The organism is Enterococcus devriesei, assembly GCF_001885905.1.
Taxonomy (GTDB): domain Bacteria; phylum Bacillota; class Bacilli; order Lactobacillales; family Enterococcaceae; genus Enterococcus_A; species Enterococcus_A devriesei.
The window spans coordinates 115,177-172,847 of record NZ_JXKM01000005.1 but is presented as its reverse complement, the minus strand read 5'-3'; the positions used below and the strand labels follow the sequence as shown (position 1 = coordinate 172,847).

53 protein-coding genes and 2 tRNA genes (2 of these 55 only partly in view) are annotated in these 57,671 nt (G+C 41.1%); 53 read left to right on the top strand and 2 right to left on the bottom strand.

Features of this window, described 5'->3' with window-relative positions:
- The 24 genes from rnr to RV00_RS16410 form a co-directional block, all read left to right on the top strand.
- Nucleotides 1-2,307, top strand: partial view of a ribonuclease R gene (rnr, locus tag RV00_RS09230; protein WP_071862314.1) — the 3' portion only. It extends 72 nt beyond the left edge of the window; only the last 2,307 of its 2,379 coding nucleotides appear in the window; its start codon lies beyond the left edge, outside the window; the stop codon is at nucleotides 2,305-2,307.
- 3 nt (nucleotides 2,308-2,310) lie between these two features.
- On the top strand, nucleotides 2,311-2,775 hold the full coding sequence (smpB, locus tag RV00_RS09225) for an SsrA-binding protein SmpB (RefSeq protein WP_071862313.1): 465 nt from the start codon (nucleotides 2,311-2,313) through the stop codon (nucleotides 2,773-2,775).
- 289 nt (nucleotides 2,776-3,064) lie between these two features.
- Nucleotides 3,065-3,778, top strand: coding sequence for a F0F1 ATP synthase subunit A (atpB, locus tag RV00_RS09220; RefSeq protein WP_071862312.1), 714 nt, complete (start codon nucleotides 3,065-3,067; stop codon nucleotides 3,776-3,778).
- Between the two features lie 33 nt (nucleotides 3,779-3,811).
- Nucleotides 3,812-4,027: an ATP synthase F0 subunit C gene (gene atpE / locus RV00_RS09215; protein WP_010746753.1), complete on the top strand. Its 216-nt coding sequence runs from the start codon at nucleotides 3,812-3,814 to the stop codon at nucleotides 4,025-4,027.
- Between the two features lie 93 nt (nucleotides 4,028-4,120).
- Entirely contained in the window at nucleotides 4,121-4,642 is a 522-nt protein-coding gene (gene atpF, locus RV00_RS09210; RefSeq protein WP_071862311.1) for a F0F1 ATP synthase subunit B, read from the top strand.
- Complete coding sequence (atpH, locus tag RV00_RS09205; protein WP_071862310.1) at nucleotides 4,632-5,177, top strand: ATP synthase F1 subunit delta; 546 nt, start codon at nucleotides 4,632-4,634, stop codon at nucleotides 5,175-5,177. Before atpF ends, atpH begins: the two co-directional genes overlap by 11 nt.
- Before the next feature lie 19 nt (nucleotides 5,178-5,196).
- Nucleotides 5,197-6,723 (top strand): F0F1 ATP synthase subunit alpha, encoded by a 1,527-nt coding sequence (gene atpA / locus RV00_RS09200; RefSeq protein ID WP_071862309.1) that lies wholly within the window; start codon nucleotides 5,197-5,199, stop codon nucleotides 6,721-6,723.
- Nucleotides 6,724-6,738: 15 nt separating this feature from the next.
- On the top strand, nucleotides 6,739-7,644 hold the full coding sequence (locus RV00_RS09195) for a F0F1 ATP synthase subunit gamma (protein WP_071862308.1): 906 nt from the start codon (nucleotides 6,739-6,741) through the stop codon (nucleotides 7,642-7,644).
- Between the two features lie 22 nt (nucleotides 7,645-7,666).
- Nucleotides 7,667-9,067, top strand: a complete 1,401-nt coding sequence (gene atpD, locus RV00_RS09190) for a F0F1 ATP synthase subunit beta (RefSeq protein WP_071862307.1) — start codon at nucleotides 7,667-7,669, stop codon at nucleotides 9,065-9,067.
- Nucleotides 9,068-9,080: 13 nt separating this feature from the next.
- Nucleotides 9,081-9,515 (top strand): F0F1 ATP synthase subunit epsilon, encoded by a 435-nt coding sequence (locus RV00_RS09185; RefSeq protein WP_010746747.1) that lies wholly within the window; start codon nucleotides 9,081-9,083, stop codon nucleotides 9,513-9,515.
- A 355-nt stretch (nucleotides 9,516-9,870) separates the two neighbouring features.
- Nucleotides 9,871-10,104, top strand: coding sequence for a DUF1146 family protein (locus tag RV00_RS09180; RefSeq protein WP_071862306.1), 234 nt, complete (start codon nucleotides 9,871-9,873; stop codon nucleotides 10,102-10,104).
- 47 nt (nucleotides 10,105-10,151) lie between these two features.
- A complete protein-coding gene (gene murA, locus RV00_RS09175; protein ID WP_071862305.1) occupies nucleotides 10,152-11,453 on the top strand; it encodes a UDP-N-acetylglucosamine 1-carboxyvinyltransferase in 1,302 nt (433 codons plus the stop codon).
- A gap of 12 nt (nucleotides 11,454-11,465) precedes the next feature.
- The gene (locus tag RV00_RS09170; protein WP_071862304.1) at nucleotides 11,466-11,642 is read left to right on the top strand and encodes a DNA-directed RNA polymerase subunit beta; all 177 of its coding nucleotides are present in this window, start codon (nucleotides 11,466-11,468) and stop codon (nucleotides 11,640-11,642) included.
- A gap of 145 nt (nucleotides 11,643-11,787) precedes the next feature.
- Complete coding sequence (gene yidD / locus RV00_RS09165) at nucleotides 11,788-12,072, top strand: membrane protein insertion efficiency factor YidD (protein WP_211272384.1); 285 nt, start codon at nucleotides 11,788-11,790, stop codon at nucleotides 12,070-12,072.
- A gap of 474 nt (nucleotides 12,073-12,546) precedes the next feature.
- Entirely contained in the window at nucleotides 12,547-13,710 is a 1,164-nt protein-coding gene (locus RV00_RS09160; protein WP_071862303.1) for an ABC transporter substrate-binding protein, read from the top strand.
- Nucleotides 13,711-13,824: 114 nt separating this feature from the next.
- The gene (locus tag RV00_RS09155; protein WP_071862302.1) at nucleotides 13,825-14,703 is read left to right on the top strand and encodes a branched-chain amino acid ABC transporter permease; all 879 of its coding nucleotides are present in this window, start codon (nucleotides 13,825-13,827) and stop codon (nucleotides 14,701-14,703) included.
- Between the two features lie 9 nt (nucleotides 14,704-14,712).
- Nucleotides 14,713-15,687: a branched-chain amino acid ABC transporter permease gene (locus tag RV00_RS09150; protein WP_071862382.1), complete on the top strand. Its 975-nt coding sequence runs from the start codon at nucleotides 14,713-14,715 to the stop codon at nucleotides 15,685-15,687.
- Nucleotides 15,668-16,444 (top strand): ABC transporter ATP-binding protein, encoded by a 777-nt coding sequence (locus RV00_RS09145; protein ID WP_071862301.1) that lies wholly within the window; start codon nucleotides 15,668-15,670, stop codon nucleotides 16,442-16,444. Before RV00_RS09150 ends, RV00_RS09145 begins: the two co-directional genes overlap by 20 nt.
- Nucleotides 16,444-17,145 (top strand): ABC transporter ATP-binding protein, encoded by a 702-nt coding sequence (locus RV00_RS09140; protein WP_071862300.1) that lies wholly within the window; start codon nucleotides 16,444-16,446, stop codon nucleotides 17,143-17,145. Before RV00_RS09145 ends, RV00_RS09140 begins: the two co-directional genes overlap by 1 nt.
- Nucleotides 17,146-17,150: 5 nt before the next feature.
- Nucleotides 17,151-17,795, top strand: a complete 645-nt coding sequence (locus RV00_RS09135) for a CBS and ACT domain-containing protein (protein ID WP_071862299.1) — start codon at nucleotides 17,151-17,153, stop codon at nucleotides 17,793-17,795.
- A gap of 82 nt (nucleotides 17,796-17,877) precedes the next feature.
- Nucleotides 17,878-18,108, top strand: coding sequence for a DUF2969 domain-containing protein (locus tag RV00_RS09130; protein ID WP_071862381.1), 231 nt, complete (start codon nucleotides 17,878-17,880; stop codon nucleotides 18,106-18,108).
- 81 nt (nucleotides 18,109-18,189) lie between these two features.
- Nucleotides 18,190-18,273, top strand: a tRNA-Tyr gene (locus RV00_RS09125).
- Nucleotide 18,274: 1 nt separating this feature from the next.
- Nucleotides 18,275-18,346: transfer RNA gene (locus RV00_RS09120), tRNA-Gln, on the top strand.
- A gap of 231 nt (nucleotides 18,347-18,577) precedes the next feature.
- The gene (locus tag RV00_RS16410) at nucleotides 18,578-18,748 is read left to right on the top strand and encodes a hypothetical protein (protein ID WP_169818940.1); all 171 of its coding nucleotides are present in this window, start codon (nucleotides 18,578-18,580) and stop codon (nucleotides 18,746-18,748) included.
- A gap of 381 nt (nucleotides 18,749-19,129) precedes the next feature.
- Here the strand turns inward: RV00_RS16410 and RV00_RS09110 are convergent, their stop codons facing one another.
- Nucleotides 19,130-19,738: a TetR/AcrR family transcriptional regulator gene (locus RV00_RS09110; protein ID WP_071862297.1), complete on the bottom strand. Its 609-nt coding sequence runs from the start codon at nucleotides 19,736-19,738 to the stop codon at nucleotides 19,130-19,132.
- A 178-nt stretch (nucleotides 19,739-19,916) separates the two neighbouring features.
- Here RV00_RS09110 and RV00_RS09105 point away from each other — a divergent pair, with 178 nt between their 5' ends.
- Both RV00_RS09105 and RV00_RS09100 read left to right on the top strand, forming a co-directional pair.
- Nucleotides 19,917-24,158, top strand: coding sequence for a 2-hydroxyacyl-CoA dehydratase (locus RV00_RS09105; protein WP_071862296.1), 4,242 nt, complete (start codon nucleotides 19,917-19,919; stop codon nucleotides 24,156-24,158).
- A 164-nt stretch (nucleotides 24,159-24,322) separates the two neighbouring features.
- On the top strand, nucleotides 24,323-25,027 hold the full coding sequence (locus RV00_RS09100; protein WP_071862295.1) for a GntR family transcriptional regulator: 705 nt from the start codon (nucleotides 24,323-24,325) through the stop codon (nucleotides 25,025-25,027).
- Between the two features lie 9 nt (nucleotides 25,028-25,036).
- Here the strand turns inward: RV00_RS09100 and RV00_RS09095 are convergent, their stop codons facing one another.
- A complete protein-coding gene (locus tag RV00_RS09095; RefSeq protein WP_071862294.1) occupies nucleotides 25,037-25,678 on the bottom strand; it encodes a YigZ family protein in 642 nt (213 codons plus the stop codon).
- 115 nt (nucleotides 25,679-25,793) lie between these two features.
- On the opposite strand from RV00_RS09095, the gene RV00_RS09090 reads away from it, so the two are divergent.
- The 27 genes from RV00_RS09090 to RV00_RS08960 form a co-directional block, all read left to right on the top strand.
- Nucleotides 25,794-26,075 carry a DUF7662 domain-containing protein gene (locus RV00_RS09090; RefSeq protein ID WP_071862380.1) on the top strand — a complete coding sequence of 94 codons (282 nt, stop codon included), beginning with the start codon at nucleotides 25,794-25,796 and terminating at the stop codon, nucleotides 26,073-26,075.
- 145 nt (nucleotides 26,076-26,220) lie between these two features.
- Nucleotides 26,221-27,525, top strand: a complete 1,305-nt coding sequence (locus tag RV00_RS09085) for a DEAD/DEAH box helicase family protein (RefSeq protein WP_071862293.1) — start codon at nucleotides 26,221-26,223, stop codon at nucleotides 27,523-27,525.
- Nucleotides 27,515-28,180 (top strand): ComF family protein, encoded by a 666-nt coding sequence (locus RV00_RS09080; protein WP_071862292.1) that lies wholly within the window; start codon nucleotides 27,515-27,517, stop codon nucleotides 28,178-28,180. Before RV00_RS09085 ends, RV00_RS09080 begins: the two co-directional genes overlap by 11 nt.
- Before the next feature lie 137 nt (nucleotides 28,181-28,317).
- Nucleotides 28,318-28,863 carry a ribosome hibernation-promoting factor, HPF/YfiA family gene (hpf, locus tag RV00_RS09075; RefSeq protein WP_071862291.1) on the top strand — a complete coding sequence of 182 codons (546 nt, stop codon included), beginning with the start codon at nucleotides 28,318-28,320 and terminating at the stop codon, nucleotides 28,861-28,863.
- Nucleotides 28,864-29,127: 264 nt separating this feature from the next.
- Nucleotides 29,128-31,659 (top strand): preprotein translocase subunit SecA, encoded by a 2,532-nt coding sequence (gene secA, locus RV00_RS09070; protein WP_071862290.1) that lies wholly within the window; start codon nucleotides 29,128-29,130, stop codon nucleotides 31,657-31,659.
- 154 nt (nucleotides 31,660-31,813) lie between these two features.
- Nucleotides 31,814-32,924 (top strand): peptide chain release factor 2 gene (prfB, locus tag RV00_RS09065; RefSeq protein WP_143141780.1). Its coding sequence is split into 2 segments (ribosomal slippage): nucleotides 31,814-31,885 and nucleotides 31,887-32,924, totalling 1,110 coding nucleotides; the frame shifts between segments, so codons are not numbered across the junction.
- A gap of 95 nt (nucleotides 32,925-33,019) precedes the next feature.
- The gene (gene ftsE, locus RV00_RS09060) at nucleotides 33,020-33,709 is read left to right on the top strand and encodes a cell division ATP-binding protein FtsE (protein WP_071862288.1); all 690 of its coding nucleotides are present in this window, start codon (nucleotides 33,020-33,022) and stop codon (nucleotides 33,707-33,709) included.
- Entirely contained in the window at nucleotides 33,702-34,586 is an 885-nt protein-coding gene (gene ftsX, locus RV00_RS09055; protein WP_084133279.1) for a permease-like cell division protein FtsX, read from the top strand. Before ftsE ends, ftsX begins: the two co-directional genes overlap by 8 nt.
- 264 nt (nucleotides 34,587-34,850) lie before the next feature.
- Nucleotides 34,851-35,171, top strand: a complete 321-nt coding sequence (locus RV00_RS09050; RefSeq protein ID WP_071862286.1) for a DMT family transporter — start codon at nucleotides 34,851-34,853, stop codon at nucleotides 35,169-35,171.
- Between the two features lie 49 nt (nucleotides 35,172-35,220).
- A complete protein-coding gene (locus tag RV00_RS09045; protein ID WP_071862285.1) occupies nucleotides 35,221-35,658 on the top strand; it encodes a GNAT family N-acetyltransferase in 438 nt (145 codons plus the stop codon).
- 59 nt (nucleotides 35,659-35,717) lie between these two features.
- Complete coding sequence (cls, locus tag RV00_RS09040; protein ID WP_071862284.1) at nucleotides 35,718-37,166, top strand: cardiolipin synthase; 1,449 nt, start codon at nucleotides 35,718-35,720, stop codon at nucleotides 37,164-37,166.
- Between the two features lie 93 nt (nucleotides 37,167-37,259).
- Complete coding sequence (locus RV00_RS09035; RefSeq protein ID WP_071862283.1) at nucleotides 37,260-38,111, top strand: phosphate ABC transporter substrate-binding protein PstS; 852 nt, start codon at nucleotides 37,260-37,262, stop codon at nucleotides 38,109-38,111.
- Between the two features lie 52 nt (nucleotides 38,112-38,163).
- Nucleotides 38,164-38,940, top strand: a complete 777-nt coding sequence (locus RV00_RS09030) for an AraC family transcriptional regulator (protein WP_071862282.1) — start codon at nucleotides 38,164-38,166, stop codon at nucleotides 38,938-38,940.
- A gap of 67 nt (nucleotides 38,941-39,007) precedes the next feature.
- Nucleotides 39,008-39,400 (top strand): VOC family protein, encoded by a 393-nt coding sequence (locus RV00_RS09025; RefSeq protein WP_071862281.1) that lies wholly within the window; start codon nucleotides 39,008-39,010, stop codon nucleotides 39,398-39,400.
- A gap of 6 nt (nucleotides 39,401-39,406) precedes the next feature.
- Nucleotides 39,407-39,658, top strand: a complete 252-nt coding sequence (locus tag RV00_RS09020) for a helix-hairpin-helix domain-containing protein (protein ID WP_071862280.1) — start codon at nucleotides 39,407-39,409, stop codon at nucleotides 39,656-39,658.
- Nucleotides 39,659-40,076: 418 nt separating this feature from the next.
- Complete coding sequence (locus RV00_RS09015) at nucleotides 40,077-47,861, top strand: Cna B-type domain-containing protein (protein ID WP_071862279.1); 7,785 nt, start codon at nucleotides 40,077-40,079, stop codon at nucleotides 47,859-47,861.
- 403 nt (nucleotides 47,862-48,264) lie between these two features.
- Entirely contained in the window at nucleotides 48,265-49,251 is a 987-nt protein-coding gene (locus RV00_RS09010) for a helix-turn-helix domain-containing protein (protein ID WP_071862278.1), read from the top strand.
- Between the two features lie 285 nt (nucleotides 49,252-49,536).
- Nucleotides 49,537-50,469, top strand: coding sequence for a phosphate ABC transporter permease subunit PstC (gene pstC, locus RV00_RS09005; RefSeq protein ID WP_071862277.1), 933 nt, complete (start codon nucleotides 49,537-49,539; stop codon nucleotides 50,467-50,469).
- Nucleotides 50,462-51,349 carry a phosphate ABC transporter permease PstA gene (gene pstA, locus RV00_RS09000; protein ID WP_071862276.1) on the top strand — a complete coding sequence of 296 codons (888 nt, stop codon included), beginning with the start codon at nucleotides 50,462-50,464 and terminating at the stop codon, nucleotides 51,347-51,349. Before pstC ends, pstA begins: the two co-directional genes overlap by 8 nt.
- Before the next feature lie 64 nt (nucleotides 51,350-51,413).
- Nucleotides 51,414-52,214 (top strand): phosphate ABC transporter ATP-binding protein PstB, encoded by an 801-nt coding sequence (gene pstB, locus RV00_RS08995; RefSeq protein WP_071862275.1) that lies wholly within the window; start codon nucleotides 51,414-51,416, stop codon nucleotides 52,212-52,214.
- Nucleotides 52,215-52,414: 200 nt separating this feature from the next.
- On the top strand, nucleotides 52,415-53,170 hold the full coding sequence (pstB, locus tag RV00_RS08990; protein WP_071862274.1) for a phosphate ABC transporter ATP-binding protein PstB: 756 nt from the start codon (nucleotides 52,415-52,417) through the stop codon (nucleotides 53,168-53,170).
- Between the two features lie 61 nt (nucleotides 53,171-53,231).
- Nucleotides 53,232-53,909, top strand: coding sequence for a phosphate signaling complex protein PhoU (gene phoU, locus RV00_RS08985; RefSeq protein WP_071862273.1), 678 nt, complete (start codon nucleotides 53,232-53,234; stop codon nucleotides 53,907-53,909).
- A gap of 124 nt (nucleotides 53,910-54,033) precedes the next feature.
- Nucleotides 54,034-54,447 carry a MarR family winged helix-turn-helix transcriptional regulator gene (locus RV00_RS08980; RefSeq protein WP_071862272.1) on the top strand — a complete coding sequence of 138 codons (414 nt, stop codon included), beginning with the start codon at nucleotides 54,034-54,036 and terminating at the stop codon, nucleotides 54,445-54,447.
- A 5-nt stretch (nucleotides 54,448-54,452) separates the two neighbouring features.
- Nucleotides 54,453-55,316 carry an SDR family oxidoreductase gene (locus tag RV00_RS08975; protein ID WP_071862271.1) on the top strand — a complete coding sequence of 288 codons (864 nt, stop codon included), beginning with the start codon at nucleotides 54,453-54,455 and terminating at the stop codon, nucleotides 55,314-55,316.
- Nucleotides 55,317-55,470: 154 nt separating this feature from the next.
- A complete protein-coding gene (liaX, locus tag RV00_RS08970; RefSeq protein WP_071862270.1) occupies nucleotides 55,471-57,012 on the top strand; it encodes a daptomycin-sensing surface protein LiaX in 1,542 nt (513 codons plus the stop codon).
- A 25-nt stretch (nucleotides 57,013-57,037) separates the two neighbouring features.
- Nucleotides 57,038-57,355, top strand: coding sequence for a PspC domain-containing protein (locus tag RV00_RS08965; protein ID WP_071862269.1), 318 nt, complete (start codon nucleotides 57,038-57,040; stop codon nucleotides 57,353-57,355).
- Nucleotides 57,355-57,671 carry the 5' portion of a phage holin family protein gene (locus RV00_RS08960; protein WP_071862268.1) on the top strand. The gene runs 49 nt beyond the window's last position, so 317 of the gene's 366 nt are visible here — the first part of the coding sequence; the start codon lies at nucleotides 57,355-57,357; its stop codon lies beyond the right edge, outside the window. The genes RV00_RS08965 and RV00_RS08960 overlap by 1 nt, the downstream gene beginning before the upstream one ends.

The window sequence follows — 57,671 nt, the reverse complement described above, 5'->3', positions numbered from 1 at the left end:
GAAGAATTGGCAGAAGCATTAGACATGCGTAAAAGTGAGGACTACAAGCTGTTGGTTCAAACGGTTGCGCAAATGGAACGGGAAAAGACCTTAGAGTTTAATAAAAAAGGTCGCATCAAGCTGCCTTTCCAACCAATCGAAGTTGAAGGAATCTTTCGTCGTAACGAACGAGGCTTCGGTTTTGTAACGATCGATCCGGAAGAACCAGATGTGTTTATTCCGAAGGATGCGACGAATTTTGCAATGGATGGCGATATCGTTATGATCGATATTCAAAAAACAGCGGATCTGTTTGCTGATCGTGGGGCAGAAGGCCAAGTCGTTTCCATCAAAGAACGGAAAGTCCAACAATTGGTTGGTGAGTTCACTGCCTTTGATGTGGATGAGATCGCAGAATCGGATTTGTTTGGCTACGTAACACCAAAGGATAAAAAAAGTGCGCAGTTTAAAGTATTTATCGCAGCTGAAGGGATTCAACCGGTGGACGGCAGTGTCGTTATCGTTGAGATCACCCATTATCCGGAAAAAGGCTATGCAACCAGTCTTGAGGGAATGGTGACAAAAGTCATCGGTCATAAAAATGATCCAGGGATGGATATTTTATCGATCGTGATTGCCCAAGGGATTCCGACACAATTTCCTGAAGAAGTCCAGACCGCATCAGAGCAAGTGCCAGATCAAATTTCAGAGTCGGATCTAGTTGGTCGCAGAGATCTGCGGGAGCAACAGATCGTGACAATCGATGGTGCTGATGCGAAAGACTTAGATGATGCGGTGACTGTTCGTAAACTAGACAATGGTAATTATTTTTTAGGTGTTCATATCGCCGACGTTTCCTATTATGTGACAGAAGACAGCATCTTAAATAAAGAAGCCTTTGAACGAGGAACCAGCGTTTATTTAACCGATCGGGTAATTCCAATGATTCCTCAGCGTTTATCAAATGGAATCTGTTCATTGAACCCGCAGGTGCCACGTTTAACGATGAGTTGTGAGATGGAGATCGATCCAAGTGGAACGATTGTTCAGCATGAAATCTTCCAGAGTGTCATTCAAACGACTGAGCGAATGACGTATTCGGCAGTCAACGAGATTTTGGAAGAGAAAAAGCCAGAAACGTTAGAACGTTATCAACAGCTAGTGCCGATGTTTCAACTAATGAAAGAACTGCATCAGATCCTTGAAGCCCGTCGTATCCAACGTGGAGCAATCAATTTTGAGGATCGTGAAGCGAAAATTTTAGTTGATCCAGAGGGTCGTCCAATGGATATTGAGTTGAGGGAACGAGGAGTCGGTGAACGATTGATCGAATCCTTTATGCTAGCCGCCAACGAAACGGTTGCGGAGCATTTTAATCGCTTGAAGTTGCCTTTTATCTATCGAATCCACGAACAGCCGAAGGAAGAAAAAATGCAGCGTTTCTTTGATTTTGCGTCTGCCTTGGGTATTTTAGTTAAAGGGACAAAAAATACCATTACGCCGAAAGATTTACAAAAGGTTATTGACGAGGTAGAAGACAAACCGGAAGCACCAGTCATCAATACGATGCTCTTACGGAGTATGCAACAGGCACGCTATTCTGAAGACAACTATGGTCATTATGGCTTAGCTGCTGAATATTATACGCACTTTACGTCGCCGATTCGTCGTTACCCTGATTTGATTGTTCATCGTCTGATTCGGACCTATAGTCAGGATCAAGGGGAAGCGACAAAAGCCAAGTGGGCAGAGGCGCTGCCTGAAATCGCTGATCATAGTTCGAAGATGGAGCGTCGGGCAGTGGATGCTGAACGTGAAGTGGACAGCATGAAAAAAGCGGAGTATATGGCGGATAAAGTCGGTGAAGAATTTGATGGGATCATCAGCTCTGTTACGAAGTTCGGGATCTTTATCGAACTGCCGAATACGGTTGAAGGTATGACCCATCTCAATGAATTAAAACAAGATTATTTCCACTTTATTGAAAATCAATTAGCTTTAGTCGGTGAACGGACACGCCAAACCTTTAAGATAGGGCAAAAGGTGCGAGTAAAGGTCACGAAATCTGATCCTGAAACACGGGAAATTGATTTTGAGCTGCTTGAAGCCGAAGAAATTCCCGCACTGGAGGTTCCAGGAAACAATCGTCGCAACAATCAGCGCCGCAAGCCAACCGGTGGACGCAAGAATAATCAAAATACCAATAAAAATCATCCGAAAAATTCAGATCGTCCCGCTGCGGGAAAAGAGAAGAAAAAGAAAAAAGGCAAGAAGCCTTTTTACAAATCGGTGGCCAAAAAGAAAAAAACAGGTAGAAAGAAGGGATAGCAGATGCCAAAGGGGGAAGGAAAACTCGTTGCACAAAATAAAAAGGCCCGTCATGATTATACGATCATCGACACGATGGAGGCGGGGATTGTTTTGCAAGGAACGGAAATCAAATCGATTCGCAATAGCCGGATCAATTTGAAGGACGGCTTTGCTCGTGTTCGAAACGGCGAAGCTTTTTTATACAATGTTCATATTAGTCCGTATGAGCAGGGGAATATTTTCAATCATGATCCTTTGCGAACACGGAAATTATTGCTTCATAAAAAACAAATCGCACGTTTGGCCGGAGAATTAAAAAATGCCGGAATCACGATCGTGCCTTTGAAAGTCTATTTGAAGGATGGCTACGCCAAAGTTTTGATCGGTATCGGCAAAGGGAAACGTCAATATGATAAACGTGAAACGTTGAAGCGAAAAGATGTCGATCGACAGATTAGTCGGACGTTGAAAAATTATTCTCGTTAACAAAATATTCTTTTTCGCATATTTAATGATAATTTCTTTACTTCACTATGGATTTTGATACGATTAGTTACAATCTATACTAGCTGTTTTGCGGGCTAAATTAGTAACCAGAGCGGATTTTAGCAAGAATAAAATAACACACTTAAAATTTTCTTTGACTTATTCGAAAATTTTTAGGAAAATTCTTTGAAATTTTCTTTCTCTGGTGGTAACATACGATAGTATTTTGACGAGCAGCGCTAAGCAAGCATGAGCTGACGCGAATCGCTGAGAAGAGAGGTGAACTGGATTGAATGAAAAATCTTGGGTTTTCCATATAGGTCCCGTATGGTTTGACGGTACGGTAACGTCAATGATTGTTTTGACATGTATCATCGTCTTTCTCATTGTTTTTGCGTTTACACGCAACCTATCATTGAAACCCAAAGGCAAACAAAACGCAATTGAGTGGGTCATTGATTTTACGACGAACATTGTTGGTGACAACATGCCGCGTAAAGAAGTCAGAAATTTTAGTTTGTTCTCATTTACGTTGTTCTTATTTATCTTTGTGGCAAACCAAATCGGGCTTATCACTAAAATCGTTTCAGGAAACGATGTCACGTATTGGAAGAGTCCAACAGCAAACCCATTTGTAACAATGGGGCTGGCGTTACTAGTATTGACCTTGGCGAATTATCTTGGGTCAGAAAAATTTGGCCTAGGTGGTTACATTAAAAATTCTTTCTTTACACCTGCGGGCTTGTTCCCGATCAAGTTGATGGAAGAATTCACCAATGTTATTACGTTAGGTCTGCGTCTTTACGGCAATATCTTTGCCGGTGAAGTATTGCTTTCATTGATCGCAAGTGTTGTAACTAGTACTGGCTGGATCACCTTGCCACTAGTTGTTCCGCTTGAAATGATTTGGATCGCATTCTCATTATTTATTGGTAGTATCCAAGCTTTCGTTTTCACAACTCTATCGATGGTTTATATCAGTCATAAAATCGAGGTAGAATAAAAAATTTAACACACTTTTAGGAGGAAATTTATTATGAACTTTATCGGTGCAGGAATCGCAATCATGGGGGCCGCAATTGGGGCTGGTTATGGTAACGGACAAGTAATCTCAAAAGCAATTGAATCTATGGCACGTCAACCAGAAATGTCAGGACAAATTCGTTCAACAATGTTTATCGGTGTTGGTTTGATCGAAGCTGTGCCAATTCTAGGTGTAGTATTAGGTATGTTGATGGTTTTCCAAGGTTAATAAATGACGCTTTTTTATTAAGGCTTATAGCTAAGCCTAAGGAGCGAATGACGATCCTTAAATGAGGAAGACGAACAGAAAGGAAGACCGAGTATGCCGAATCTAGTTATTGCTGAGACTGTCAATACAACGCTCGGTAATTTAATCGCTGTTACATTATCATTCGTGATATTAATGGCGCTATTGAAAAAATTCGCGTGGGGTGCAGTCCAAGACATCTTACAAAAACGTGAAGATAAGATCGCCAATGATCTAGATTCTGCCGAACAATCACGAAACAAAGCAGCTGAGTTGGAAAAAGAACGTGAAACTCAGTTAGCCAGCTCTCGTAGTGACGCGGCAGACATCATCAAAAATGCGAAGGAAAGCGGCGAATTAAGTCGCCAAAACATCATCAAAGACACCAAAGAAGAAGTTTCTCGTCTGAAAGATCGGGCGCAAGCCGAAATCAAAGACGAACGAGACAATGCTTTGACCTCTGTTAAAGATGACGTGGCTACTCTTTCCCTACAAATCGCAGAAAAAATCTTGAGCAAAGAGCTTTCACAAGACGCGCATCAAGATTTGATCAACGACTATATGGATAAGCTAGGTAATACGAAACATGAAGCTTGATAAATACACTGTTGGTAAACGTTATGGAAAAGCTTTGTTTGAATTGGCGATCGAAAATAAAGCCGCCGATGCCGTTTATCAAGAGTTGTTGACCGTTCGAGAAATTTGTAAAGAAATTCCCGATCTAGGAAATATTTTAACGGATGTTCGTTTAACAGGAGCCGAAAAGAAAGCGATTATGGATGCTTTTACCGGCAACTTTGAAGGGATCATTAAAAATTTTCTACTAGTTGTTTTTGAGTACAATCGCAGTGATGATCTTCCGTTCATGATTGATGAATACGAGCATCGCTATGATGAATTAAATAAAATCGCACACGGTACAGTCACTACAGCTGTTCCGCTCTCTGAAGAAAAGAAACACGAACTTGAAGCAAAAGTCGCTGATGTTTTTGGCTACCAGAAGGCCACGTTAACCCCGTTAGTTGATGAATCAATTCTCGGCGGTGTCATTGTTGAAGCCGATCATCAAGTGATCGACGGCAGCCTCGCCAGCCAATTAAATGGTCTACGAGCAGCACTTAGTAAAAAGTAGAGAAGAAGAGGTGAAATGAATGGCCATCAAAGCAGAAGAAATCAGTGCTTTAATTAAAGAACAGATTCAAAATTATGACAACAAACTGTCGGTTGAAGAAATCGGAACAGTTACTTACGTTGGGGACGGAATCGCCCGTGCCCACGGCTTAGAAAATGCAATGAGTGGAGAACTGTTAGAGTTTTCTAACGGCTCTTACGGAATGGCACAAAACTTAGAAAGTAATGATGTAGGTATCATCGTTCTAGGTGAATTTGAGTCCATTCGTGAAGGAGATAAAGTAAAACGGACCGGTAAAATCATGGAAGTGCCTGTTGGCGATAACATGATTGGTCGGGTCGTGAATCCACTAGGTCAACCAATCGACGGCATGGGCCCAATCGAAACAAGCAAAACGCGTCCAGTGGAAGCTATGGCTCCCGGCGTTATGCAACGTAAATCCGTTTCAGAACCTATGCAAACAGGTTTAAAAGCCATCGATGCCTTAGTTCCAATCGGCCGCGGCCAACGTGAATTAGTTATCGGTGACCGGAAAACTGGGAAAACTTCGATTGCGATTGATACGATCATCAACCAAAAAGGTCAAGATATGATTTGTATCTACGTCGCTATTGGACAAAAAGAATCCACCGTTCGTTCACAAGTGGAAACACTTCGTAAATTTGGTGCGATGGATTACACCATCGTCGTAACAGCTGGTGCTTCTCAACCTGCACCGCTATTATTTATTGCGCCTTACGCTGGAACAGCAATGGGTGAAGAATTCATGTACAACGGCAAACACGTCTTGGTCGTCTTCGATGATTTATCAAAACAAGCTGTTGCTTATCGTGAACTCTCATTACTATTACGTCGTCCGCCAGGTCGTGAAGCTTACCCAGGGGATGTTTTCTACTTGCATTCACGTTTATTAGAACGTGCAGCAAAACTTTCTGACGAATTAGGCGGTGGATCATTAACAGCCTTGCCATTCGTTGAAACACAAGCCGGAGATATCTCCGCTTATATCCCTACTAACGTGATCTCAATCACTGATGGACAAATTTTCTTAGAAAACGATTTGTTCTACGCTGGTATTCGTCCAGCCGTTGATGCTGGTTTATCCGTGTCACGGGTTGGTGGTTCAGCACAAATCAAAGCGATGAAAAAAGTAGCCGGGACCCTTCGTTTGGACCTTGCCAGCTATCGTGAATTAGAAGCCTTTACCCAATTCGGTTCAGATTTAGATGCAGCAACACAAGCAAAATTAAATCGTGGTCGTCGGACGGTTGAAGTTCTAAAACAAAAATTACATGATCCACTTCCTGTTGAAAAACAAGTCGTGATTCTTTATGCCTTGACGCATGGCGTACTTGATAGTATTCCAGTCAATAGTATTTTAGATTTTGAAGCGCAATTATTTGAATACTTAGAAACGAACCATTCTGATTTATTCGCGACAATTCGTGAGACGAAAGAATTGCCGGAAGCTGAAAAATTAGATAGCGCGATCCAAGAATTCAAAGACATTTTTGACGCATCAACTGCTAACAAAGAAAAAGCATAATCGAGGTGAGAAAAAATCATGGCATCCTTAAATGAAATCAAAACACGGATTGCATCGACGAAAAAGACAAGCCAAATCACCAAAGCTATGCAAATGGTTTCTGCTTCAAAGTTAACGAAATCTGAACTGTATTCGTCAAAATTCCAATTGTATGCTTCAAAGGTACGGGAAGTCTTAACTCACTTAACAGCCAGTGAATTAACCGAATTGGCTAATTCTGGTCGTCAATTAGGCGGCATCAACTATCACAGTATGTTGTTAAATCGGCCAGTCAAAAAAACGGGCTATATTGTGATTACTTCTGATGGCGGTTTGGTGGGCGGATACAATAGCTCGATTTTAAAACAAACGATGACAATGCTTGAAGATGATCATGATTCTGCCGATGAATATGTGTTATTAGCCATTGGTGGAACCGGAGCGGACTTTTTCAAAGCTCGCGGTGTTAAATTAGCTTATGAATTGCGCAATTTATCGGATCAACCAAGCTTTGATGAAGTACGAAAAATCGTTTCAATGACAACTAGTATGTATGAAAATCAAGTCTTCGATGAACTGTACGTATGTTACAACCATCACGTCAATTCATTGTCTAGTCAGTTCCGAGTAGAAAAAATGCTGCCGATCTCTGACTTAGATCCAAATGAAGCACAAACGTATCGTGAGGAATATCTTTTCGAGCCATCAAAAGAAGCGATCCTTGATCAATTGCTGCCGCAATATGCGGAAAGCTTGATTTACGGTGCGATCGTTGATGCCAAAACGGCGGAACACGCAGCTGGGATGACAGCGATGAAGACCGCCACAGATAACGCTGGTTCAATTATTGATGATTTGACCATTTCATACAACCGTGCACGTCAAGCGGCGATCACCCAAGAGATTACAGAAATTGTCGGCGGGGCTTCCGCGTTAGAATAATTTCAAGATTGGAGGAAAAAACATGAGTTCAGGCAAGATTGTTCAAGTTATTGGTCCCGTTGTCGACGTGGAATTTTCTTTAGATCAATCCTTACCAGACATCAACAATGCGTTGATTGTTTATAAAAATGATAAAACAAAAGTCGTTCTTGAAGCAGCTTTAGAACTTGGTGATGGTGTTATTCGCACGATCGCCATGGAATCTACGGATGGTTTGCAACGTGGGATGGAAGTTGTCGATACCGGCAAACCAATCTCAGTACCAGTAGGGAAAGAAACATTGGGTCGTGTGTTTAACGTTTTAGGTGAAACTATCGACAAAGAAGCGCCTTTTCCTGAAGATGCAGAAAAAAGCGGGATTCATAAAAAAGCGCCAAGCTTTGAAGAGCTTAGCACAAGTAACGAAATTTTAGAAACAGGGATCAAAGTTATCGACTTATTAGCCCCATACTTAAAAGGTGGTAAGGTCGGACTATTCGGTGGTGCCGGTGTTGGTAAAACTGTATTGATCCAAGAATTGATTCATAATATCGCCCAAGAACACGGTGGGATTTCCGTCTTTACCGGTGTTGGGGAACGGACTCGTGAAGGGAACGACCTTTATTATGAAATGAAAGATTCAGGCGTAATTGAAAAAACGGCCATGGTGTTTGGACAAATGAACGAGCCGCCAGGTGCCCGGATGCGAGTTGCCTTAACTGGTTTAACTTTAGCTGAATATTTCCGTGATGAAGAAGGACAAGATGTGTTGCTATTTATCGACAACATTTTCCGTTTCACTCAAGCAGGTTCAGAAGTATCTGCCTTACTTGGTCGGATGCCATCAGCCGTTGGGTATCAACCAACCTTGGCAACTGAAATGGGTCAATTACAAGAACGGATTACTTCTACTAAAAAAGGTTCGATTACTTCGATCCAAGCCATCTATGTGCCAGCCGATGACTATACTGACCCTGCGCCAGCGACAGCCTTCGCCCATTTAGATGCAACAACCAACTTGGAACGTAAGTTAACCGAGCAAGGGATCTATCCAGCCGTTGACCCATTGGCTTCATCTTCAAGTGCCTTAGCACCTGAAATCGTTGGTGAAGAACATTATCGTGTAGCGACAGAAGTTCAACGTGTCTTACAACGTTACCGCGAGTTACAAGATATTATCGCAATCTTAGGGATGGACGAATTGTCTGACCAAGAAAAAGTGATTGTGTCACGTGCACGTCGGATTCAATTCTTCTTGTCACAAAACTTCAACGTGGCGGAACAATTTACTGGTCTTCCAGGCTCATATGTTCCAGTTGAAAAAACTGTTGAAGGCTTCAAAGAAATCCTTGAAGGAAAATACGATGACCTTCCCGAAGAAGCATTTCGTAGTGTAGGTACTATCGAAGACGTAGTAGAAAAAGCAAAAACTTTAGGCTACTAGAAAGAGGTGCCCGATGGAACAAGAAAAAAACAAAGTTCTGCAAGTGAACGTTGTTACTCCAGATGGTAACGTCTATGATCACAATGCAACTATCGTAGTTGCAAAAACAGTTGCGGGTGAGATCGGGATCTTGCCGAACCACGCACCGATCATTGCGCCTCTTGCGATCGACGAGGTTCGAGTTCGTCGTACGGACTCTGATACACACGTTGACTGGATCGCAGTCAACGGGGGAATTATGGAAGTTCGGGACAATGTCTTAACGATCATCGCCGACACGGCTGAACGTGAACGCGATATCGACGTGTCACGTGCTGAAAGAGCAAAACAACGGGCGGAAGCGCGGATTCAAGAAGCGCGGGAAAAACAAGACACCGACCAATTGAGTCGGGCCGAAGTTGCGTTGCACCGTGCTATGAATCGAATCAAAGTTTCAAAACATCGTTAAATAAAAAGAAGATCAATCTCAAGTTGATCTTCTTTTTTTATAAAAGAAAGAAGAGTTGCCTAGTCCAATATTTTTATTGTTCCTCAAATAAAAGAGGACAGGGGGAATTGGGAGTCAGCCTTAAAAACTAAAATAAACAATTATTATTAGCTATTATGACAAATAAGGTACAATAGAATTTTTAAGAAAACTTTTTTCAAGTCTAAGTGAAATATAACAGTTACTAAATGAAAAATTATAAAAGCTTAAGTTTTTTAAAAGGTTTTTTATAGGCTTTTGAGTAAGCAAACTATTCTTCTTTACATGAAACTGTGATATAATCCAACTGTTAATTTTTTTTGAAAGGAAATTGATTATGCAGGTATTTGGAATCGACGCACTAGTCAGAATCGTGTCGCATTTTGCTTTTATTTATTTAGCTTTTTGGGCGTTACGATCGTTACGGATTGAGAATCTCTTTAAATCATTTAAGGAAACGCAAGTCCGACTGACATTGATGATGCTGGCGATTGCTTTAGGTTATACTTGTAGCAACTTCTTTTTAGAGATTATCCTTTTGTGTAAAAATATTTTTTTGACATTTAGTTAGGTACATATAAGATAAGAGAATTCGATTAGCTTTTTGGAGGGAATACAATGGAAGAGATCATCGTTCGTGGTGGCAAACAATTAAATGGAACTGTACAGATTGAAGGAGCAAAAAATGCTGTACTTCCGATTTTAGCTGCGACTCTATTAGCTGAAGAAGGAACGACAACATTAAGCAATGTTCCGATTCTTTCTGATGTCTTTACCATGAATCAAGTGATCCGTTTTTTGAACACGGATGTTGAGTTTAATGAAGAAACAAAAGAAATCACAGTGGATGCAACGCGTCAATTAAACGTGGAAGCTCCCTATGAATATGTGAGTAAAATGCGGGCGTCAATCGTCGTAATGGGTCCTTTGTTGGCTCGTAATGGACATGCTAAGGTAGCTATGCCAGGCGGCTGTGCCATTGGTAAACGTCCAATCAATTTGCATTTAAAAGGATTCCAAGCGTTAGGCGCAAAAATTATCCAAAAAAATGGCTATATCGAAGCAATTGCTGACGAATTAGTCGGCGATACGATTTACTTAGATTTTCCAAGTGTCGGTGCGACGCAAAACATCATGATGGCTGCTGTTAAAGCTAAAGGAACAACCATTATTGAAAACGTCGCTCGTGAACCAGAAATCGTTGATTTAGCGAACTTCTTAAACAAAATGGGCGCAAACATTCATGGAGCTGGTACAGAGATCATGCGTATTGAAGGTGTAGAACATCTTCATGCGGTTTCTCATCCGATTGTTCAAGACCGGATCGAAGCTGGAACATTCATGGTGGCAGCAGCAATGACTGAAGGCAATGTGCTGATTGAAGGCGCAATTTCAGAACACAATCGTCCGTTGATCTCTAAATTAACAGAGATGGGTGTTTCAATTTCTGAAGAAAATGATGGTTTAAGAGTCATTGGTCCTAAGACATTGAAAGCAACAGATATTAAAACAATGCCTCATCCTGGGTTCCCAACGGACATGCAAGCGCAAATGACAGCTATTCAATTGGTAGCTGAAGGTATCAGCACAACCACAGAAACGGTCTTTGAGAATCGTTTCCAACATTTAGAAGAAATGCGTAGAATGAATGCACAAGTGAAAATTGACAACAATGTTGCGTTGATCAAAGGTGCAACTGAACTTCAAGGTGCAGAAGTCTATGCTACGGATTTACGTGCGGCAGCAGCTTTAGTATTAGCTGGCTTACGGGCGAAGGGAATTACCCGTGTACGCAATCTAAAATACTTAGATCGTGGATACTATGAATTCCATACGAAGTTGCAACAATTAGGTGCCGATGTGGAACGTGTGAATTCTGAAGATAAGAAGGCGGCGAACACAGCAACAGTATTGGCTTAAGGGAGTGGATATATGAGTTCGAGTGAACATATCTTACGTAGCTTAATCCGAATCGTAGCGATTTTGCTGGCAGGTATTCTATTATTTATTGTTGGTAGTATGATCGGCTATGGCGCTATGGGCGGAGGCAATCCGTTTAAGGTTTTATTACCTGGCGTGTGGCGGCATATTTTGGAATTTGTACATTAATAAAGCTGTTTATAACAGAATGTCTAGTATGAGGGGTTGCACCAAATTTTTGGGGCAATCTCTTTTTGCTAGTAAGAAAATTGTTTTGATGTCTGATTTCACGACCTGGTGTGTTCGCGAAACCAGCCAAATTTGAGGTGATGAAATGAGTTTTATTGGCAAAGGACTAATTATGATCGTACGAGGCTATCAACGGTTTATCTCGCCTTTGTTCCAGCCTTCGTGTCGATATTATCCGACGTGCTCCAGTTATATGATCAAGGCGATTCAAGTACATGGGGCGATAAAAGGCAGCACAATGGGGATTTTTCGGATCTTGCGCTGTAATCCTTTTGCTCGAGGCGGTATTGATTATGTACCTGTCCATTTTTCGTTAAAAAAGAATTTGGTAGATGAAGAGGAGCCGAATTATTTAGCGAAGAATAGTTGACTTAAGGCAATGTCAAAAAGGCGACTTCAATACCACTTTTTAGAGGGGACCCTTGATGAAAATTAAATTAAAAATATCTTTAAGATTACGTTTTCATTAATAAAGAAATCCATAGGTTATTGTATTGTCTTCAGCTTTTTTGAAAACAAGTAGATGTAGTGTGGAAAATAATTTAAGATTTTGACTGAATTGTTCCAAAAACTTTATTTAAGGGACTTAAAAAGAAGCCCATTATTGATGCGGTATGAATAAAAAAATGAGTTATTTAAAAAAGAGCTTTTCGACTATTTACAGGTCGGAAGCTTTTTTTTTAGTTATTTGATAGCTACTCATTAGGAATGGAAGCGCTATAAATTGTTTGAGTATTGTTGAATTATTAAAATATTCAGAAAATTTAATTGACAGTGAGAGTTTTTTCCTATATATTCTTTATTATCTTAACCAATTATCATTATTTTATTAGGGGGAAACAGGATGAAGAAAAGAACAGTAGTTGCATTGGCAGCAGGGTTGTTTTTATTTGGCGCATGTGGATCGCCTAAAGCAAGCGATAATACTAGCGGAGAAGATGCGAAGACGATTAAAATCGGTGGAAATTTCGAATTATCCGGCGCAGTAGCAGCTTATGGTGAAGCGGAAAACGAAGGCGTCAAATTAGCTGTTGAAGAAATCAACAAAGACGGCGGAATTGACGGCAAAAAAATTGAATACATCGCAAAAGACAATAAATCTGATAATAACGAGGCAGCTTCGGTTGCAGCGAATTTGACAACTAAAGACGGAGTTGTAGCAGTCATTGGACCGGCGACATCGGGCGCGGCCAAAGCGACGTTACCGAATTTAACGAAGGCGAAGGTTCCAGCGGTTACTCCTTCTGGAACAGACGATGCGATTACGGTTCAAAAAGACAAGGTCCAAGACTATATCTATCGTGCGTGTTTCCAAGATAGCTTCCAAGGGATTGTTTTAGCGAAATACGCAGATGACAATCTAAAAGCCGATAAAGCAGTAATCTTAGGGGACAACTCAAGTGATTATGCGAACGGTCTGAAAAAGGCCTTCAAAGATACGTATAAAGGTGAGATCGTCGCTGAAGAAAACTTTACCGCTGGCGATAAAGATTTCCAAGCAATGCTGACTAAAATCAAAGATAAAGACTTCAATGTCATCTATATTCCTGGCTATTATACAGAAGCAGGCTTAATCATCAAGCAAGCGCGTGAAATGGGAATCGAACAGCCAATCATCGGTGCTGATGGTTTTGGGGATGAAAAATTGATTGAAACTGCAGGCGCAAGCAATGTGAAAAATGTTTATTATACTGGTCACTTCTCAACTAAAGCCCCAGCAACCGATAAAGTAGAACCGTTTGTGAAGGCATTTGAAGACAAATATGGCAAACAGCCATCTTCATTCAATGCATTGGCTTATGATTCTGTTTACATGATCAAGCAAGCGATTGAAGACGAAGGCAAAGCGACACCAGAAGCGATTGATAAAGGCTTAGCTGGCTTGAAAGACTTCGTTGGTGTTACTGGTAAGATTACGATGGACAAAGACCACAACCCTGTGAAATCAGCGGTCGTTCTTGGTCTAACAGATGGAAAAGAATCTTCTGCTGAAACGGTAAATCCTTAACATTTCGGAGCAGACCGGGGTCTGTGACAATCATCTGTCACAGACCCTTATTTTCGAATAAAGGCTGCAAAGAACTGCTTAACCTTAATTTTTTAGAAAAGTGATGTGATATGCATGGAAATATTTATCCAACAAATTGTAAATGGTCTTTTTCTAGGGAGTGTCTATGCTCTGATGGCACTAGGCTATACAATGGTTTACGGTATTATTAAACTGATCAACTTCGCGCATGGTGAGATTTATATGATTGGTTCTTTTATTGGCTATTTTTTAATTAATCAGTTTAATATGGGCTTTTTCCCTGCACTGATCTTATCGATGGCAGGTAGTGCGGTTTTAGGCGTAGTAATCGAATTTTTAGCCTATCGGCCACTGCGAAACTCTACTCGGATCGCGGCCTTGATTACGGCAATCGGAGTTTCGTATTTATTGCAAAACACGATGATTTATTTCTTTAGTTCAACGACGCGGCCTTTTCCGCAGGTGATTAAGTTGCAAGTATTTAACATCGGCTTTTTAAGTGTTTCTAATATTCAATTATTGATCTTAGGTCTTTCATTATTCTTGATGATTACCTTAAATATAATTGTCCAAAAGACCAAGATGGGAAAAGCGATGCGAGCCGTTAGTGTCGACACGGACGCGGCTCAATTGATGGGAATCGATGTTAATCGGACGATTTCTTTTACCTTTGCATTAGGCTCTGCGTTGGCTGCTGCTGGCGGGATGATGATTGGTCTTTATTACAATTCGATTGATCCAATGATGGGTTATATTCCAGGTTTGAAATCATTTATCGCGGCTGTTTTAGGCGGTATCGGGATTATTCCTGGTGCGGCGATTGGTGGTTTCGTGATTGGTTTAATCGAAACAATCACGACGGCGTTAGGCTTCTCGGACTTTAAAGATGCGGTCGTGTATGCGGTCTTGATTTTGATTTTGTTAGTTCGTCCGGCCGGAATTTTAGGCAAACATGTGAAAGAGAAAGTGTAGGTGGATCAAATGAAAAAGAATTTAAAATACAATTTGATTTGGCTGGCTCTGATCGTGCTTGGTTACGCAGCTTTGTATATTGCTTATTCGGCTGGCATGATCAATCTATTTTTAGATAATATCATGGTCCAAATCGGAATCAATGTCATCTTAGCGGTCGGATTAAATTTAATTATTGGTTTCTCTGGTCAGTTTTCATTAGGTCACGCCGGTTTTATGGCGATTGGTGCCTATGGGGCGGCGTTAGTCTCGATGAGTATGCCAACTTATGCCGGTTTCTTTTTAGGCATGGCTGTCGGTGTCATTTTAGCTGGAATCATCGCAGTTGCGGTAGGAATTCCCACGCTACGTTTAAGTGGCGATTATTTAGCCATAGCAACTTTAGGGGTAGCGGAGATCATCCGTATCTTATTGATTAACTTTAAAGACATTACTAATGGTCCTTCCGGTTTGTTTGGGATCGAGCCTTTTGTTGATTGGCAGATGGTCTATGGCTTTATGGCGATCACCACCTTATTTATCGTCAACTATATTCGCTCGGGTGCAGGACGTGCTACGATGGCGATTCGTGAGGATGAGATTGCTGCAGAAGCAATGGGGGTAAATACGACGAAATATAAAGTCATGGCTTTTGCCTTTGGCGCGATGACTGCCAGTATCGCTGGTTCGCTTTATGCCGGTTATTTGCAATCGATCGCACCGAAGGACTTCGCGTTTACCAAATCGGTAGATATTTTGATTCTGGTCGTCTTAGGCGGAATCGGAAGTATCACAGGAACCTTTATCGCTGCCATTTTGTTAGGGATCATCAATATGTATCTCCAAGATTTCGGTGCTTTACGAATGATTATTTATGCGCTGGCGTTGATTATTTTAATGATCTTTAAGCCAGGTGGATTATTAGGGACAAAAGAATTGTCCGTGAAGAAGCTGTTGAATAAATTCAAAAAAGGAGATGACCAAAATGCCTCTGTTGGAAATTAAAGAGTTAACGAAAAACTTTGGCGGTTTGGCGGCGGTCTCCAATGTCAATATCGCATTAGAAGAAAATCAATTAGTCGGTTTGATTGGTCCCAATGGTGCGGGAAAAACTACTTTATTTAATCTGATCACCGGTGTATATGAACCTAGTGAAGGGGACGTTCTTTTAGAAGTTGATGGTCAAAGTCAGCGTTTGAACGGTAAAAAGCCCTACGCGATCGCAGACTTAGGTTTGAGTCGAACGTTTCAAAATATTCGCTTGTTTAAAGATTTGACGGTGTTGGACAATGTACTGATCGCGATGAATAGTAAAAATAAGGAAGGCTTTTTCTCGAGCGTCTTGCGTTTACCAACTTTTTATAATAAAGAAGAGGCTTTGCGAGAAGAAGCACTGCAATTATTAACGATTTTTGATTTACAAAACAAAGCGGAAAATCTAGCTCGCAATTTGCCGTATGGAGAGCAGCGCCGCTTAGAAATCGTGCGAGCATTAGCGACAAAACCTAAAATTTTATTTTTAGATGAACCAGCGGCAGGGATGAACCCGCAGGAAACGGCAGCTTTAACAGGGTTGATCCGTAAAATCCAACAAGAATTTCAAATCACGATCCTCTTGATCGAACATGATATGAGTCTAGTTATGGATGTTTGTGAACGCATCTATGTATTGGAATATGGTCGGGTCTTGGCAGAAGGCGATCCAGATGAGATCAAAAACAATCCCGAAGTCATCAAAGCTTACTTGGGAGGTGACCTATAATGTTAAAAATCGAAAACCTTTCAGTGCATTATGGAATGATTCAAGCAGTGCGGGATGTCAGCTTTGAGGTCAATCAAGGAGAGATCGTTTCACTGATTGGTGCTAATGGAGCGGGAAAAACAACGATCCTTCGTACCATTTCAGGTTTGATCCAGCCATCAAAAGGAACGATTCAATTTGAAGGCAAACCGATTCAAAAAAGAGCCCCACGAAAGATTGTCGCTCAAGGAATTTCTCAAGTACCTGAAGGTCGCCATGTTTTTTCTGGCTTGACCGTTTTGGAAAATTTAGAAATGGGCGCTTATCTACGGAAAGATGGGTCGTTAAAAGAAGATTACGAGCATGTCTATGAAAAATTTCCGATTTTAAAGGAACGATTGACACAGGATGCTTCCACCTTATCTGGTGGCGAACAGCAAATGCTAGCGATGGGGAGAGCCTTAATGTCAAAGCCTCGCTTGTTGTTACTAGATGAGCCTTCAATGGGGTTGGCTCCGATTTTCATTAAAGAAATTTTCAATATTATCCAGGAAATCAAAGAACAAGGTACAACGGTGCTGTTGATCGAGCAAAATGCCAAAATGGCGTTATCGATTGCAGACCGTGGCTACGTTTTGGAGACTGGGAAGGTCGTTTTGTCAGGCACCGGCCAAGAATTATTAGACAGCGACGAAGTGAAGAAAGCCTATCTAGGAGGGTAATAAAAATGAGTGTAAGAGATTTTATGACGAGTGAATTAGTGACCGTCTCGCCAAAGACAAAAATTTTTGATGCGGTCGATTTAATGAAAAAATATGATATCCACCGCTTGCCTGTACTTGAAAATGAACAACTAGTCGGTTTGATCACTGAAGGAACGATTCAAGAAGCGCTGCCCTCTAAAGCGACTAGTCTAAGTGTCCATGAAGTTAATTATTTGTTGAATAAGACGGTAGTAGCGGACGTTATGATCACAGAGGTTAAAACGATCTCGCCAGATGCGCAATTAGAAGATGGCATTTTCTTGATGCGGCAAAACAAAATCAATGTATTGCCGGTATTAGAAGGGGAAAAGTTAGTTGGCATTATTACCAATAATGATATCTTCGACGCCTTTTTGAAACTGACCGGCTATCATGAAGGCGGCACCCGCGTTCAATTAAAGATCATTGAAGATAAAAAAGGTGTGTTGGCACGAGTGACGAAGCTGTTAGCCGATAATGAGTTGAGTATTTTGACAATCATTGCCAATCACAAAAATAATGGAACAATTGTTGAGATTCAATTAAGCAGTAAAGAAACGGACCGAATCAAAGAAATCCTAACCAACGCTGGCTATGAAGTCATTCGAGCAGTAACAACGAATCCATAATTGCAACTGGCTACTCAGAATTAGAGTAGCCAGTTGTTGTTTTCTTTTGGAGTATGATAAAATGACAGTCGGAGGGAATGCTATGTCTAAAAAAAATAAAGATATCGAAGTTCAGATCAAAGAAGAAGAACGTTCGGTCAATGGTCAAACGGTGACTGTTACGCAGCTAGTGATCGGTAAGAAAATGATTGGTGAAGTAATCCCAGAAAACAAAGTGTTTCAGGCTTATAGCGACGATCGTTTACTAGGAAGTTTTCGTACATTAGATGACGGAATCGAGAATGTGATCCGCAGTTGGAATTTACATGAATAAAATTGAAAAATAATACTTGCATTTTTTTTTGAGATTAGGTATTATAACTGAGTCGGGTTTTTAAATAATAAAAACCTAGATGGAGGAGTAGCGAAGTGGCTAAACGCGACGGACTGTAAATCCGTTCCTTAGGGTTCAGTGGTTCGAATCCACTCTCCTCCACCATTGGGGTATAGCCAAGCGGTAAGGCAAGGGACTTTGACTCCCTCATGCGTTGGTTCGAATCCAGCTACCCCAGTAACGTAAAACGTGAGTTGCAGATGCAGCTCACGTTTTTTTATATATTTCCCAGTAAACGCTGTTAAAAAACTAACTAGCTTCTTCGATTTTTGAAAAAATGCTCCATTTCTGTAAAATTTGTTGTAAGTCACGCTTTCCCCGCTAATCGCAATTTGACCAGCTGAATTGCTTGAAGCCTTTTCAAATTTAGGCTACATTAAAGAAGAGAGAAAGAATGGAGCTGATGGCAATGAATAAAGTGCAAGAAGTAAAAGAACTACTGACAGACACGGTAACAAAAATTTATAGCACAGTGAAGGATCATTCATTAGAAGTAACCAAAGAAAAGGGGCAAGCTCCCCGTGTTCGTACTCTACGCCCTACGCGTCATACGATTAAATGGAAATCTAGAAATCATTAAAAAAATGCGCTCAGATATTCTGAGCGCACTTTTTTTTGACTATGAAGAAAGTATAAATTTTTAAATGAATAAATCGCTTTACAGCAGGTCTAGCCATGTCCGGCTTCACGAACTAGCTTTATCGGCAATAAGCAAAACGATTTCTAAATTTGAGAAGCACCAAGTAGGAACTGTTCAACATCAAAGTTAAAACTTTGTGTTTCTCAGTCATTTATCAAAAGTTTGGTCTTATTGCACAGCTGACTCCTAAATAGAGAATCATTTTTCCAAAAACACGAAAAATGATTTTGATTGTCGTTACGCATACCATTTTTCTAATCTCAATAATGCGAGAAGAAAAACTGGCAAAAAGCTGAGCGAGTTCGCGAAAGCTTTTCTCATTTAACGATCAATCTCTATTCCCAGAATCGTCAAATGGCCATTGCCTACTAGTTTGATAACGAGCTTCGCTAGACTACCGGCATCCATCATTGTATCGCTGGTGATCCACCAATGGAGGGTACCAACAAAGATCGACGTCATGTATTCAATGATAAAGTCTAGGGGCACTTCGATATCATTCTCGGTAATCTTTAAACGATTGAAGACGTGGGCATATTTAATATCTAAAATTTCCGCGATCTTTTTCCGCAGCATTTCATTTCCAGAGGCATCCATGACCGTCAAAAAGAATTTTCGATTGGCTTGGATCTGCTGATAAATATTGGTTAAGACAAATTCGATTTGTTTGACTTTCAGACGATTGCCTTGGACGATCTGATCGGGATCGAGGACTTCAGTGAAGGCATCGATGGCTTGTTTGAAAATATGGTCGTATAAATCTTGCTTGTCTTTAAAATGGGCGTAGAAGGTTGCTCGATTGATCATAGCTTCATCAGCGATCTCTTGTACAGTGATATTATCAAAGCCTTTTGCTTCTACTAAATGGATAAAAGCTTCCATGATCATTTTTTTCGTTCGTTTCACTCTTAAGTCGATTTTTTTGGGCATGGGAAATTCCTTTCATTTTTTACAACAGAACGGGTTGGAACGTTGCTTATCACACGAATGAAATGATTTTGATAGTTGCATAACGTGCAAAATCTTTTTAGAATATACGTGAGTAGTATAACAAACACTTTGTAAGTTAATCAACACGTGTTGTTAAAAATGGAAGGTAGGAATATTTATGACATTACGAGCGGGGATCGATGTAGGCTCTACAACCGTCAAGTTGGTCATTTTAAATGAACAAAATGAAAGTCTCTTTGCAAAATACGAACGGCATTTTTCGGATGTGAAAACTGCCACAGAACGTGTGCTGCGAGAAGCAGAAGAGGTACTTGGCAACCAAAAAATGACGATGAGTATCACAGGTTCCGGTGGGATGGGACTAGCTGATGTTTTAGACATTCCTTTCGTCCAAGAGGTGATCGCGTGTACACGCACCGTGGAAGAAGTCATTCCAGAAACGGATGTGGCGATTGAATTAGGCGGAGAAGATGCGAAGATTACATTCTTTGAAGGTGCTTTGGAGCAGCGGATGAACGGTAGCTGCGCCGGTGGAACGGGAGCCTTTATTGACCAGATGGCAGTCTTGTTAAAGACGGATGCCAACGGGGTCAATGAACTGGCAAAAAATTATAAGACACTTTATCCGATTGCTTCTCGTTGCGGCGTTTTCGCCAAAACCGATGTGCAGCCTTTGATCAATGAAGGAGCAGCGAAAGAAGATATCGCGGCGAGTATTTTTCAAGCCGTTGTAAACCAAACAATCGCCGGTTTAGCAGCCGGTCGTAAAATCAAAGGGAACATCGCTTTTCTCGGTGGGCCGTTATTCTTTATGTCTGAACTGCGTCAACGCTTTATCGAGACATTGAACATCGCCCCAGAGAATGTGATCTTTCCTGAAAATCCACAACTTTTTGTAGCAATGGGCGCCGCTTTTTATTCAGAAGAAGCACCCGTTTCTTCATTAGAAGAATTGCTGCATCGTTTGACTACGGCAGAAGAAGGACACTTATCGCCTTCTGATACGTTGGAACCTTTATTTAAAGACGAGGCGGATCTCGCTGATTTCCGGCTGCGTCATGGGCAAGCCCAAGCGCAAGAAAAGGATTTGAATGAACATGAAGGCGTGGCGTTCTTAGGAATCGATGCCGGTTCTACCACGACCAAAGTGGCCTTGATCGATGAGAGCGGTAATCTCATGTTTTCATTTTATGGCAACAATCAAGGTCAGCCCTTAGAAACGACGATGACCGTCTTAAAAGATTTGTATCAAAAATTACCTGAGAATGTCTTTATCGGAAAAGCAGCAGTAACTGGTTATGGGGAGCAATTAATCAAAAACGCCTTGAAGGTGGATATCGGTGAAGTAGAAACGATGGCGCATTACAAAGCGGCGAATCATTTCCAACCAGGCGTTGATTTTATTTTAGACATCGGCGGACAAGACATGAAGGCGATGACGATTAAAGATGGCGCGCTGTCATCGATCCAGTTGAATGAAGCCTGTTCATCCGGTTGTGGCTCTTTCATCGAGACCTTTGCTAAATCATTGAATTATAAAGTAGAAGACTTTGCGCAAGCGGCCTTGAAATCAAAAGGACCAGTGGACTTAGGCTCTCGCTGTACTGTCTTTATGAATTCAAAAGTGAAACAAGTTCAAAAAGAAGGCGCCTCAGTTGGGGATATCTCCGCCGGCTTATCTTACTCCGTCATTAAAAATGCCATCTATAAAGTAATTAAGGTTCGTCGTCCCGAAGAGTTGGGCGAAAAGATCGTTTGCCAAGGTGGGACTTTCTATAATGAAGCGGTGTTACGGGCGTTTGAAATGGTGACCGGCCGTGAAGTCGTTCGCCCATCAATCGCCGGTTTAATGGGCGCATTCGGCGCGGCATTGATTGCTTTAGAAAATTATGAGGTCGGTGAAACGACTGAGACATTATCTTTGGCGGAGATCGACAGCTTTACCGCAGAAAAAGAATTTACTCATTGCGGATTGTGTGAAAATAATTGTATGCTTACGGTTACGTTATTCTCCGACGGACGGCAATTTATCACCGGCAATCGCTGTGAGCGAGGCGCTCGGATCAAAGTGAAACGGGAAGATAAAAAAGTCAATCTGGTGGAGTATAAATATAAACGGCTCTTCAAATATCGTCCATTACGTAAAAAAGAAGCGGTGCGAGGAGAAATCGGGATTCCACGGGTCTTGAATATGTATGAAAATTATCCTTTGTGGCATACCTTCTTCAGCGACCTTGGATTCCGCGTGAAATTATCACCACGCTCAAATAAAGAATTGTATGAACAAGGAATGGAGACGATCCCAAGTGATACGGCCTGTTACCCAGCCAAAATTGCTCACGGCCATATCCAAGCCTTAATCGATGGTGGCGTACCAATGATTTTCTATCCTGGTGTGGTCTTTGAGCGGGAAGAATCAAAAGAAGCCGACAATCATTTCAACTGTCCAATCGTCCAAAGCTATCCAGATGTGATCCGCAATAATGTTGATGACATCCGTGACGGCAAGGTGGATTATCGTAATCCTTATTTGAATTTAGCCAATGAAGCTTCAGTAGCCAAAGTTTTAGGACGTTGCTTCCAAGATTTAGGGATCACCCAAACCGAAGTCGACAAAGCGTTGCATCATGCCTATGAAGAATTAGAAACCTTCAAAAATGATATTCGCCAAAAAGGGGAAGAAACGCTTCTGATGCTGAATCAAAAAGGCGAGCGAGGCGTCGTTCTTTCTGGTCGTCCGTATCATTTAGATCCAGAGATCAATCACGGAATCGCGGAAGTCATTACCCAAGAAGGCTTCCATGTTCTAACCGAAGACAGTGTCTCCCATTTAAGCGATGTCGGTAATTTACGGGTCGTCAATCAATGGGTCTACCATTCACGTTTATATGCGGCCGCTCGAGTGGTGGCCAAATCCAAAAATCTGGAGCTTGTTCAATTGAATTCCTTCGGTTGTGGACTAGATGCGGTCACCACGGACCAAGTCGAAGAAATCATGGAACAATACGGCAAAATCTATACTGTTTTGAAGATTGATGAAGGGTCCAACTTAGGTGCCATCAGAATTCGTTTACGTTCGTTAAAAGCAGCAGTCAATGAGCGGGATAAATCTAACTTCCAACCCGTTAGACGTTTTGAAGAACCAGAAAAAATCGTCTTCACGAAGGAAATGCGAAAAAAACATACTTTGCTCTTGCCAATGCTTAGTCCGATCCATCAATCTGGCTTATTCGATGTTGCGTTGGAGGCTTCAGGCTATAATGTCGTCTGCTTACCAGCGATGGACCGTGAGGCCGTCAATGTTGGATTGAAATACGTGAATAACGATTCTTGTTATCCAGCGATCATTTCGATCGGACAATTGGTCGAAGCGTTGCAAAGCGGCGAATATGATTTAAACAATACCAGTGTCATGATGAGTCAAACTGGTGGCGGCTGCCGGGCGACGAATTACATTCCATTATTGCGTAAGGCCCTGAATGATGCCGGCTTCCCACAAGTGCCCGTCGTTTCCGTGTCACTAGGAAACAAAGGAGTGGAAAGCAACCCAGGCTTCAAGTACACCTTACCAATGTTAAAACGGATTGTTGTGGCAATTCTTTATGGCGATCTCTTTGAACGCGTCGTATACCGTACGCGGCCTTATGAACTAGTAGAAGGTCAGATCGATGCCTTACATGAGGAATGGCTGAAAAAAGTCGAAGGCAATGTTCGCAATGGTTCATTGACCCTGTTCAATATGAATATGAAAAAGATCATCAAAGACTTTGATACGGTACCAATTTCTGATGAAGTTAAGCCAAAAGTCGGTGTTGTTGGAGAAATTTTGGTGAAATACTCGCCAACTGCCAACAATGATATTGTCCGGCTGTTAGAAGCAGAAGGCGCCGAGGCAGTCGTACCGGATTTGATTGGTTTCATGAACTATTCTTTATACAATCAAATTTGGAAATATGACAATATGGGAATGTCTAAAAAGAGCAAAAATCTGGCTGAGATGGCGATCAAATTAATTGAATTCGTGGAAAAACCGATGGATAAAGCGTTGCGCGCTTCGGATCGTTTCACAGGGATTCATTCGATTTATCAATTAGCGGAAGATGCCAGCAAGATTCTTTCGATTGGGAATCATACGGGTGAAGGCTGGTTCTTGACTGGCGAAATGATTGATCTCTTGAAGACCGGGGTCAATAATATTGTCTGCATGCAGCCTTTTGGTTGTCTGCCGAACCATGTTGTAGGTAAAGGTGTCATTAAAGAATTGCGTCATCAGTATCCAAAATCCAATATTGCCGCGATCGATTATGATCCAGGCGTTTCCATCGTCAATCAATTGAATCGGATTCGTTTAATGATGGCGACCGCTAACAAGCAATTAAAAGAAGAAGTAAAAAGTTAAAGAATAGGGTAGGCCGATTCAAATGGTCTACTCTTTTTTTTACGTCAATAACTGATTATTGCAGGCAATCGACTAGTTAGTTGGGAAATTGGGAAGGGTTATTATTGTACATTAGGTATATACCAGTTATAATAAATATAGAAAATCAACAGGAGTGATGGAATGTGGCAAATCAAGTGCCCGTATATATTCAAATCCATGATCAATTAAAACATGAGATTGAAAATGGCGTGTGGAAAGTGGGTGATCGCTTACCTTCTGAGCGTGAATTGTCGTTAAAATTTGGCGTCAGTCGAATGACCTTGCGCCAAGCGATCCAAACGTTATCGGACGAGGGAATCTTAGAGCGGAAAATCGGTTCAGGAACTTACGTCGCCAGTAAAAAAGTCCAAGAAAAAATGAGCGGGACAACGAGCTTTACTGATATCATGGAATCCTTGGGAAAGATTCCTTCTAGCAAAACGATTTCCTTTTTTAATTCTCGTGCCAGTTCTAGTGAAGCAGAAAAACTTGGCTTAGACAAAGGCGAGCAAGTGTTGCGGATGGAACGAATTCGTTATGCAGATGAAGTGCCAATTTGTTTCGAAGTGGCGAGTATTCCTGCAAAACTAGTCGAAGGCTTCAGCAAAGAAGAAATCACAGATTCTTTTTATCATAGCTTGCAAGAAAAAGGCTTTGAGATCGGACGTGCCAATCAAACCGTTTCTGCTGTTTTAGCTTCGGAGCAAACAGCCGAATATTTAGCTGTTAAACGTGGCGACGCGATTTTACGCCTGCGCCAAGTTTCCTATTTAGCGGATGAACGCCCATTTGAGTATGTGCGTACGCAGTATGTTGGCAGCCGTTTTGAATTTTATTTAGAAAAATAATCCAAGAAGCTAGGCCTCTTGGATGACTCGTTCAAAATAGCTGACCTCGCCCAAAGTAAAGTTTGCTTGGCCATTTAATAAATCGGTAATCTGTTCTTCAAAAGCTGGAACTTGTGCTTCGTCCACCATGCAAGTGGCGACCACTTGATCAGTGAATTGCGTGTCTTTGACGGTGATCTTTTGAGCCGTTAAGAAATTTTCTAGTTTGCCCCAGTTCGAATAATCCAATTGGATCAGAACTTCTTGCTGTAGCCGGCCCTCAACGATGCCAATATCGGCAATAGCCTGGGCGACCGCGCCTGAATACGCACGAATCAATCCGCCGGCTCCTAGCTTGGTGCCACCGAAGTACCGAGTCACGACGGCACAGACATTGATCAAATCATTTTTCTTTAATACTTCAAGCATCGGTACCCCGGCGGTTCCACTAGGTTCACCGTCATCAGAAGAACGCTGGATCTCGCTGCGCTCACCTAAGACAAAGGCGCTGCAGTTATGATTCGCTTTCCAATGCTCTTTTTTCAGCTGTTGGATAAAGGCTTTAGCTTCTTCTTCAGAGTCGATTCGCTTTAAGAAACAAATGAAACGAGATTTTTTGATTTCGATCTCATGTTGATGGTCTTGTTTGATCGTACGATAATTTTGCAGCATGATTTAGCCTCGCTTTTTTTCTCTTGTTTTCAGTATAGGAGAAAAGTAGGGCCGGTTTCAACTATCAAGTAAGGATACAAGTGAGAATTGAAAATTTTGAAGGTGAGAGATGACTATGACCCGTGTAAAAAAATATGATGCAATTACCCATTATTTAAAAAATAATAACGGCTCTCAAGTGACGCTGACCTTCACCCAATTTGACGAGCTGTTGTTTCCTAGAAGCGGCTTGCCACTGACTGCCCGACATGATCTCGATTGGTGGGCGAACGATTACCGCCATCCAGAAAAAGGTGCTTATGGCTGGCTGAATGCCAACTATGAAGTCGTGCAGGTCAATCTGAATAAAGAATATATCGTTTTTAATAAATTGGTAAAATCGAATTGGTTAATTTGAGTTTGTGAAAGAAGTGTGTGGGTTATTTCCCAAGAAGCTATTTCGGGACCACCGTTTATATGTAAGTAGGAGCTGGGATTAGATTAATGTCCAAGCTTCTTTTTTTGCGTATCTTTTGATAAGAATGTTTTTTAGGAGTGATTAAATGGCGATCACAGGCCAGCGGTTATTGCGACAAGAGTGGCAAGTCTTTTATCCTGATGTTGACTTGAATCAGGCTAGAAAAATCCCAGCGATGAACGCAGTGGGAGAGCGTTGGTTTTGCCAACGTTGTGGAAATCTTTCTCAAGCAGCGCTGCCGGCGGGTTTCTTCTATTGTCCGGTTTGCTTAGCGTTAGGAAGGATTACCAGTCATTCTTTTCTTTATTATTTTCCTGTGAAAGAATTGTCCGCAAGAAAAGTTGTCTTAGCTTGGTCGGGAGTCTTTTCTGCAGCTCAGGAAAAAATTGCCCGGCGCTTAGTCACAGATCAACCGATTGGGAAAACCTTTTTGCTGTGGGCAGTCACTGGTGCAGGGAAGACAGAGATTTTGTTTCCGTTAATCAAAGCGGTTTTGGAAAAGGGACAACGGGTGGTGCTGACTTCTCCACGAGTAGATGTCTGTAATGAACTCTATTTACGCTTCCGACAGGCTTTTCCTAAAGAAAAGATCAGTCTGTTCCACGGACAAGAACGAAAAGATGCCGGAGATACCTTTGTTATTTGCACCGTTCATCAGCTGTTACGCTATCAGGACTCTTTTGATTTGGTGATTGTAGATGAGGTGGACGCCTTTCCTTACAGTACAGATCCATTACTGCCTCAAGCGGTGGAACGGGCACAACGGGAAAAAGCAAAGCGAATTTATCTCAGCGCAACGCCGGATCAAAAATTAAGGCAAGCAGTCGATTGCCGTTATTACTTGCCGGCACGCTATCACCGGCGTCCCCTGGTTTTGCCGGAGGTCCTATGGACATTGAACTTAGAAAAATCATTAAATCGAGGCCATCTGAATAAAAAAATGTTACGGCGGATACTTTTACTATTAACAAAAAATCATGTTTTGCTTTTTTGTCCGAGTATCCAGCTATTAGCAAAAATCGAAAGCTATTTTAAAGCCAATTTGGCTGATAGTCGATTGACAACCGTGTTCTCCAAAGATAAGGAACGCTTGGTTAAAGTTGAAAATATGCGTGAAGGTCGGTATGACTTGCTACTTACAACGACGATTTTAGAGCGAGGTGTGACCTTTGAAAATATTTCGGTGGTGGTGTTACAAGCATCACATCGTGTCTTTAATCAAGCAGCGCTAGTCCAGATTGCTGGTCGAGCTGATCGCAAAGGAGCTTATTCCGAAGCGGAGGTCGTCTTTGTGACTAGTGAAATGACAAGGGACATAAAAACAGCAATCAAAGAGATTAGAAATCATAATCAACGAGCGTTACAGGAGGGCTTGATCGATGCACTGTAGTTGCTGTCAAAAAGAGCTGATTAAAAATCTGACATTACTGGAATTATTCTTTCAAGGCAGTCACCGCTGTTTTCATTGTCAGCAGCTTTTCACTGTGATTGAACAGAAGGCGGCTTGTCCCGGTTGTGGTCGTCCCAATTCAGCTGAATTATGCGGCGATTGTCTTCAATGGCAAAAGCAAGTCGGCTTTGTTTTAGAAAATCGTGGACTTTTTTACTATGATGCAGGTTTTCGCCAATGGATCGAAGGCTATAAATTTACTGGAGATTATCGTTTACGAGGAGCCTTTACCGCTGAACTGAATCAAGCACTGAAAAATTATCGTGACTATTTGATTTGCCCAATGCCTCTTTCAAAAGAACGTTTTGCTACGCGGGGCTTTAATCAAGTCAGCGGCTGCTTAGAGTTGACGAAACCAGCATATCACTTTTTATTGGAGCGTAAAGAGTTGGCGCCTCAGTCAGGAAAAACACGCGCCGAGCGGTTAAAAATGGAGCAGCCTTTTACGTTGAAGGTGTCAAAAGAAAAAATTAGAAATCAAAGAGTTTTATTAGTGGATGATGTTTATACAACAGGCCGTACATTGGTCCACGGGGCCGAGTTGCTCTATCAAAATGGCGTAGAAACGGTGAAAACTCTGACTTTTGCTCGATAAATGCTAAAATTTTGCTGCCAAAATTGGTAGCGATTTACTTTGCAAAAGGATTAGAGTTCGCTATAATAGGGTTAAGAAGAGAGGTAAGAGTGGTCCTTCCTCAATCTTCAGTTGGTAAGACGAAAGGGGCAATACGTATGTTTAGATATAATGTTCGAGGAGAAAACATCGAAGTTACCGAAGCTATCCGCAATTACGTTGAAAAGAAAGTAGGTAAGTTAGAACGCTACTTCACTGATGTTCCGGACGCAACTGCTTATGTAAATTTGAAGGTTTACACAGAAAAAACTGCGAAAGTTGAAGTAACGATTCCATTACCTTACTTAGTTCTTCGGGCCGAAGAAACTTCACCAGATTTATATGCAAGTATTGATTTGGTTGTGGATAAATTAGAGCGTCAGATCCGCAAATTTAAAACAAAAATTAATCGTAAAGCGCGTGAGACCGGTGTGCCTGAACGTGACGTGGAAGTGTTAGTGAACGCTGAAGATTCTGAAGAATCAGAATTAGAAATCGTACGTACAAAACGCTTATCACTAAAACCAATGGGCAGCGAAGAAGCAGTCTTACAAATGAATATGCTTGGACACAACTTCTTCATTTTTGAAGATGCTGAAACGAATGGTACAAGTATTGTTTATCGTCGTAAAGACGGCAAATATGGTTTGATCGAAACAGATTAATCAAAGAATAATGCCTTCCAGCTGAAGCTGGAAGGTTTTTTTATTTTCAGACAAAATAAAGCTTTTGAAATCAGTCGAAAAAAAGAAGTAACGGTCATTGATATGAAAGGAAGAATCAAAAATACTAAAAGAAAGTTTAATCATTCTATTAAGTACGCCATTATTCGCTAACAGAAGTTTCTTTTCTGTTGGACTAATGATAAAATATACTAGCGGGTTTCTATCAAAAAATAGAAAAAGAACTAAAGGAGATAAGACAAACGAATGGCAAACTTTCTTAGAAAAATGATCGAAAACGATAAAAAAGAATTAAAGCGTCTAAGCAGCATTGCTGATAAAGTTGAAGCGTATGCTGATGACATGGAAAAATTATCAGATGAGCAGTTACGCGGCAAGACTGATGAATTTAGAGGACGTTATAAGGCAGGAGAAACACTAGACGAGTTATTACCTGAAGCTTTCGCGGTCGTTCGTGAAGCAGCGAAACGGGTTTTAGGCTTGTATCCTTACCATGTCCAATTAATGGGTGGGATCGTCTTACACGACGGAAATATCCCTGAAATGAAAACAGGTGAAGGGAAAACCTTAACAGCAACGATGCCGGTTTATTTGAATGCGTTGACTGGTGAAGGTGTCCACGTTGTTACAGTAAACGAATACTTGTCTACGCGTGACTCGACTGAAATGGGTGAATTGTATAATTTCCTTGGCTTAAGTGTTGGCTTGAACATCAACTCAAAAACAGCCGATGAAAAACGCGAAGCTTACAATTGTGATATCACTTATAGCACGAATAACGAGCTTGGCTTTGACTATTTACGTGACAACATGGTGGTTTACCAAAGTCAAATGGTTCAACGTCCATTGAACTACGCAATCGTCGATGAAGTGGATTCAATTTTGATTGATGAAGCCCGGACACCATTGATCATTTCTGGTGCTGCTGAAAAATCAACGGCTCTTTACACGCGGACGGATAATTTCGTGAAGCGTCTAAAAGAAGATGAAGATTTCAAAATCGATATCCAATCAAAAACAATCGGTTTGACTGAACAAGGAATCGAAAAGGCAGAAGAAAACTTCGGCTTAGAAAACTTGTATGACTTAGAAAACACGGCCTTGACCCATCATTTGGATCAAGCCTTGCGGGCGAACTTCATCATGATTCGCGATATTGATTATGTGGTTCAAGAAGGTAAAGTCCTAATCGTTGACCAATTTACTGGACGGATTATGGACGGTCGTCGTTATTCTGATGGGTTGCATCAAGGGATCGAAGCCAAAGAAGGCGTTGAGATCGAAGATGAAACCAAAACGATGGCAACAATTACTTTCCAAAACTACTTCCGGATGTACAAAAAACTATCTGGGATGACTGGTACAGCTAAAACGGAAGAAGAAGAGTTCCGTGAAATCTATAATATTGAAGTTGTTCAAATTCCAACGAACCGTCCAATTATCCGGGCGGACCACGCAGATTTATTGTACCCAACCTTAGAAAGTAAATTTCATGCCGTGGTGCAAGATATTAAAGAACGCCATCGTAAAGGTCAACCAATTCTAGTTGGTACTGTGGCAGTTGAAACTTCTGAATTACTTTCAAATATGCTGAATGCGGAAAAAGTTCCTCACGAAGTCTTGAATGCCAAGAACCACTTTAAAGAAGCGGAAATCATTATGAACGCTGGGCAAAAAGGTTCCGTAACGATCGCCACCAACATGGCCGGTCGAGGAACCGATATTAAGCTTGGTTTAGGCGTTGTTGAATTAGGCGGCTTAGCCGTAATTGGTACCGAACGTCATGAATCACGCCGGATCGATAATCAGCTTCGGGGACGTTCAGGTCGTCAAGGAGATCCAGGTGTTTCACAATTTTATCTTTCATTGGAAGATGATTTAATGAAACGTTTCGGTTCTGAACGGATCAAAGCGTTCTTAGACCGGATGAAAGTCGAAGACGAAGATGCGGTGATCCAAAGCAAGATGCTGACTCGTCAAGTGGAATCTGCCCAAAAACGAGTGGAAGGAAATAACTACGATACACGTAAAAACGTCTTGCAATACGATGACGTGATGCGTGAACAGCGTGAAGTTATTTATAAACAACGTCAAGATGTCATCATGGGCGAAAAAGATTTATCGCCGCAATTATTGAACATGGTACGTCGGACGATCTCACGAGTAGTCGACAGCCATACTCAATTGGAAAAAGAAAATTGGAATCTTGAAGCGTTGGCTGATTTTGCCGGAACAACCTTGGTTCACGAAGACACGGTTTCAAAAGCCGACTTCGAAGGCAAAACACCGGAAGAAATGAAAGATTATTTGTATGGTCGTGCTAAAGAGGTCTTTGATGCGAAAGTAGCGCAATTACAAAGTCCAGAACAATTATTGGAATTTGAAAAAGTCGTTATTTTGCGAGTTGTCGATACAAAATGGACCGATCATATCGATGCGATGGATCAATTACGTCAATCAGTTGGCTTGCGAGCTTACGGGCAAAACAATCCATTAGTTGAATATCAAACCGAAGGCTACAAGATGTTTGAAGACATGGTAGGAGCAATCGAATTTGAAGTGACCCGTCTCTTCATGAAAGCGGAAATTCGCCAAAATGTACAACGAGAACAAGTTGCTCAAAACCAAGAGGAACACCCAGTAGAGGCCGATGGCGATCCTAAAAATTTGACTGAAACGAAACAACAACCGGTTCATGTCGAAAAAGTTGGACGCAATGATCCATGCCCTTGCGGCAGTGGTAAGAAATACAAAAATTGCCACGGTAAAGGATTATAAGAGCTTCACGCAACAGTTGATTTTCAGAGGAGCTGGGACATTTAGATGTCGCAGCTCTTGTTTTACGAATGGATCACTCAAATTTTTTGTTAAGCAGGTTTTTAGGATTGAATGAGGGGATATTTTCTTTATTCATGAGAAAGAGGGAATAAAATTGGAAAACGCAGAAATCCGGAATTTATTAGATACGATGCAAGAGCAAGTAACTAGTTTCAGGGGGTCTCTTTGACCTCGAACAGTTAGAAGAAGACATTGCAGAAGCAGAAAACCAAATGACGGCCCCCGATTTTTGGGATGATTCGGAAAAAGCCCAAGCACTGATCAATCACAACAATGGCGAAAAAGAAACCTACGATCAATTTCAAGCGATCGCTAATGAGAGCGAAGAACTTAATCTGATGTGGGAAATGCAGCAAGAAGAATTTGACAGTGAACTGCAAACAGAGTTGGAACAACGTTTGTTGCAGCTGCAGGAAAAAGTCGCAGGCTTTGAATTGTCCTTACTATTGGATGAGCCTTATGATAAAAACAATGCGATCTTGGAACTGCATCCTGGAGCGGGTGGAACAGAATCACAGGATTGGGGTTCGATGCTTTTGCGGATGTATACACGTTGGTCAGAACAGCATGGCTTTTCAGTAGAAACGATCGATTATCAAGCAGGAGATGAAGCGGGCATTAAGAGTGTGACCTTAATGATTAAAGGTACCAATGCCTATGGCTATCTAAAATCGGAAAAAGGCGTTCATCGTTTAGTTCGGATCTCGCCTTTTGACTCAGCTAGTCGGCGTCACACGTCATTTTGTTCGGTGGAAGTCATGCCTGAATTAGATGAAAATATTGAAGTTGAAATTAATCCAGATGATTTGAAAGTGGATGTTTACCGGGCAAGTGGAGCCGGTGGACAGCATATCAACAAAACATCTTCTGCTGTTCGGATCACTCACTTGCCAACCGGAACAGTCGTTGCCAGTCAGGCGCAGCGTTCACAATTTCATAACCGGGAAACCGCGATGCAGACATTGAAAGCCAAACTTTACCAATTGGAAATTGAGAAAAAAGAGCAAGAAGCGGCCGCACTACGAGGCGAGCAAAAGGAAATCGGTTGGGGCTCGCAAATTCGCTCCTATGTGTTCCATCCTTACTCAATGGTGAAAGATCACCGAACCGATTATGAGACAGGAAATGTCCAAGCGGTGATGGATGGTGATTTGGATCCTTTCATTGATGCTTACTTGAAATGGCGTCTAGCACAAGAAGCCTAAGCTAAAATGAAATCAAATTGTAAAGTAATGAAAGCCAGTTGCAATGTTGACGTGCTATAATAACAAAGAATTTAAGAGGTTTGGAGAGATAAAGCATGATTGAAATGCAGGATGTAACAAAAAAATATCCGAATAAGACAACTGCTGTACGTGGGATTTCGGTCCATATCGAGCAAGGTGAGTTCGTCTATGTTGTTGGTCCCTCTGGTAGCGGAAAATCTACCTTTATCAAATTGATGTACCGCGAAGAAAAAGCAACTTCTGGGAAAGTGTTGGATGTTGCTCGTCATGATTTATTGAAAATCAAAAATAAAGAAGTCCCTTATTTGCGTCGTGATGTCGGCGTCGTCTTTCAGGATTTCAAATTATTACCAAGAAAAACGGTTTATGAAAATGTTGCTTACGCAATGCAAGTAATTGGTCGTAAACCGCGTGAAATCAAAAAACGTGTCATGGAAGTGTTGGATCTTGTCGGCTTGAAACATAAAGTCCGCGTTTTCCCAAATGAATTATCTGGTGGGGAACAGCAACGGGTGTCGATTGCACGGGCAATTGTAAATACACCTAAAGTTTTGATCGCTGATGAACCAACAGGGAATTTGGACCCGGATACTTCTTGGGAGATCATGAATCTATTAGAGCGAATCAATAATCAAGGAACGACCATTGTTATGGCGACGCACAACAAGACAATTGTTGATACGATGCGCCATCGTTTGATCGCGATTGAAAATGGTTTGATCGTTCGAGATGAAGCGGAAGGGGAATATGAGTTTGATGATTAGAAATTTCTTCCGACATTTGTTGGAAAGTATCAAGAGTGTCAAACGTAACGGCTGGATGACATTGGCTTCAGTCAGTGCGGTGACGATCACGTTAACAATGGCAGGAATCTTCCTAGCTGTGATCATGAATGCGACAAAACTAGCTCATGATGTCGAAGGCAATGTCGAAGTGACGGTCTTTGTTGATATCGGTACAAAAGAAAAAGAATTAAAAGAATTAAAAACAGATTTACAAGATATCAACCATGTGGATAAAGTGACTTTCTCTAGTAAAGAGGATCAGTTGAAAAAAATCCAAGCCCAAATGGGTGACGCGTGGGATTTATTTGAAGGCGACAGCAATCCCCTTTATGATGTCTATGTAGTTAGTGCGACGGATGCTCAATATATTCGACCGGTCACACGTCAAGCGAGTCAATTGCCGAATGTCTTTAGAGCGAATTACGGCGGAAACTCAGCCGACCGTATCATTCAAATGGCGAAAGTCGTTCGGACGTGGGGACTAGCAGCCGCAGCATTATTAATTTTTGTGGCGATTTTCTTGATCTCAAACACGATTCGGATCACCATCATCTCACGGAAAACCGAGATTCAGATCATGCGTCTAGTGGGAGCGAAAAATGGCTACATACGCTGGCCTTTCTTCCTTGAAGGTGGCTGGATCGGCTTGATCGGTTCGATCGTTCCGATTTTAGTTTTGACTTATGGTTACCAACAAGTTTACGGTTTAGCAGCGCCTTATCTACTGCAATCAAACCTGGCGTTATTGCGTCCTAACCAGATTGTTTGGATCTTAGACATTGTCATGGCCGTCGGCGGTTATATGATTGGTTCCCTAGGTTCAGTGATTTCAATGCGTCGTTTCTTAAAAATCTAAGTTAGTAAGAAGCTACGACGGAAACGCCGTTTATTTGGAAGAAGGAGGTGCGACAAGACATTTGTCACACCTCCTTTTTAATAGCAAAAATTTGCTTTTTAAGTTAAAAGGTTCTAAAATAGCAATGAATTTAATTTAACCGCTGCCGAGCAAGGGAGCCAATTTCGTTAGGTCTTTGAAGAAATTGGACTCCCTTTTTTTGTTTGTCTTTTTTGGGGCTGAATTGACGGTGAGGAAATTAAAAAAATTGAGGAGGAATTTATTATGGCATGGGTAGCATTGATTGTGGCAGGAGCTTTCGAAGTTTTTTGGGCAACGATGATGAAATTAAGTGAAGGGTTTAGTCGGTTGAATTTTTCAATTTTAACCTTAATCGGTATGGCAGCTAGCTTTTTCTTTTTAGCGAAATCGTTACACGCCTTGTCAATGAGTTTGGCGTATCCGATCTGGACAGGAATCGGAGCGGTTGGTTCGATTATCGTAGGACTGCTGTTCTTTCACGATCACTTGTCTTTACTCACTAGTTTTTTTGTGTTGCTGTTGATTATCGGAATCATCGGGATCAAAGTAACTAGCGGACATTAGGAGAAAAATAGGTTACACTAATTCAAACAGAAAATTACAGGAGGCAATTATGATCAAAACCACCGATCAATTATCATCACAAGAATTATTGACTATTTTGCAAGCACGAACCGCCGTTTTTGTCGTTGAACAAAACTGTCCGTATCAAGAAGTCGATGAAATCGATCGTGAAGCGCTCCATGTTTATTTGATGGAGAATGATATGTTGCAGGCGTATGCACGGATTTATGAAACGGTTGACGGCATCCATTTTGGCCGTGTCTTGGTAGCAAAAGCATTTCGCGGACAACAGTTAGGACGAAAACTTGTTACGGAAACACTGGAAGCAATCAAAGAGCGTTTTCCCCAGCGGCCGGTGATTATTTCGGCACAAGCCCATTTAACCGATTTTTATCAGTCCTTTGGATTTGCGACTTGTTCGGAAATTTATTTGGAAGATGATATTCCCCACATTGATATGCGATTGGAAAAAGCGACAAATCATTAAAGTCGTCGGTTTACAATCCGCTTTTTCTCGGCTATTCTTTATAAGAAGGAGTTGGGGGCATGTCGTTTGTGACAGAGCATATGGGGTTATTTTTCTTAATTATCAATACAATTTTATCGTTTATTATCGTTTTTCGTGAACGTAAGGATACGGTCAATACGTGGGCATGGTTATTAGTCTTAACCTTTATTCCCGTATTGGGATTTATTTTATATATCTTTTTCGGGAAAGGGATCTCGAAGGAACGGATCTTTGATTTGAAGATTCAAACGAAAATCGGGATGAACGTTGAAGTGCAGCAGCAGCAGCGGGCCTTTCATCGCGGATTGTTTCCTAAGCCTAATACTGATCAAGTTGATCCGAGACAGTTGATCTATATGTTGACGATTTTTGAAAGTTCATTATATACCACCAATAATGAAGTGATACTTTATACGGATGGACGAGAAAAATTTGATGCACTGCTAGAAGATATCCAGCAGGCGAAGTTTCACATCCATATGGAATATTATATTTATCGGGCAGACGCTTTAGGGCTTGAGGTTCGCGCCGCACTAATGGCAGCCGCTAATCGTGGCGTAAAAGTCCGATTATTGCTGGATGCTTGGGGTTCCACGCAAGCCAACCGTCGTTTTTTTGCTCCTTTAATTGAAGCTGGAGGGGAAGTGGAATTTTTCTTTCCATTGTTTCTGCCTTATATAAATCCACGAATGAATTATCGTAATCATCGTAAGATCGTAGTGATCGACGGAGAGATCGGCTATACTGGTGGTTTTAACGTCGGCGATGAGTATTTAGGATTAGTAGAGAAATTCGGTTATTGGCGGGACAATCATTTACGGATTCGTGGCCATGCTGTTTATACTTTGCAGAACCGCTTTTTGATGGATTGGAATTCTCAACAAAAAAATGAAGTTGTCTATCAACCGGATTATTTTCCGGAGATTGAGTCTGAAGGCAAACTGGCCTTGCAAATTGTCAGCAGCGGTCCGGATAGTGAACATGAACAAATCAAAATGACTTATTTAAAAATGATCAATCTAGCTAAGAAAGAAATTTTGATTCAAACACCCTATTATATTCCCGATGCTTCGATTCACGAAGGGTTGAAGCTGGCGCTGCTATCAGGTGTCAAAGTACGAATCCAAATTCCTAATAAACCGGACCATTTGCTGGTTTACTGGGCGACTTATTCCTTTGTTGCCGAGCTGATCGAATATGGTGCGATTATCGAAACCTATGAGAATGGATTTATCCATGCGAAAACAATGGTGATCGATTCCGGAATTGCCTCGGTGGGTTCAGCGAACATTGATGTGCGCTCATTCAAATTGGATTTTGAAGTGAACACGATCGTTTATGATAGTGATTTTGCGGAACAGGTGAGAGCAGCGTTTTATCAGGATTCAACGTGTTCTGAGCTGTTGACCCAAGAAAAATACGATCAGCGTGGCACTTGGATTAAATTTAAAGAAGGCATTGCCCGACTAATTTCACCTCTCTTATAAAAATTATTTGCGCTTTCAGGGTTTGATAGGATAAAATGGACTAGCTTGTTTAATGTAACTTAATTCAAAGGAAACATGTTAAGGAGATTTTTCATGAAGAAATGGTTATTAATTCCTCTATTAGGAATGATTTTACTTTTGTCAGGCTGTTCAAAATGGATCGATCGCGGCGAGTCAATCACTGCTGTGGGTTCATCTGCACTGCAACCACTCGTTGAAACGGTCGCTGAAGAATATCAAGGTAAAAATCCCGGAAGATTCATCAATGTCCAAGGTGGCGGAAGCGGAACGGGTTTGAGCCAAGTCCAATCTGGAGCTGTAGATATTGGAAACTCGGATTTGTTTGCGGAAGAGAAAAATGGGATTGATGCAAATAAATTAGTCGATCATAAAGTTGCGGTTGTTGGAATTACTCCAATCGTCAATAAAGGGGTAGGCATAAAAAATATTAGCTTAGAAAATCTGCGGAAGATTTTCTTAGGCGAGATCAAAAATTGGCAAGAAGTCGGCGGCAAAAATCAGGAAATTGTAATTTTGAATCGTGCGTCAGGTAGTGGTACACGTGCTACCTTTGAACAGTGGGTCTTAGATGGGAAAACCGCGATTCGAGCACAGGAACAAGATTCCAGTGGGATGGTGCGGCAAATCGTAGCTGATACGCCGGGAGCAATCAGTTATACCGCTTTTTCTTATGTAACAAAAGAAGTTCAAACACTGAGTATCGATGATATCCAGCCAACAGATGAAAATGTCAGTACCAATCTTTGGAAGATCTGGGCCTATGAGCACATGTATACTAAGGGTCAGCCAAAAGAATTAGTCAAGGATTTCCTTGATTATATGCTTTCAGAGGATGTTCAAGGAAAGGTCGTTTCCAAACTCGGCTATATTCCAATCTCTGACATGAAGGTCGAACGTGATTGGGAAGGCAATGTAATCAAATAAGATATAAGGGCATGGAAGAATCCATGCCCTTTTTTAGAGGGGAGCGCTTAAGTTGTACTATCCGATTCAACTTCCTTTTTTATTAAATGAAGAGTTCACGCGCGTCATGAACTATCGCGAAAAAAATTGTTCAACCGAGAATCAATTTATTCTCTGTTTTTGGTCGATGTTTCCAAAAACAGACCAGAAAAGTCGTGTGCAGAATGTCATCATCGCTGACGGCTGTATTGATTTGATTGTAGAGTTTGATCGAAAAATAATCGGCTTTTCGGGAACTCGCCAAACCGATTTTAACTACCAAATTCAGAGCCCAGCCTATTTTTTCGGTGCTCGAATGGTGCCAGGAGCTTTTCATCAATTAACAGGCGTTTCGGCGGAGAAGGCGATGGATAAATTCGTATTGCTTGAGGAAATTTTCATGGATTTCGATCAAGAAAAATTTTTTTCACTTGGCTTTGAAGCGGCGCAGGAATTCTTCCAACAGTATTTAGCAGAAAAATTTGCGGGACTTGAACCGAATAAATTTACTGAGCTTTTTCCACGACTTGCCAATAACATTCCGAAACAGACACAAGAGTTGTATCGACAGTTGAATTTTAGTCCACGCCAATCTCAACGATTGTTTGCCCAAAATTATGGACTAACTCCTAAAATGGTGCTAAGTATCCTACGATTCCAAAAATGTTTACAAATATTAACGGCTCAGCAAGCTAAACCGGCGGATATTTTGGCAGTGACCGACTATTACGATCAGCCTCACTTCAATCGCGATTTCAAACGCTATCTTGGGATCACCCCGCTGGAGCTTTTAGCTCGCTACAAAAATTGACGCATTTTTACAATCGGTTCTCTGCCTTCCTTGCTAAAATGAATGTAACAACAAGGAGGCGTTAGAAATGTTTAAAAATATAACGACCAATTTAATGGTAGAAAATGTGACGACATCGGTTGAATTTTATCAAAAGATGCTTGAGCTGGAAGTGCTAGCCTCAGTTCCAGAAGAAGGACCAACATTGCAGTTTGCGATTTTATCAAATGAAACGCTCACCTTGATGGTGCAAGAAAAAAATAATTTAGCCGAGGAATATCCCATCTTAGCAGCGGAAAAGATTCAGCCCTCCATTTCGTTGTACATTACTGTTGAAGATTTTGACACCCTTTATCAGCAGATTGAAGAAATTTATCCAATCTATACCAAGGTCCACAGGACTTTCTATGGTGCGAAAGAATTTGCCATTGCAGATCCGGATGGGTATGTCTTGACCTTTGCGGAGTATCAGGAAGGATGAGCTTTGATGGAAAATGACCTGAAAGAAATCCCCGGCATCGGCCTCAATATGGAGCAGCATTTAATTAAAGCCGGCTATCCGACAGTTGCATCATTGAAAAATCAAGATCCTGAAACTATTTACCTAAAGGATTGTATAGCGCAAGGAACAAAAGTTGATCGTTGCGCTTTGTATGTCTATCGCTTGGCTGTTCATTATGCGGATCATGAAGGCAGCTTGCCAAAAGAAAAACAGAATTGGTGGGATTGGCAGGATTGATTTTAGTGTTCTGTTAGAAAAAAATTTAAAAGATTGCCAGTCAAAAGGATGAGTTTCCTCCTTTTGACTGGCCTTTTTTTGTAGAAAATTAAAAGAAGCAAGTTTATTCATCGAACAGTTAATGCTTCGGATTAAGAGAAAAGCTAATTAATTTAAAAAATAAGAGTAATAACATAGAGCAGTTCAAATTTCTATAATTTCCCCCTATTCTACCTGAAAAGGAGCCTTACGTTCAATAATTAATGTTATTTAAACGACTATGGCACTTTATCTGACTCATTATGTTAGTTTTGCTGCAAAAATATTATTTTTAATCACTCTTTGACTTTTTGCGAGCATAGTTATTGTTGTAAGTTGATTATATAACTAAATGTTGTTACAATTAAATTGTTAATTAATTAATTTTAGGGGTGAGAAAATGAAAAAAATTATGACAAAAGCAGTTAAAATGAGATTTATTAGTTATTTAACGGTATTAGCAATTGTTTTTCAATCGATGCCATTATCGGTCATTGCAACGGAGATTTCTTCGACTAATGAAGAGACGAATGAATCCGTTCAGACAAAGACATTCGAAACAGGTACCGAGGAAAGTTCAGCTGCTTTCAATGAAGGACTAACAAGCTCAAGCTCATCATTAGAGGAAAAAAATGATTTGAGTGACTCTTCTGGTGAACAGGAACAAACAAAAACAGAACCTTCAACCGAAGAATCTTCGAATGCGCCACCAGTTAAAGAGGAAGATGGTGTTGAAAAGACTGATGAAAAAGCAGCAATGCGAGATGTGGCTCCACCGGAGTATGACTTGAATGATCAGCATTCCTCTTCAATTTATAATTCGACCTTTGCAATTCAAAATGTTTATTATCATCCCGCTTTTGATGCTAAAGGGGAAAGCAGTAAAGATGGCAATCAGGTGGAGGCTCGCACGCTGATTAACGCTGGAAAATTTAGTTTTTCTCCTGAGTCTACCGCCTTTGGAGCATTGCATGAGATCAAAAGGGTTGCTTTTACACCAACTGTATCGGGATCAGTAAAAAATCCAGCAGAGCAAAATATTCGGATTTATATGCTTCCAACTATTAATTCCTTGGATCAATCTACTCAGAACCCTTTACGTGTAAATGATTTAACAGCAATCGGTGGACAACTACTGACGCTAGACGGAGAACCGGTTGATGGCGTTAAATTAACGAAATCAGGAAACCAATACATCATTGATACTAGTGAACGTGAGGAAGCTGATCTTGATTTGCACGTGTCATTTGTGATCGTTAAAGATAATGAATTAAATGGACCAATCACGGACGAAACCTATGCAAAATGTATGAATGATCTGACGATCGACGCGATCGCAAACACCGCTGGCGAAGAATGGGATGGACAATTAGGAAGATTCCTTTTAACCACAAAAGATGAATTAAAGTCAATGAAATCAGATAGCAATCATACGATGGCTGCTGGTTTAGAGGATGTTGTGGGAGAAACGATCTTCACTGGAATCAAAGTCAATGGCTCTGAGAATGGTCAAATCAAGCCAGGGGAGAGCAACCAATCAATCTCTTTTGATTGGAAGCTAGATGGACTGCAACCAAAAGATGGAGAAACTCTCGTACAGCTGGAGCCAGTTACGGATGGTTCTTTTTACACCTTTAAACTAAATAGTGAAGGTGTTTCTTATCATTATGTCGAGACTCCTAAGGCTATTATTGGCCAAGTCAATGGAGTTAGTACGACGATCGGTTACTATACTTTATCGCGAGACGGATATTTTACGATGGTCTTTACAGAAGCATTATTAGAGACCAATGAACAATCGGGAACCGCAACGATTTATTTAGATGGGCTAGAGAATTATGGGGAAGAAGATACGATTATCAAGATTCCAATCAATGATTCTGCTTCCGCCAACATCGATATTCCCGGCGTCAGAAGCTCGATGGAACTTAGTAAAGAAGGTTCTTTACCGACGACTGAAGTAGACAAGGATAATAAAATTATTTTCAAAGACATCACGTGGACCGTCACTGCTAAGACGGGGATGGGGAATAATTTAGATGAAATCCTCCTTTCAGATACGTTGCCAGATTCAAACAATTCAACGCATCAATTAACGCAGGCGCAAGTTGATGAACTGAAATTTTTTGATGGTGATGAAAAAGAGCTTGATAAAACGAAATACGAGGTGAGTATCGAAGCTGTACATTGGAACGATGCTAAGCCTGATGATACGAACTTAAAGGGCTGGACCGCTACCATCACTGGAAAAGGCGACAACAAGGTTTCAGGAACTTTTGTTGCCAAATTCCAAACGACGGCAACTCCCGACGCGGGCCAAGCGATCAATAAAGGAAACATCAAATATGTGAATAATAGTGCCCTTTCCGATCAAACTGAAAATTCTAATTTAGAAAAGAAGACAGCTAAGGCAACGGTAACAGTAGAGCAGAAGAAATGGTTCAACAAGACTGCCGATGATAAAAACGATAATGACTCGGAGATCAGTAAAGATTATACGATCATCATGAACCAGCAAGGCTTGACGATTCCAGCCAGTAGCAAGCCAGTCTATATCATTGATACGCCACAAGCGGGTTGGGTAGATTCAGATGGTAATTTTGTTGATGAGCTCCAATCAGAAAATATAAAGATAACTAATATCAAAGTTACGGGATTAGCTGCCGGCGATTATACGGCCGAATATAAAAATGGAAAATTGACTATAAAAATCAATAAAGATATTACAGCTCCGATTACGATCACTTATACCGCAACAGTCAATAAAAAGGATATTCCTGATCGACCAGTAAATGGTGTCGCCTTTCGAATTGCCAATTCAGCTGAATTAGCGGGGCAATACACTAGTGGGACGAGTAAAAATTATCCTAATATCGTCAAAGGTAAGGGGTCGATTGATTATAACGCCAAGACCGTTCCGTTTACGATCAAGGTAGATGGTAAGTTGCATACGATTCCGGCGAATAGTTATGTGATAGATGTATTGCCGCGAGGCTTTGCTCCCGCTTCCTTTGCTCCGTATCAAGGCGATCTTACAACGGAAAAATATGAAACAGCCTTACTAGACGCTTTGAAAAAAGATATCACCGTTTCCGGCTTGGAGGCAGGTCAATGGGAAATTAAATTGATTGATAGTGGAAACAAAAGCGATCAAAGCCGTGGACTAGCAGATCCGCAACGCTTCATGATCGAATTTAAGGTAGATATTAGTAAAGATATCGTTATCAATGTCAATACGCAATATTTCTTTTCTTCCGCTATTTTCGGCACGGTTGAAGACAAGCCGTTATTGGATGAAACGAATGTCGTGACCCAACAATCAGGAGATGACTTTACTAATACGGTTCATTTATATGGTCCGGGTGAGGGGGATGATTGGGGCGAGTCGAAATCGCATGGAAATATTCCTGATGAGATCTGGAATGCGGAAAAAAAATCTGCGACAAGTGATTTCCAAAATAAAGCTATCACCTGGATCGTTGATTTTAATACTAAAGGGGAAAAAATTTCTAATTTGACGATCAAAGACCCATTGTTAGCTGGCTACAAAGATAAAAACCACACGCAGCAGGTAGAAAGCAGCAAGCAAACCGTTGATCAGGAAAATCTTTGGAACAATGTCCAATTCATGGCTTTAAAATATAATGATAAAGGAATAATTGAGATTGATAAGTCAAAAGGAACTGCTGGCAATATAACGGAAGAATTCAAACGAAATGGGACGCTTTCTTGGGATAATGGAGCGGTGGTTTATCGGTTGAATGATGCCGAAGGCTTAAATTTGAATTATCCTGCGCGAATGCTTATTAAAACGGATTTGACTGGCGATGTACAACCATTCTATAAAAACGTTGCTCAGTTGGATTACAAATATGGAAACAACGGAAAAACGGAAAAAGATGTCAGTGCCAGTGTTTCTTTCACATGGGCAGAAACTCCTAACCGTAAAGCCGGAATCGGCTATGCGGCAAGCGCGACTGATCAAGCCCATGTCGATTATTCCGTCGTCTTAAATGGAAATCGCCTAGTCTATGAAGATACCATCATCAAAGACGGCTTAGATACGACCGGCGGGGTGCAAAATACTCAATTAGTCGATGATTCCTTGAAGATCTATTACGCGAAGGAACAGCAGGAAAATAAACTTTGGGTAGCCGATCCAGCGAGACAGCTGCAAAACAATGTCGATTATTTCTTGAATTACGATCCAGACCCAAGTAACTTGGACGGCTTTACGATCACCTTCAAAGCCGGCTTGAAAATTACGGAACCATTGATTTTAAATTATCGGGCCAACGTTATTGGCTACGGTGATACTACGAAAGTCAAAAACACGATCGCGATCGAAGGAAACAAAACGGAGACGATCCCAGGGAAAACCGATACCGGCGTGAAGGACGGCGGCTCGTGGATCAGCGGTTCCGCTAAAAATTATGATTTCACAATTAAAAAAGTGATTGGTGAAAATGAGCCGACTGAAGGTGCAACTTTTAAAATCATTCCGGATAGTAAAACTGGATTGGCGTTAAGACATGGGAAAACTTCTAAAAATGACGATGCCCTGATTAAGAACATTCCACGGGGAAACTACTGGCTATATGAGGCTAAAAGCCCGGCTGGCACAATCTCGAAGCTTAGTACACGTGATACAGCGGTAGCGATCAGAGTCAATGACGGTGGAAGGGTGACTTTGAGAGACCCAGCGGACGCGAGAAGCAAAGGTGTGACGTTAGAAAATGACGGCAATACTTATTATTTAAAAGTGGTCAATCAAGAAGGTGAGACTGTCAATCTTTCAGGAAAGAAAAAATGGGACGGTGGAGCAGAGAATGTTGCGTATCAAGGAATCACGATCCAATTGTATCGCAAGCTAGCCAGCGCATTTAGTGCAACCCTGTTCGATGAAACTTATGTGACCGCAGCTAATGATTGGGAATATTCTTTTGAAAATCTACCAAAAAAAGATGCTGACGGTAACGAATATACGTATGAAGTCAGAGAAAAGGTCGAGGATGTCCCAGAATGGCAAGGTATAACAGAGCCTATTACGACCAAAACAGATGCTGACGGTAATGAGGAAATCATCGCCAATATTACAAACTACCGTCGTACTGGAACGGTTCAAGTAGAAAAACGTGGGGAGACCTATAATTCAGAACTAGGATTCATGAATTCTGACAAATTATTGGCTAAGGTCCAGTTTTTGTTAGAAAAAATTGAAGGCAACAAGACCACAGAAATTGGTAAATACATGACCAATGTTAATGGCATGCTGACCATTAGCCAGTTAACTCCAGGGAATTATCGTATTACGGAGTTAGCTGGTGCCAGTACAGAACACTATATCGTTGATGGCATTCAACATTTTACAGTCTTTGAAAGCGGCTTGGTGGGAATTGGAGAGGACCCAGATGAGCCAGGCAACAATATGATTCCGACTATTTCTATCTTAAATCGAATGAAGACTCAGATTTCCCTTAAGAAAAAATGGACCGGAACAGAGGGCGTTAAATTACCAAAAGAGATCACCGTCACTATCAAAGGTGAAGCGGATGGCAATAATGATCCGAATGATGTGATCACTAAAACAATCAAATTAACCGAACCTTCTTGGAGCGGCGAAGTCAAGGACCTACCATTTAGAGATGCATGGGGAAATGAATACCAATACACGGTCAGCGAAACATTTACTGGTCAGGAAAGTTATCAAGAGCCAGTCATTTCTAAAGATCTTGTTGTGGATGATGCTGGCTACCCAAGCTATGAAATCGGATTAGAAAATATTTTACGGACAGTCGATTTGAAGGGTGTAAAGACGTGGGATGACCAAGAAAATAAATACGACACGCGTCACCCAATCAAGGTTCAACTGCTGCAAAACAATAAAGCCTACGGTGAGCCCATCAATGTAACAGAGGCGAATGCTGATCCAGCTGATCCAGCTAAATGGAACTATCAGTTCAATGATTTGCCAGAAAAAGATGAGTCTGGGAAAGATTATCTTTATACGGTAAAAGAAGTCGCTTTTTCTAAAAACTATCAATCGGAAGTTGTTAAAGAAGAAAACCAAGATAGTATGAATCTTACGAATCGCCTCGTTGTAAGAGATCTACAAGTGAGTAAAACGTGGCAAGATGGTGCTAATAAATACGGGCTGCGACCAAATACATTAGAAGTCACCCTAGTGTCTCGGACCAGTGAGGACAATCAGTATCAGCCTGTCGTAGTCAATGGTCAGCCGGTGAAAGCACAGTTGACGCAGGATCAAACGGATTCGAACAAATATGTCTATACTTTCACGGATTTGCCTAAATATACTGCTGAAGGTGAAACGATCCAGTACGCTATTCGAGAAGCGGAGATTACAGGGTATCAAGGTGAAAATAATCAAGTGAATTTGATTAATGAATTGAAAACTACTGATATTGGCGGGAGGAAACATTGGAATGATAACAACAATTTCTATGGATTGCGACCGGAGTTTCTCGATTTAGAATTGCTAGTAAAAGATTCAGAAGGCAACTTCCAGCCAGTAAAATCCGTCTTTACAGACGCTACAAATCAAGTCGTAACGAGTCAACGGATCACCGGTTCGGCTACCGCAAGTGAATGGTCGTATCAGTTTACCGACTTGCCAGCAGAATTACCAAGCGGAGAGCGAGCAATCTATGGTGTTAAGGAAATCTTGAATTACGCGAAAGGTCAAGAAGTTTATGTGACAGATCAGACACATATTGCCGAAAATGAAGGAACGTTAACCAACAGTCTTAATAAAGTAAGTATCGATGTGCAAAAGACATGGCAAGACCAATCCAATAAATTCCTAACACGACCAAGCTCGATCCGCTTTCAGCTGTATGCTTATGCGGAAGGAAATGATCCGGCTAACGCTCAAAAATTCAAAACTGACTTGCCAAATGACAATGGCGAAGGTCAATTCATCATTAACCAACCAGTGGGTAATCCGGATATTTGGACACTGACAATAAATGGACTACCGGAACGAAATAAAAATGGCCTGAAGCTAAATTATTATGTTCGTGAAATCGTAAATGCTGGTGATGTGGCTTATCCAGATTATACGGTGGAGGATGGTTCATTAGAAATCATCAATATATTGAAGGTCGTGGACATTACTGTAAACAAAAATTGGCAAGAATTTGGCTTTGGTAAGCAAACGAGAAAAGATATTAGACTGCAACTCCTGCAAAATGGAAAACCAATCGTCACAAGTGATGACGCAGAACACATTGCTGACTTGAACGAAGCCGATGATACGTGGAGCTACACTTTTGAAAATCTTCCTCAAATGGATAAAAGTGGAAAAGACTACATTTATACAGTGAAAGAGCTGAGTAGTCAGCCCGATTATACGATAGAGGCAGAGGGTCAAACAGTGACGAATAAATACAAACTCACTGAAGTGTCCGGAAAAAAAATCTGGAAAGACGATCAAAATAAAAATGGTCTGCGTCCTATCGAGATTACCGTTCAGCTGTATCAAAATAATGCACCATACAAAGATCAAACCGATTCTGAGGTCATGGCAACTACCAGTGAAGAACAGAACTGGACCTACCGCTTTAGCGAATTGCCAGAAGTAGACCCTTCAGGTAAACCATATGAATATACGGTGAAAGAAATCGTTGATGAGTCAGCTAAGAATTATACGGTGAAAGAAGAAGGCATGGATGTTATTAACACCTTGATTACGACAAAAGTTTCTGGGACAAAGACATGGAAAGATAATCAAAATGAAACAGGCGCAAGACCTAATACAATTACCGTTTATCTATTCCAAGATGGTGAAAAATTAGCAGAAAAGACTGTTAGTCAAGGTTCTAATTGGCAGTATACGTTTAAGGATTTGCCAAAATATGACGCAAAAGGCAAACTTTACGAATACACGATCACTGAAGGAGCTGTCGCAGGTTATGTTAGCAAGGTAGATGGATTTGATTTGACCAATACCTTGAAAGAAGGCGGTGGCTCATCAGGTGGTTCAGGTACGAGGTCTGGCAGACTACCATCAACTGCTGGCGGAACTACCAGTACAGGAACCAGTGCAAGTACCAGAAGATTGCCATCAACGGGATCACTGGTTGTGGACACACTGCTGTATCTAGGCGCATTGATCGTAAGTCTTGTGGCAGTCGTCTATATTTATCGCAGAAAAACAACGTAAATCGAAATGACATTTTAGTCGAAAACCGCAGAGGTATTATTTCTCTGCGGTTTTCTTGTTGTAAGAACTGAACTACCGTAAAAATAAAAAAATATTTTTTGATTAGCGACTAATCAAAGGTGGTCTAATTCTTTTGAATAATTTACAAGTGAGCAGAATACCAGCTTTTTACGGCAAAGCTCTTTATACTTAAAAAAAAGAATCCTTTTTCAAATTCAATGTCGGGGAGTCGTTTCAATGAATATGCTTCACGTCAGGTGAATTTATTTGGAATAATAGTTGAATGTAAAGCCCTTGCAACTGCCAGTTGACAAGAAACAACCAGTGATTTGTAGTAGGTAACTACCTTTTCTTGTATTTTAATGATAGCAACAAGGATCAATAAAAATGAGAGGTGGATGACATGATACTCGCTGAAAAAATTGTTCAGGAACGCAAGAAGAATGGTTGGACACAAGAAGAGTTAGCAGAATTAATGGATGTTTCTCGTCAATCGGTATCAAAATGGGAAAGCGCGCAATCAATCCCGGATATTGAAAAGGTGATTCATTTATCCGAGCTTTTTAACGTGACAACTGATTATCTTTTTAAGGATGAGTTGGAAAGCGTTGATTATATTGAAGCAGGGGAGCTACAAGCTGCCCGCAAGGTTACATTAGCCGAGGCGCAGGAATTCTTGACCCTCAAGGAAAAATCCGCGAAGTGGATCGCTTTAGGCGTGTTCTTATGTATCTTATCCCCAGTAGGTTTGATTTTTTTAGGAAGCCTTGACAGACAAGATCCAACGTTTTTAGCAGTAAACATGGTTAGCGTTGCAGGTTTTTTATGGATGCTTTTATTGGTATTACCAGCAGTCGCGTTGTTTATTTATAGCCGCTCAAAAACGAGTCCCTATCTTTATTTAAATGAGGAAGTTTTTGAAACAGAATATGGTGTGAATGGAATGGTCAAGTCACGGCAAAAAAATTATCGCGGGCGCTATACTTGGCACATAATTCTTTCAACTACATTAATTCTTTTGAGTATCGCTCCGTTGTTTCTCAGCTTTTTTACGGAAAATACCTTTTACAAAGGACTAGCGATTTGTTTGTTGTTAATAATGGTAGCGTTCTCTACCTCTTTGTTTGTTATTAATGGGATTCGCTGGGAAAGTATGTTGAAGCTTTTGCAAGAAGGCGATTATAGTAAAAAAGTCAAAGAACGTACCCCGATTTCCAGTGAGATCGCAGCTATCTTTTGGTTACTTTTGATTGCGATCTATTTAGGGTATAGTTTTTGGACGGGGAATTGGCAGTATAGCTGGATCATCTGGCCTGTTGGGAGCATCTTTTATGGGATAATCGTTGCAGTGATTAATCTTCTAAGGACACGAGCTAAAGAAAAATTGTAGGAAGTCTGAAGAAGACAGGCTGTAGTATTAAAAAAGGTACTGTGGCCTGTTTATTTTTTACTGATGCTGTTGAGAAGTTCCATTACGATGAGGCTCCTAAGTCGTTTACACGTTCTTTACAAATGTCACCCAATCGTTACAGAAGGTTAAAAAGAAATTGATTTTCAACAGGTAAAATGGTTTTGTTGGTTTAAAAGTAATGAACCTCAAAAGAAAATAATCGCAAGAATACTAATTGTTTCTTAACGAATCACTGTGTTTCGTGGAAATCAGGAGGAGTCAGCCTTGGAAAATGAAGATGTAAAAAAAGCCCTCACAACAAAATCAAAACGTGCAAGAATTGAGCAGCGGGGACGCTTTATTAGTTTTGTTTGTATCGCGTTGATTGTGTTTGTGGTTGGAGCCATTTTTTATTTTGTAGCAAGTAAGGGGTTATCAACCTTTTTCGTAGATAAAATCAATGTATTCGACTTTCTATTTGGAACGGTTTGGAATCCAAGTGCCACTGGTCCAGATGGCCAGCCGTTAGTCGGTGCACTGCCGATGATTTTAGGCTCATTTATGGTGACCTTTTTATCGGCGATCGTGGCAACGCCTTTCGCGATTGGCGCAGCGGTCTTTATGACAGAAATTTCACCCACGAAAGGTCAAAAATTCTTACAGCCGGTCATTGAGCTGCTAGTAGGAATCCCTTCCGTTGTTTATGGGTTCATTGGTTTAACTGTGATCGTTCCTTTTATCCGTTCGATTTTTGGTGGAACAGGTTTTGGGATCTTGTCTGGAACCTTCGTTTTATTCGTCATGATCTTACCGACAGTCACAACAATGACTGTCGATACATTAAAATCAGTTCCCCGTCATTATCGGGAAGCGTCATTAGCTCTCGGCGGAACGCGTTGGCAAACGATTTATAAAGTGGTTTTACGGGCAGCCGTGCCGGGAATTTTAACGGCGGTGGTCTTTGGAATGGCTCGGGCCTTTGGTGAAGCGTTGGCGATCCAAATGGTCATCGGGAATGCGGCGTTAATGCCGACTGGTTTAACGACACCGGCCTCCACGTTGACCTCGATCTTAACCATGGGGATCGGAAATACGATTATGGGCACAGTAGAAAATAATGTGCTGTGGTCATTGGCTTTAATCCTATTATTTATGTCATTAGTTTTCAACATTTTGATTCGCTACATTGGAAAGAAAGGGGAGATAAGCAATGGATAAAGCCAAACGCGCAGATAAAATCGCAACCGGCGTACTTTATGGCGTCTCCGCTTTGATCGTAGCCATCTTAGCCTTTCTATTACTGTATATCTTGATTCGCGGCTTGCCCCATGTTTCGTGGGAATTTTTGACTTCGCCTTCGAAAGCCTATCAAAAAGGCGGTGGAATTGGGATTCAATTATTCAACTCGATTTACTTGTTATTGATCACTATGATCATCAGCTTGCCAATTTCATTAGGAGCCGGGATTTATTTATCGGAATACGCCAAAGATAATTGGGTGACTAACGTGATTCGGACCTCAATCGAAATTTTAAGTTCATTGCCTTCAGTCGTTGTCGGTTTGTTCGGTTTCTTATTGTTCGTTATCCAGTTTGGCTACGGCTTCTCGATTTTATCAGGGGCATTAGCCTTGACCTTGTTCAACTTACCTTTGTTAACAAGAAATATTGAAGAGTCCTTGCGAGCGATTCATTACACACAACGTGAAGCTGGCTTGGCGCTAGGTCTCTCACGTTGGGAAACGGTAACGAAGATCGTAGTACCTGACGCACTGCCAGGAATTTTAACCGGAGTAATTTTGAGCTCAGGACGGATCTTTGGTGAAGCTGCGGCCTTGATTTATACCGCAGGGCAAAGTGCACCGGCTTTGGATTTCACCAACTGGAACCCACTAAGCGTTTCAAGTCCTTTAAGCATTTTCCGTCAGGCGGAAACATTGGCAGTCCATATTTGGAAGATCAATACAGAAGGAACAATGCCGGATGGAAACAGTGTTTCAGCTGGAGCATCTGCCGTTTTGATTCTAGCTGTTTTACTCTTCAACTTTGGTGCCCGTGCAATCGGTAAACGACTGCATAAAAGAATGACTTCAGCGTAAAGATAAATTTTTTATTGGTGAGTTTGAAACAAATGATTGCTGACTATGAATTAGGAGAAATTCGATGAAAGAATATAATTGGGACGAACGCAACCTCATTAGTATGCCTGGTGAGATCGCGCTTCATACAGAAGATTTGCATGTTTTTTATGGCGACAACGAAGCCATAAAAGGTGTGGATCTGGAATTTGAAAAAAATAAAATCACGGCCTTGATCGGACCGTCTGGCTGCGGGAAGTCAACCTATCTGCGTTCGTTGAATCGGATGAATGACGGCATCAGCAGTGCCAGAGTTACCGGGAAAATTATGTACAAAGACGTAGACGTCAACGCGGACAATATCGATGTTTACGAAATGCGTAAACGAATCGGGATGGTTTTCCAACGACCAAATCCTTTCAGCAAATCAATTCGCGAGAATATTACCTTTGCTTTAAAACAGCACGGCATGCGGGATAAACATCAATTAGAAGAAACCGTTGAGACAAGTTTGAAACAGGCGGCATTATGGGATCAGGTGAAAGATAACCTTGATAAAAGTGCGCTGGCTCTTTCAGGGGGACAGCAACAGCGTTTGTGTATTGCCCGAGCAATCGCAATGAAGCCGGATATTTTATTGCTAGATGAGCCAGCTAGTGCGTTGGATCCAATCTCAACTGGTAAAGTAGAAGAAACGCTGATTCAATTAAAAGAGAATTATACGATCATTATTGTGACTCATAATATGCAGCAAGCAGCCCGGATCAGCGACTATACTGCCTTTTTCTATTTAGGGCATGTCATTGAATACGATCAAACTCCAAAAATCTTTACTCGTCCGAAAATCCAAGCAACCGAAGATTATGTATCAGGCCATTTTGGGTAAGAAAAAAGTAATTCAAGTTTAGTATCTATATAAGATGCCAGTCCAACTTTTAGCAGTTTACTAAGAGCTGAAACGATATAGTAGTTTTTTTGGAAACGAAAAGAAGCAATCTAGTTGGATGATATACGGCTTGAACATCAAACTTATTTTTCCCGAACTTGGAAAAATAAATTCTTTAGTATGAAAAAGGAGATAATTGAATGTCGAAGATTATTACTTCTAAGGATCTTCATTTATATTATGGAGAAAAGGAAGCCCTTAAAGGGATTGACATGGCCATCGAAAAGGGCGAGATTACAGCGATGATCGGACCTTCAGGTTGTGGAAAATCAACCTATTTGCGTTCGCTGAATCGTATGAATGATCTGATTCCGGGTGTGACGATCACCGGTAGCGTCGTTTACAAAGATAAAGATATTTATAGTCCTAAGACTGACACGGTAAAACTTCGTAAAGAAATCGGGATGGTTTTTCAACAACCGAATCCTTTTCCATTTTCGATTTACGAGAATGTCATTTATGGGTTAAAATTAAAAGGGGAAAAAGACAAAAACAAACTGGATCAAGTGGTGGAAGAAAGTTTGAAAGCCGCTTCCGTTTGGAATGATGTGAAGGAGAAGTTACATGAAAGCGCCTTGTCTCTATCTGGTGGACAGCAACAGCGGGTCTGTATCGCTCGTGTCTTGGCGGTCAATCCTGAAGTGATTTTGATGGACGAGCCAACTAGTGCGCTTGATCCTGTTTCCACAGGGAAAATTGAGAACATGCTGTTGGAGTTAAAGGAAAATTACACGATCATCATTGTGACTCACAATATGTCTCAAGCGTCACGGATTTCTGATCGCACTGCCTTCTTTTTACAAGGAGAGCTGATTGAGTTTGACAAAACGAAAAAGATTTTCTTAGACCCGGCCAGACAGGAAACCGAAGATTATATCTCAGGAAAATTTGGCTAAGCCAGTCGTCGTATGGCGGGCTAGCATGAAAACGACAAGAACAGAAATAAGGAGGGCAACGATGTTACGTACACAATTTGAAGAAGATTTATTGAATCTCCACAATCAGTTTTACGAAATGGGTATGATGGTTTCCAGTGCAGTGCATAAATCAGTTCGTTCATACATTGACCATGATAAAAAATTGGCACAAGAGGTGATTGATCACGATGTTGAGATCAATGACATGGAGGTCCGTCTAGAGAAAAAAAGTTTTGAGATGATCGCTCTGCAACAACCGGTGACCACTGATCTACGGACGATTATTACGATCATGAAGGCCAGTTCTGATTTGGAACGGATGGGGGATCATGCGGTCTCCGTTGCGAAATCAACGATTCGTTTGAAGGGCTTGCCACGAATTTTAGAAGTTGAAAAAGAAATCAACGAAATGTCCAACTACGTGAAAAAAATGGTAGACAATGTTTTGATCGCCTATGTGAAGACGGATGAAAAAGACGCACGGATGATTGCCAAGATGGACGAACGGGTGAATGATTATTTCCAAAAAATCTATGATATGACTACTAACACGATGGAAAAAGAATCAGATACCATCATTAGTGGAACGGATTATCTGCATGTAGCGGGCTACTTGGAACGAGTAGGGGATTATGTCACTAATATTTGTGAGTGGATCGTTTACTTAGCGACTGGGAAGATCACCGAATTAAACAGTAATCGCAATGAAAACTTTTAAATTGAGAGGAAACAGGTGAGGGGGACTTCATCTGTTTTTTTTGTTTTTTTTAGAGCGTTCGCTAGACTTTCTTTCCTTCTCGAGATATAGTTAGTAAACTAACTATAATGCAGGAGGCTGAGTAATGGAAAATACCGGCTATTTAATTATGAACAGTTCAAAACATTTGACCTATGACTTGAATAGCGAATTACGAAAGCAAGATTTGACGGCGCCACAATGGGCGGTGCTTCAGCAAATCAATCATTATCAGCAGGAGCGACCGACTACGGCGAAGCAATTAGTCACACTATTGGATATGGACAAACCGACGCTTTCGGTAATCTTGAAACGTTTAGAGCAAAAGAATTTTATTATTAAAAAGCGTAGCAGCCATGACAGTCGTTCCTATGAGTTGTTTTTAACGGATAGCGGGAAACAAACGTATCTATCAGGCGAGAAAATTAGTGAGCACGTATTGGAAAAATTTATTGCTCCTCTTTCAATAGAAGAAAAGCGGCAATTGAATGAGCTATTACAGAAATTAAATGGAGTGTAAATCAGATGGAGAAACTATTAGTTTTAGGCGGCACCGGGAATATCGGCTTCCCATTAATTGAGATACTGGCTGAAAAAGCCGTGACGATCGTCGCAGGTACTCGTACGCCAGAAAAAGTGGCTGGGGATTTCAAAAAATTTCCAACTGTCGAAGTAAAGCCTTTTGATTTTTTAGACCCGGCGACGTTTGACGAGGCCTTAGAATCTGTCGATCGGGTCTTTTTTGTTCGTCCGCCACAGTTGGCGAATCCTCCGATTGATATGTATCCTTTTTTAGAAGCAGTTAAAGCCAAGCAAATCAAGCAAATCGTTTTTGTTTCATTGATCGGTGTAGACAAAAACCCGGTCACACCGCATCATAAGATTGAGAAAAAAATTACTGAGCTGGCAATTCCTTATACCTTTATCCGGCCAAGTTTTTTCATGCAGAATTTAAGTACCACCCATTTGGCGGATATTCAAAAGGAACAAGACCTATTTGTCCCTGCTGGCAAATCTAAAACGAGCTTCATCGATACTCGGGATATTGCCGCCGTAGCAGCAGAGTGCCTGTTGAAGGAAAAGTATTTGAATCAAAAATTGGAGATCACTGGCGCAGAAGCAATCAGTTATGAAGAAGCGGCGGAGATCATGACGCAGGTCTTAGGCGAAAAAATTAACTACAGTCAACCTAGTCTATTGAAATTTCGCAAGACGATGCTTCACCGAGGAATCAAAAAAGATTACGTCAATGTCATGGTGATGCTGTATTTGATTACGCAATTAGGCAATGCCAAAAAAGTTACACCAATAGTTCAGCAGGTTTTAAACCGCGAGCCGATCTCCTTTCAGCAATTCGTTGAAGACAATCGAAAACTTTTTTTAGCCTAAGCTGATTCTGTCTGACTATTTATAGAAGCAACAATCTATTCAGGAAGTCGGATAAAAAGATGGGTCTTTAGTCCTATGACAAATCTATAAAAACATTGCATAATATGAATGTAAACAAAAGTAAGGTATTTGCTTTTTGAAGGAGGCAATTTCTATGAATGAAAGACAACGTATTTTAGAATTAGTTAAAAAAGGAATTTTATCAACTGAAGAAGGTTTAGATTTATTAGAAAGTATGGCCAAGGCGAAAGATGAAGCGCAGATCAAACAAGCTGCTGACAAAGTGGATTCTTATCATCGAGACCAAGCAACCAATTTGGTAGATGATTGGGAAAATGAAAAAGAAGCCAATGGATCTGAAGAACAGGACTTGGAAGATCTGGAGGCGTACTTTGATGATTTAGCAACAGAAGCCAACCACATCTCTGCTCATATCGATGAAATCAATCAACAAAAGAATGAGTTGAAGGCGGAGCTCCATGAGAAACAAGAAGTTTTGATGGAATTGAACACGAAGGAAGAGTTGGATTCTTTAGCAGATGAAGATGAAGACATTCGCAAGACTGTGGAAGAAGAAATCAAAGACTTAGAAGCGCAGGTCGTTGATTTGGAAGGTCAAGCGAAAGCTGAAGAAGAACAATTGAAAAATGTTCAAGAAGATCAAAACGAAGGTCGTAAGAACCGCAGCCGCAATCGTTTCGATATTCCGGATGATTTGAAAGATCAAGCAACCGAAACTTTCTCGCAAGTTGGTGAAAAACTGGGTGAAGCCGGGATTCAATTAGGCCGTCTAATGAAGAAAACCTTCAAGACAGTCTCAGATACAGTAGAAGAAAATGTTGACTGGAAAGACTTTAATGTCAAAGTTCCTGGCCTGATTACTTCTAAATTTGAACACCAATTCTTATACACAGACGTTGAACCAACCTTGATCGATATCAAATTGGCTAACGGTAAAGTGACCTTAAAGGCTTGGGATGAAAAAGACATCAAAGTCGATGCGAAAATCAAGCTTTATGGTAAAATGAACGAAGCAACGCCATTACAGTCATTGATGGAACGCAGCCAAATCGAAGTGGATGAAGATCATATCTCATTCCAAATCCCGAACAAACGGGTACAAGCCGACTTGGTCTTCTATTTACCAACACGGACTTACGATCACGTAGCTGTAAAATTATTGAATGGTGATTTGAATGTTGAAGCGATGGACGCAAAAGATGTATATGCGAAATCAACCAACGGCAATATCAGCTTCAAACAAATCAACGCAACCATGTTAGAAATTCAAGGTGTCAACGGCAACATTGAGATTCGCGAAGGTGAAATCTTAGATTCCATTATTGAAACAGTCAATGGTAGTATCACCACCAAAGCAGCTATTCAAAATTATGGGATCTCACTAGTCAATGGCGATGTAAAATTAACAGCGGGCCATGACACGTTACAAAAAATCAAAGCAAGTTCAGTCAATGGGAATGTGAAAGTATCCTTGAACAAGACCATTGGTTTAGAAGGCTTAGCAAAAACAAGCTTAGGCAGTATCAACGACCGGCTATCTGATTATGAAGTAGTCAGAGAGAAGAAAGAAAAGACGAATCGCTTATTGCAATTCCGTCGCGTTGCCGATGAGATGGCACAAATCGATGTCTCTACAACGACCGGCAGCATTTTCTTGAAAGATTTTGACAACTAGGGAATAATAAGGAAGGAAGATTCATATGCGAAAGAGATTACAAAAGTCACGAAATAATGTGGTACTGACCGGTACCCTAGCAGGGATCGCCGAATACTTCGGGATTGATCCGACAATCGTGCGTGTGATTTATGTTTTCTTAAGTCTCGGCTTTATCGGCGCGCCAGTTATTCTGTATATTTTGCTGGCATTAGTGATTCCAGCTGGACCAAAAGGCCGTGATTCTTATGGACATAACAATCCGTATTATGGCAACAATAATTACAATGACTATGAGAAAAAATCGTCCCGCCAGCGTAAGCAAGCGGATAAGCTCGACGATGACGACTGGAGCGACTTTTAATGACCTACCTACAGCGCGTAATAGCTAATTCACTGATCTTCATTTCTTTATCAGTGCTCTTTCCTAACCAAGTTTTTGTGGAAAGTATTACAATGGCTATTCTCGCAAGCTTTGTCCTTTCAATTTTAAATGCCTTAGTGAAACCAATTTTAATCCTGCTTTCACTGCCGCTGAACATATTGACCTTTGGACTTTTCAGCTTTGTGATTAGCGCTGGTATGTTGCAATTGACTTCTAACGTACTAGGAAACTTCCGCTTCGGATTCTCTAGTTTTACCGTTTCCATTCTGGTCGCCGTCGCGATGGCACTCGTCAA

Coding starts and splice junctions, on each gene's coding strand:
- smpB (WP_071862313.1), top strand. CDS start 2,311: ATGCCAAAGGGGGAAGGAAAACTCGTTGCACAAAATAAAAAGGCCCGT.
- atpE (WP_010746753.1), top strand. CDS start 3,812: ATGAACTTTATCGGTGCAGGAATCGCAATCATGGGGGCCGCAATTGGG.
- atpF (WP_071862311.1), top strand. CDS start 4,121: ATGCCGAATCTAGTTATTGCTGAGACTGTCAATACAACGCTCGGTAAT.
- atpH (WP_071862310.1), top strand. CDS start 4,632: ATGAAGCTTGATAAATACACTGTTGGTAAACGTTATGGAAAAGCTTTG.
- atpA (WP_071862309.1), top strand. CDS start 5,197: ATGGCCATCAAAGCAGAAGAAATCAGTGCTTTAATTAAAGAACAGATT.
- atpD (WP_071862307.1), top strand. CDS start 7,667: ATGAGTTCAGGCAAGATTGTTCAAGTTATTGGTCCCGTTGTCGACGTG.
- RV00_RS09185 (WP_010746747.1), top strand. CDS start 9,081: ATGGAACAAGAAAAAAACAAAGTTCTGCAAGTGAACGTTGTTACTCCA.
- RV00_RS09180 (WP_071862306.1), top strand. CDS start 9,871: ATGCAGGTATTTGGAATCGACGCACTAGTCAGAATCGTGTCGCATTTT.
- murA (WP_071862305.1), top strand. CDS start 10,152: ATGGAAGAGATCATCGTTCGTGGTGGCAAACAATTAAATGGAACTGTA.
- RV00_RS09170 (WP_071862304.1), top strand. CDS start 11,466: ATGAGTTCGAGTGAACATATCTTACGTAGCTTAATCCGAATCGTAGCG.
- yidD (WP_211272384.1), top strand. CDS start 11,788: ATGAGTTTTATTGGCAAAGGACTAATTATGATCGTACGAGGCTATCAA.
- RV00_RS09160 (WP_071862303.1), top strand. CDS start 12,547: ATGAAGAAAAGAACAGTAGTTGCATTGGCAGCAGGGTTGTTTTTATTT.
- RV00_RS09155 (WP_071862302.1), top strand. CDS start 13,825: ATGGAAATATTTATCCAACAAATTGTAAATGGTCTTTTTCTAGGGAGT.
- RV00_RS09150 (WP_071862382.1), top strand. CDS start 14,713: ATGAAAAAGAATTTAAAATACAATTTGATTTGGCTGGCTCTGATCGTG.
- RV00_RS09145 (WP_071862301.1), top strand. CDS start 15,668: ATGCCTCTGTTGGAAATTAAAGAGTTAACGAAAAACTTTGGCGGTTTG.
- RV00_RS09140 (WP_071862300.1), top strand. CDS start 16,444: ATGTTAAAAATCGAAAACCTTTCAGTGCATTATGGAATGATTCAAGCA.
- RV00_RS09135 (WP_071862299.1), top strand. CDS start 17,151: ATGAGTGTAAGAGATTTTATGACGAGTGAATTAGTGACCGTCTCGCCA.
- RV00_RS09130 (WP_071862381.1), top strand. CDS start 17,878: ATGTCTAAAAAAAATAAAGATATCGAAGTTCAGATCAAAGAAGAAGAA.
- RV00_RS16410 (WP_169818940.1), top strand. CDS start 18,578: ATGAATAAAGTGCAAGAAGTAAAAGAACTACTGACAGACACGGTAACA.
- RV00_RS09110 (WP_071862297.1), bottom strand. CDS start 19,738: ATGCCCAAAAAAATCGACTTAAGAGTGAAACGAACGAAAAAAATGATC.
- RV00_RS09105 (WP_071862296.1), top strand. CDS start 19,917: ATGACATTACGAGCGGGGATCGATGTAGGCTCTACAACCGTCAAGTTG.
- RV00_RS09095 (WP_071862294.1), bottom strand. CDS start 25,678: ATGCTGCAAAATTATCGTACGATCAAACAAGACCATCAACATGAGATC.
- RV00_RS09090 (WP_071862380.1), top strand. CDS start 25,794: ATGACCCGTGTAAAAAAATATGATGCAATTACCCATTATTTAAAAAAT.
- RV00_RS09085 (WP_071862293.1), top strand. CDS start 26,221: ATGGCGATCACAGGCCAGCGGTTATTGCGACAAGAGTGGCAAGTCTTT.
- RV00_RS09080 (WP_071862292.1), top strand. CDS start 27,515: ATGCACTGTAGTTGCTGTCAAAAAGAGCTGATTAAAAATCTGACATTA.
- hpf (WP_071862291.1), top strand. CDS start 28,318: ATGTTTAGATATAATGTTCGAGGAGAAAACATCGAAGTTACCGAAGCT.
- secA (WP_071862290.1), top strand. CDS start 29,128: ATGGCAAACTTTCTTAGAAAAATGATCGAAAACGATAAAAAAGAATTA.
- ftsE (WP_071862288.1), top strand. CDS start 33,020: ATGATTGAAATGCAGGATGTAACAAAAAAATATCCGAATAAGACAACT.
- ftsX (WP_084133279.1), top strand. CDS start 33,702: ATGATTAGAAATTTCTTCCGACATTTGTTGGAAAGTATCAAGAGTGTC.
- RV00_RS09050 (WP_071862286.1), top strand. CDS start 34,851: ATGGCATGGGTAGCATTGATTGTGGCAGGAGCTTTCGAAGTTTTTTGG.
- RV00_RS09045 (WP_071862285.1), top strand. CDS start 35,221: ATGATCAAAACCACCGATCAATTATCATCACAAGAATTATTGACTATT.
- cls (WP_071862284.1), top strand. CDS start 35,718: ATGTCGTTTGTGACAGAGCATATGGGGTTATTTTTCTTAATTATCAAT.
- RV00_RS09035 (WP_071862283.1), top strand. CDS start 37,260: ATGAAGAAATGGTTATTAATTCCTCTATTAGGAATGATTTTACTTTTG.
- RV00_RS09025 (WP_071862281.1), top strand. CDS start 39,008: ATGTTTAAAAATATAACGACCAATTTAATGGTAGAAAATGTGACGACA.
- RV00_RS09020 (WP_071862280.1), top strand. CDS start 39,407: ATGGAAAATGACCTGAAAGAAATCCCCGGCATCGGCCTCAATATGGAG.
- RV00_RS09015 (WP_071862279.1), top strand. CDS start 40,077: ATGAAAAAAATTATGACAAAAGCAGTTAAAATGAGATTTATTAGTTAT.
- RV00_RS09010 (WP_071862278.1), top strand. CDS start 48,265: ATGATACTCGCTGAAAAAATTGTTCAGGAACGCAAGAAGAATGGTTGG.
- pstA (WP_071862276.1), top strand. CDS start 50,462: ATGGATAAAGCCAAACGCGCAGATAAAATCGCAACCGGCGTACTTTAT.
- pstB (WP_071862275.1), top strand. CDS start 51,414: ATGAAAGAATATAATTGGGACGAACGCAACCTCATTAGTATGCCTGGT.
- pstB (WP_071862274.1), top strand. CDS start 52,415: ATGTCGAAGATTATTACTTCTAAGGATCTTCATTTATATTATGGAGAA.
- phoU (WP_071862273.1), top strand. CDS start 53,232: ATGTTACGTACACAATTTGAAGAAGATTTATTGAATCTCCACAATCAG.
- RV00_RS08980 (WP_071862272.1), top strand. CDS start 54,034: ATGGAAAATACCGGCTATTTAATTATGAACAGTTCAAAACATTTGACC.
- RV00_RS08975 (WP_071862271.1), top strand. CDS start 54,453: ATGGAGAAACTATTAGTTTTAGGCGGCACCGGGAATATCGGCTTCCCA.
- liaX (WP_071862270.1), top strand. CDS start 55,471: ATGAATGAAAGACAACGTATTTTAGAATTAGTTAAAAAAGGAATTTTA.
- RV00_RS08965 (WP_071862269.1), top strand. CDS start 57,038: ATGCGAAAGAGATTACAAAAGTCACGAAATAATGTGGTACTGACCGGT.